Here is a 51,673-nt window from a genome sequence, read left to right as displayed (position 1 = left end):
GCAGTGCCGGACGCTGTTTTCGTCGCACCGGAAACCGTTTCGTTTCCGCTGTTTCGTTCGCTGCGTCAGCTGAGGAGACGAACTATACCTGCGCCCTCACCCTCGGTCAACAGGTTTTTTGAGAAAAATGCAGGTTTCCAATAATAAACTCCGTAAATACTTGATTTTCAACACTATCGACTTGAAGGATTTTTTGGCATGGCGGCAGGAATGTTGCGAAAAACGCTGGCAAAGCCTGGGTAGGCGCCCAGATAACTTTCAAAAACCACTCCAAATCTGATGAATTTTCTGCCAAAGCAGCTGGGAGACAGTTTTTGAGATGGTCATTTTGTGACGATGTCATTTCGTGATAGGATCAAATGCCCTCACCCCCAAGGAGCGCGCCATGAATATCTCTCTAAAGCACCGATTGCGTGGCCTGCCTCCTGGGTTCCATCTCTTGATGCTCAGCGATGTGCTGAGCGGCTTGGCCATGGGCGCCGGCTATGTCAGCATCAGCTGGTGGGTGGTCAGCGTGGGCGGCGCGCATGACATGGCCTGGTTCAGCGCGCTGACCGCGCTGGTGATGCTGGTGGCGCTGCCGCTGACCGCCCCCTTGGGCGACCGCTTCCCCAAAAACCGCGTCATCGCCTGCGGCATCATGCTGGCCATGTTGTCCGGCCTGGCCTTGGCGACGATGGCCTGGTTCAATTTCTATCGCCTGGCTTGGGTGGTGGCCAGCGAGTCTCTCTCGATGTTCGCCTGGGCGCTGGTCATTCCATCCATGTTGAGTATCGCCTCCGAGCTGGTGCCGGCAGGCAGACTATCCGATGCCTTGTCGCTGCAGAAAAGCTCCCAGTCCGTCGGCAACCTGATCGGGCCCGTGGTGGGCGGCAGCCTGATGGCGTTCACGCCGGCCTGGTTGGCCTTAGGCAGCTACGCGATATTGCTGGCCGCCGCCGCTCTTGGCGCGCTGCGCATCCAGATCCCGCCGCGCAACCGCGAGCACATCCAGGCGGAAAGCTTCATCGACCAGATTCGCGTCGGCCTGCGCATACGCTGGCGCATCCCGCTGGAGCGCAGCTGGGCGCTGTGGGGCTTATTGATGATGACGGCCTATATCCCGATGGTGGTGACGCTGCTGCCGATCAAGCTGCACCAGCTGGGCTTGCCGGCGTTCTGGCTGGGCGCTTGCGAAGCGGCCGCCAGCGGCGGCTTGCTGGTCGGCTCGCTGTGGTTCACTCACCGCTTGCTGCAATACTGTAGCCGGCCGCGCGCCCGCGCCTTCGCCATGTGGGCCCTGGCGGCGGTGTTCCTGGTCGTGGCGCTGACCGATCATCCTTATCTGATGCTGGCGATGTTCGGCATCGAAGGCGTGTTGCTGTCGATCACCATGCTGATCGGCCAGACGCACCGCACGCTGGCGGTGCCGGAAGCCTATCGCGCGCGCGTATCCGCTATCAATGTGCTGGTGGCCAAATTGGGCGGCATGCTGGGGCCGGCGCTGGCCGGTATTTTGTTATCGCGCTGGTCGCTGGATGCGGTCTATCTGTTCTTCGCCGTGTTTCATCTGGTGGCGGTGCCGCCGATGCAGCGCCTGCCCGGGGTCAACCGTTTCCTCAGCCTGAATCACGATGAGGCAAAGGACTGGTATCTGAAACAGCATCCCGAGGCGTTCGAACCTATCGCCACCGCCAGCAGTACATTGAAGCAATCCATATAAAAGGTAAACGGCGACCATGAAGGTCGCCGCTCTCTCTATCTATATATATATGTATGCGATGAGGCGGACCGCAGTCCGCCTCTCTTCATTACAGCACGTAGCGCGCCAGATCCTCGCGCTCGGCCACTTCACCCAGCTTGTTGTCGACGTAGTCGCCGTCGATCTTGCACGGGCCGGACTTGGCGTCGAAGGCCACTTCTTCCAGCAGCTTTTCCATCACCGTGTACAGGCGGCGGGCGCCGATGTTCTCGGTCTTCTCGTTGACCTGCCAGGCGATCTCCGCCAGGCGCTGGATGCCGGATTCGACAAACTCCAGCTCCACGCCCTCGGTGGCCAGCAAGGCCTGGTACTGGCGGGTCAGGCAGGCGTTGGTGCTGGTCAGAATGGCCTTGAAGTCGTCCACCGACAGCGACGACAGTTCGACGCGGATAGGCAGCCGGCCCTGCAGTTCCGGGATCAGATCCGACGGCTTGGACAGCTGGAAGGCGCCGGAGGCGATGAACAGGATGTGGTCGGTCTTCACCATGCCGTACTTGGTGGACACCGTGGTGCCTTCCACCAGCGGCAGCAGGTCGCGCTGCACGCCGGCGCGGGACACGTCGGCGCCGCTGTGGCCTTCGCCGCGGCTGGTGACTTTGTCGATCTCGTCGAGGAACACGATGCCGTTCTGCTCAACGCTCTTCAGCGCCTCGGCCTTCAGCTCTTCCTCATTGACCAGCTTGGCCGCCTCTTCATCGATCAGCTGCCTGAAAGCGTCGGCCACTTTCATCTTGGCGGTTTGCTTCTTGCCGGCGCCCAGGCCCTGGAACATGCCCTGCAACTGGCTGGCGAAGTCTTCCATGCCAGGCGGCGCCATCACATTCATTTGCGCCACCGGCGCGGCGATTTCCAGTTCGATCTCTTTATCGTCGAACTTGCCTTCGCGCAGCATCTTGCGGAATTTCTGGCGGGTGGCGCCGTCTTCCTGCTTTTCCACGGTCACCGGCTCTTCGGCAAAGAAGCCGGACGGCTTGCGGGCCGGCGGCAACAGCACATCCAGAATGCGTTCCTCGGCGGCGTCCTCGGCGCGCACGCGGTTGCGCTTGATCGCCGCTTCGCGCGTGTCCTTGATCGCCACGTCCACCAGATCGCGGATGATGGTGTCGACGTCGCGGCCGACATAACCGACCTCGGTGAACTTGGTGGCTTCCACCTTGATGAACGGCGCGCCGGACAGCTTGGCCAGGCGGCGGGCGATCTCAGTCTTGCCCACCCCGGTGGGGCCTATCATCAGGATGTTCTTCGGAGTGATCTCGTTGCGCAGCGGCTCCGCCACCTGCTGGCGGCGCCAGCGGTTGCGCAGCGCGATGGCGACGGCGCGCTTGGCCTTGTGTTGGCCGATGATGTGCTGGTCCAGCTCGTGGACGATTTCCTGCGGGGTCATTTGCGTCATGACTTTCTCCGCCCGGCCGGCGTGGCCGGGTCTTGCATTCTGGATTAGGCCGCGTCGTCCGGGCCCAGGGTTTCGATCAGGTGGTTGTGGTTGGTGTAGATGCAGATGTCGCCGGCGATCTCCAGCGATTTCTTCACCACCACTTCCGGCTCCAGGTCGGTGTTTTCGAACAGCGCGCGCGCGGCCGACTGGGCGAAGGCGCCGCCGGAACCGATGGCGGCGATGCCCTGCTCCGGTTCCAGCACGTCGCCGTTGCCGGTGATGATCAAGGTGTGGTCCTTGTCGGCGACGATCAGCATCGCCTCCAGCCGACGCAGCATGCGGTCGGTGCGCCAATCCTTGGCCAGCTCCACCGCCGACACCAGCAGGTTGCCCTGATGCTTCTGCAGCTTGGCCTCGAAGCGCTCAATCAGGGTGAAGGCATCGGCGGTGCCACCGGCGAAGCCCGCCAGCACCTTGCCGCCGTGCAGCTTGCGTATCTTGCGCGCGGTAGCCTTGATCACGATATTGCCCAGGGTCACTTGCCCGTCCCCGCCCAGCGCCACGCGCTCGCCGCGACGGACGGAAACAATGGTGGTTCCGTCGAACTGCTGCATGTTTGGATTCCAGTAGATGATGGCCGGCGAGCTGCCGGCCTTTGTCCACAATATGCAGACGATTGTACCGATTGCAAGCATCGGCAAGCGTCCAGAATCGGCTCAGCATAGAAAATGAGAATAGTTTGCGTTATCATCGACAATATGAAGTCGGCCCCTATTCTGCAATTATCCACCCTGGGCGGCGTACTGGCGGCGCACGTACTGGCGCTGTGGCTGTTGAATCAGCAGCATGCCAGCCAAGCGCCCATCACGCCGCCGCGCCTGGCGCGGATGGACATGATTGCGCTGGCGCCGCCCGGCCGGCCTGCGGCCTCGCCCCCGGCAGCGCCCCAGCCATCCCGGCCACGCCAGGCCGAAGCCAAGCCGGCTCCGGCCACGCACGCGCCCAAAACGCCGCCGGTGCAAACCAGCAAGATGTCCAGCCAGACGCCTGCGCCGGCCCAAGCCATCAGCGCGCCGGCCGCGCCTGCGACCGCGACGGCAAGCGACGCGCCGAAGTCCGACGGCCAAACCGTCAGCGCAGGCGGATCGCAAGCGATCACCGAGCCGCTGGCGCGCGGCGGCTATCTGAACAACCCGGCGCCGGCGTATCCCTCGCAATCGCAAGAGGACGGCGAAGCCGGCACCGTCCGCTTGCGCGTCCATGTCAGCGCCCAGGGCTTGCCGCTGGATGTGTCGGTGCAGGACAGCAGCGGCTTCCCGCGGCTGGACCGCGCCGCGCTGGCCGCCGTCAAACGCTGGCGTTTCATTCCGGCCAAGCGCGGCGACGAACCGATCGCCTACACCTTTGTCGTTCCCGTTGAATTCTCTTTGAAATCGATCCGCTCATGAACATTCTCACCGTATTCCAACAAGGGGACGCCGTATTGATCACGGTGTTCATGCTCCTGATCCTGATGTCGGTGCTGACCTGGTACCTGATCATCGTGCGCGGCGCGCAGACCTGGCGCCTGCGCCGCGCCAACCGCGAGGCGGAAAGCCTGCTGTGGAACGCGCCGAACTGGCAGCAGGCGGAAGACAGCCTGCGCCATAGCCAGGCGCAGTTCGCCAATCTGGCGCGCGCCGGCATCGACTCCCTGAAGCAATACCAGAGCCAGGCCGGGCGCGCGCTGGGCCAGGCCTGCGGCGTGGATGAGTTCCTGACCCGCGCCATCCGCAAAGTGCTGGCGCAGGAGAACGCCCGTCAGGAAGCCGGCCTGACCGTGCTGGCCTCGATCGGCTCCACCGCGCCGTTCATCGGCCTGTTCGGCACGGTCTGGGGCATCTACCACGCGCTGGTCAATATCGGCCACGCCGGCCAAATGAGCATAGGCGCGGTAGCCGGGCCGATCGGCGAAGCGCTGGTGGCCACCGCCGCCGGCCTGGCCGCCGCCATCCCGGCGGTGCTGGCCTACAATGCGCTGACCCGCGCCCAGCGCGTGATGTCGCAAGAGCTGGACTACTTTGCCCACGACCTGCACGCTCAGTTGCTGACCCAGTCCGGAGACGGCCATGGCGTTCGGTAGCTTCAACCAGGGGCCGTCCGCGCCGATGGCCGAGCCCAATACCACGCCGCTGGTGGACGTGATGCTGGTGCTGCTGGTGGTGTTCATCATCACCACGCCGCTGCTGACCAACGCGGTGCAGGTCGATCTGCCGCGCGCCCAGGCCGCCGAGCATCAGGCCAAACCGGAGCAGATCCGGCTGACGGTGGACGCGGCCGGCAAACTGTACTGGAACGACCAGCCGGTGGCGGAGGCCGATCTGCCGGCCCGCTTCGCCGCCGCCTCCGCCGCCAATCCCAACATCGAACTGCACCTGTCGGCCGATAAAGCCGTGCGCTACGAAACGGTGGCCAAGGCGCTGGCTGCCGCGCAACAGAACGGCGTCGGCAAGATAGGCTTCGTTACCGCAGCGCAATAGCTATACTGATCAGTATGGTCAGCGCCAGCCGTGTTCAGCGGCGCCCTCTGGCGCCGCAACCGATGCGGCGCATCCCAAGCCCTGCGCGCCACCCCGGCTGCGCAGCCGCATCACATGACACTGGCTAGTGATGCCGCCGCGTGGCAATATCCTTGTCATTTACGCAAACTCGCCTTGCCGCGCCAGCAGACGCGGCCCAACCGATGGTTTCATCAAGATGCGAATCCCTGTTTCCCGCCTCAGCCTAGCCGCCATGCTGGCCTGCGCCGGCCACGCGGCCAATGCCGCGCTGCAACCCGTCAGCGAAGCGCCGCTCGCGCTGCAGACCAGCATCGATTGCCAGCACAATGCCGACAACAGCCTGGACTGCACCACCCGCAACCAATTCACCATTCTGAAGCCCGCCGGCAAGGACTTTCTGTCGCGCATAGACTTCACCTATCCCGACACCGACCGGCTGGACGTGGTCAGCGGCGAAGTGCGCCAGCAGGACGGCCGCGTGATCAAGCTGGAAAAATCGCAGGTGGAAACCCGCGCCGCGCCGAACCCCTATGCCGGCGTCAGCCGCGACAAGCAAACCTGGCTCGCCTTCCCCGAACTGGCCGTGGGCAGCGAGGTCCGCTACGAGGTGAAGCACCACATCGCCGCGCCGCCGCTGAGCCGCGAGCTGCTCTACCGGCTGGACTTCGACCCGGAGCCGGTCCGCTACGACGCTTACCATTTCAAACTGCGCTCCCCCCGCGCGCTGCTGTGGCGCGGCGAAAGCATGGACGGCTTTCAGGTGGCGACCGCCGCGGACGGCAAGTCCATCACCGTCGACCAACAAGGCGTGCGCTATCTGAATTTCACCAATGAATGGGACAACAGCGCCATCCGCCGCTGGCCGCGGCTGAGCATCGCCTCCAGCGACCAAGCACAGCAGCACTTCGGCAGCTACGCCGCGCGCTACAACGAAATCCTGGCCGCGCCGCTGCCGCCGGCCGCCGCCGCCGTAGTGGCCGCCCAGCAAGGCAAGCCGGCGGCGCAGCAAGTGGCGGCTTTCATGCAGCACATCAACAGCCACTACCGCTACCTGAACGATCAACGACTGGCCGAGCGCGGCCTGGTGCCGTTCACCCTGGCCGAGATCGAGCAGCACGGCTATGGCGACTGCAAAGACCTGGCCACGCTGCTGACCGCCATGCTGCGCCATGCCGGCATCGCCGCCGAGCCGGCCTTGGTGTTCCGCGGCAATTTCGCGCCGGAACCGTTGCTGCCGGGCCTGGGCACCGTCAACCACATGATCGTGCGCGCGATGGTGGACGGCAAAATAGCCTGGCTGGATGCCACCAATCCGTTCTTTGCACCGGACCGCATCATGCCGGACCTGCAGGAACGCGCTACCTACCTGATAGGCAGCGACGGCAGCGTGCGCCAGGAGCGCATCCCGCGCCAGGCCCCAACCACCGATATGGTGGTCAAGCGCCATGAAGTGCTGCGCCAGGACGGCAGCGCCCTGGTCTCCAGCGTCAGCGTGATGGCCGGCTGGCCGCTGGTGGAGCTGACCATGCGCGACCGTTACCAAGGCAGCAGCAGCAGCGAGCAGAGCATTTGCCGCGGCAGCGGCAACCAGCCGCACGGTTGCAAGGTGGAGCGGGCCACCACCGGCTTCCTGCTGCCGGACAGCTATCCGGTGCGCATCCAGTCCGTCGATGCCCGGGCCGTGGAGAAGATTTCCGGGCTGTACCTGTACGATCCGCACCTGGACAAGCGCTGGAATGATTTCGACAACTACCGCAGCAACGGCAACCAGGCCGATGTCTACCTGGGCGATCCGGAAACCATGGAGCGCACCGTCACGCTGCAGGGCGCCAAGCCCATCCAGCCGCCGTTCAGCTGCCAGGCCCGCTCTCCCTGGTTCGATCTGGACCTGAAGCAGACATCCAGCGCCAGCGGCTTGCACTATGAATTCCGCCTGACCCGCAAGGTGCGCTGGCTGGATCATGCCGATATCGCCAGCCCGGCGTTTGCCAAACTCAGCGCGGAAGCCCGCGCCTGCGTGACCCAGGCCCGCCAGATCATCAAGCTGTAAACCAGCATGGCGGCATGCCGCGCAAGCGCGTGCCGCCGACCGGTTTTAAATCAGCCCATTGTTCCATAAAGAACAATTGAATAAATGCTTGCCGTACTATGCTTAGGCCATGACAATGCCGATTTGCCCCTACTTAAAGGGTAAGGCTCAGAAAGAAGCGAAGCATGGAACACACTCCCACCGGCGCGGGGCGCGAAATACAGCTGGCCCCAAACGAGCTGATCGTCAGCAAGACCGATCCCAGCGGCCATATCACCTACGCCAACCGCGTCTTCATGCGGATAGCCGGTTATCCCGAGCACCTGCTGCTGGGCAAGCCGCATAACATCATCCGCCATCCCGACATGCCGCGCGGCGCTTATCGCCTGATGTGGCAAACATTGCAAAGCGGCCGTGAATTCTTCGCCGTGGTCAAGAACGCCACCATAGACGGCAATTATTACTGGGTGCTGGCCAACGTGACGCCGGACTACGACCTGCGCGGCAAACTGCAGGGCTATTATTCGGTGCGCCGGCCGCCCAGCCGCAGCGCCATTGCCGCCATCGAACCCATCTATGCCGAAATGCGCAAGATCGAAGCCGCCCATGGCAAGGCAGAAGCGCCGGACGCCTCGCGCGACTGGCTGCTGGCCCAGTTGCAGGAAAAAGGCTGCAGCTATCAGGACTTCATCCTGAACCTGAACGCCGATGTGCTCAGAGCCAAAGGAGTCAACGGATGAGCGCCCCCCACAAGCCCACTCCATATCTGCATTCGCGGCTGGCAACCGGCCTGATCGTCATCAATGTGCTCGCCTTGCTGGCCATAGGCGGCAACTACCTGCTGTCCGGTCTGCCCCGCCACCTTGTCAACCTGCTGCTGTTTGCCGGTTCGCTGTGCCTGTCCTGGTGGCTGTGGCAGAAAGTCCAGCGTACCTTCCTGCTGCTGGACACCCTGGCCAAACAGCTTCACCTGGCCTGCAGCGGCGAGCTGCACCACCGCAGCAGCCGCACCCGCTCGATGGGCGAAGCCGGCAAGGTGGCATGGCAGTTGAATGATTTCCTGGACTTGGTGGAAACCTATTTCAAGGAAATCAATACCTGCTTCCAGGAAATCAGCAAAGGCAACTTCACCCGCCGCCCGCTGAGCCAGGGCCTGCCCGGCATCCTGGCCAGCTCGCTGGACAGCGTGGACAAAGCCATTCAGACCATGGCGGAAAACGACGGCTTCGTGCGGCGCAACCGCCTGTCGTCGCAACTGGCCGCCCTGGGCAATCCGCACTTGCGGCAGGATCTGTCCGGCAGCCAGCGCGACCTGTCCGCCATCAGCCAGTCCATGGACGCCGTGGCCGGCATCACCCGCGACAACGCCGCCGGCGCCCGCGAAAGCCTGAACAGCGCGAACGAGCTGTCCGGCCATTTGCAAACCATAGCCGGCAGCGTAGCCAGCATGGACACCGCCAGCCAGATGCTGGCCAAGGAATGGCATGGCATTGAAAGCTCGCTGGCCGATATTTCCGCGATTGCCGACCAGACCAATCTCTTGGCGCTGAACGCCGCCATCGAAGCCGCGCGCGCCGGCGAGATGGGCCGCGGCTTCGCCGTGGTGGCCGACGAAGTGCGCAAGCTGGCCGAACGCAGCAAGAGCACGGCACATCAGGTGCAGGAAGTGTTGGGCTCGCTATCGGCCCGCATCGACGACATGCAGACGCAGGCCAGCGCGGCCGGCAGCGTGGCCGGCGAAGTGCAGGCTTCGGTGGAGGCGTTCCGCCAACGCTTCTCCAGCCTGGCCGAGCAATCGGATCTGGTATTGCGCCAGGTCAGCGATGTGCAGCAGAAGTCGCAAACCTCGCTGCAGAAGGTAGGCCATGTGATCTACAAGCAAAGCGCCTATCACGCGGTGGAGGAAGCGCAGGCCATGGCGCCATCGCAAGAACTCGCGCCGTGGATAGACGGCGATGGCGCGGCCCTGTTCGGCAGCGGAGCCGTCCAACCCTTGCGCGCGCCGCTGCAGAATCTGCAGCAACAAGTGGAGGCCGCGGTGGCCGCCGCAACGCAAAGTGGCCAACTCGACGAGGCCGGCATCATCAGCAAGATGCAGGCGATGGAGCAGATCAGCGTCAAACTGCAGAACGAACTGGACAAGCTGGCGGCCGGATAAGTCCCAACCATCGGCATCCCCACAACCGGGCCTGCTGGCCCGGTTTTTTTATGCATAGGCTCAGGATGCGCCCCATAGCCTGGCCACCCATTTCTCCATCTGCCGCATCGCATCGTCTTGCCACAGCCCGCTCACCACGCAGCATCTTCCCCCCCATCCCTAATACAGCGCCAGCCCTTGCCCGCCGCAGGACTCGTCCTTTCTATGCCCAGGCTGCCATGAAGTGATGACTCCTGGATTTGTGTCTATAACGCAATCAGCATGCCTTCGCACATGCGCAGCATTTATTTACGTAAATAAATAATGTATTTCATGATATAAATTACAAAATCAATCTTTCGCTAAGAGAAAGACATATTCCTCCCTCAATTTCCTCTCATGAAAATACGTCCGATACCAAACCCTTCCTGCCGCCACAAACAAAAAAGCCGCCCCATCCAGGGGGCGGTTCGGTAACAGCAAGACCGGGTCATAACAAACCAATGGCCCCGGTTCAGAAAAATCCCAGCTTGTCCTCGCCATAGCTGACCAGCAGGCTCTTGGTCTGCTGATAATGCTCCAGCATCATCTTGTGCGTTTCGCGGCCGATGCCGGATTGCTTGTAGCCGCCGAAGGCGGCGTGCGCGGGATAGGCGTGGTAGCAGTTGGTCCACACCCGGCCGGCCTCGATGTGGCGGCCCAGATAGAACGCTGTGTTGATGTTGCGCGTCCACACGCCGGCGCCCAGGCCGTACAGGGTGTCGTTGGCGATGGCCAATGCCTCGTCGCGGTCTTTGAAGGTGGTGACCGACACCACCGGGCCGAAGATTTCCTCCTGGAAGATGCGCATCTTGTTATGGCCGTGGAACACCGTCGGCTGGATGTAGAAGCCGCCGGCCAGATCGCCGTCCAGCTGCGCTCGCGCGCCGCCGGCCAGCAGTTGGGCGCCTTCCTCGCGGCCGATGGCGAGGTAGCTCTGGATCTTGTCCATCTGCTCGCTGGACGCCTGCGCGCCTATCATGGTGGACGGGTCCAGCGGATTGCCCTGCTTGATGGCGGCGACGCGGGCCAGCGCCTTCTCCATGAAGCGGTCGTAGATGGATGCCTGAATCAGCGCGCGGCTGGGGCAAGTGCACACTTCGCCCTGATTCAGCGCGAACATCACGAAGCCTTCGATGGCCTTGTCGAAGAAGGCGTCGTCCTGCGCCGCCACATCGTCGAAGAAGATGTTCGGCGACTTGCCGCCCAGCTCCAGCGTCACCGGAATCAGGTTCTGGCTGGCGTATTGCATGATCAGCCGGCCAGTGCCGGTCTCGCCGGTGAAGGCGATCTTGGCGATGCGCTTGGAGCTGGCCAGCGGCTTGCCGGCCTCGACGCCGAAGCCGTTGACCACATTCAGCACGCCGGGCGGCAGCAGATCGCCCACCAGTTCCATCAGCACCAGGATGGACAGCGGCGTCTGCTCGGCCGGCTTCAGCACCACGCAGTTGCCGGCGGCCAGCGCCGGGGCCAGCTTCCATGCCGCCATCAGAATGGGGAAATTCCACGGAATGATCTGGCCCACCACGCCCAGCGGCTCGTGGAAGTGGTAAGACACGGTATGGGCGTCGATCTCGCCCAGGCTGCCTTCCTGCGCGCGCACGCAGGCGGCGAAGTAACGGAAATGGTCGATGGCCAGCGGGATATCGGCGGCGCGGGTTTCGCGTATCGGCTTGCCGTTGTCCCAGGTCTCCACCTCGGCCAGCAGGGCCAGATTGGCCTCCATGCGGTCGGCGATCTTGTTCAGGATGATGGCGCGCTCGGTCACCGGGGTATGGCCCCACTGGAAACGGGCGGCGTGGGCGGCATCCAGCGCCAGCTCCACATCTTGCTCGTCCGAACGCGGGATTTCGCACAGCGGCTTGCCGGTGATCGGCGTGACGTTCTCGAAGTAACGGCCGTTCACCGGCGGCACCCACTGCCCGCCGATATAGTTGGCATAGCGTGATTTCAGCGCAAAGCCGGGTTGCAGGTTTGCCATCGCAGTCTCCTTGGTGGTAATGAACCCCTGGCTTGGGGATCACACCACAGCGCAAGCGGCGTGCCAGCCTCTACCCATACTGCATGGCAGCATCCGGCAAAGCGGCAAGCGGCGCGGCATGCGGCGAAACCACATTGCAATGCAGCATATTTTCTTACCAATCAGCCACTTGCCACGCCTGGCAAAGCACCGATAATCAGCAAAACCGCCCACCAAACTGTCGCAGGCTGACACAGCTGTCGCACCGCGACGGCACAGCCTGCAGGAGACGCGCATGACCCAGGCTGCCCGCCTGCCGCTGGACGAAATCCGCCGCCGCTTCTTCAGCGACCAGCCCTTGCCCGGCCATGCCTTACCGCCATCCATCCTCCAGTCCTGGCAACGCTGCCGCAGCCTGGGCCTGCCCACAGGCGTCCGCGGCGAAGAGCGGCTGGAGGATGCCGCATTGCGCCAACGGCGCGAAGCCAGCGCCGGCTGGCTGGAAGCCGCGCGGCCGGCCCTGGCCGGCCTGTATGAACAGGTGGCCGGGCATGAGCTGGCCCTGGTGGTGGCCGACAGCCGCGGACTGATACTTGAAGAGAGCGGCGATATCGGCTTTCTGGACAAGGCGGCGCGGTTGGCGCTGGCCCCGGGCATGGACTGGAGCGAGGCGGCGCGCGGCACCAACGCCATCGGCACTGCGCTGGCCGCGGCGGATAGCATCTTGGTGCGCGGCGCGGAGCATTACCTGGAACGCAACCGCGCCCTCAGCTGCGCGGCCAGCCCCTTGCTTGGCCCGCAAGGCCAGACGCTCGGCGTGCTCGACATCAGCGGCGCCAGCCGCAAGCTGAGCGAACCGCAACTGCAAGCATTGCGCGCCGCGCGCGGCCAGATCGAGGCCTTGCTGCTGAGCAAGGCGGCGCGCAGCGGCTGGCGATTGAGCCTGCATCGAGACCCGCGGCTGCTGGACAGCCCGGCCGCCTGCCAACTGGTCTTCGACGAAGACGGCCGGCTGCTGGCCGCCAACCGCGCCGGGCTGGCGCTATGCGGGCTGGCGCCGGGCGACTGGCGGCCGCGCCACTTCGCCGCCCTGTTCGGCCAAAGCCTGGAGCATTGGCTGCGCCGCCACGGCGAGGCGCTGGGCGCGCTGGAGATCGGGGCGCAGCAGGCATCGGCCCGGCTGCGTCCGCCCGCCGCCCACCACCGGGCAGCGCCATCCCCGGCCGCGGCTCCCGCCCACAGCGCGCCCGCGCTGGACGGCCTAGCGGAGTCTTTGTTCGCCACCGCCTTGAAACTGCTGGAAGCCGACATCCCGGTGCTGATCCTAGGCGAGACCGGCACCGGCAAGGACAGGCTGGCGCGCGCCTTGCACAATGGAGGCAGCCGGCGCGGCGCGCCGTTTGTCGCGGTCAACTGCGCGGCAATTCCGGAAGGACTGATCGAGGCCGAGCTGTTTGGCTACCAGAGCGGCGCCTTCACCGGCGCCAGCCGCCAGGGCAGCAAGGGCAGGCTGCGCGAGGCCGATGGCGGCGTGCTGTTCCTGGATGAGATAGGCGACATGCCGCTGAGCCTGCAGGCGCGGCTGCTCAGGGTGCTGCAGGAGCGAGAAGTGACGCCGTTGGGCGGCGGCCCGGCGCGGCGGCTGGACATCCGGCTGATCTGCGCCACCCACCGCGACTTGCGCGCGCGGGTGGCCGAAGGGGCCTTTCGCGCCGACCTCTACTACCGGCTATGCCACTATCCGTTGACGCTGCCGCCGCTGCGCGAACGCGGCGACGTAGCGGCCATCGCTCAGACCATGCTGGACGGCATGGGAGCCGCCCGGCGCGGCATCGCGCTGTCGCCCACGCTGGCCCAGGCCATCCACGGCTACCGCTGGCCGGGCAATCTGCGCGAGCTGTCCAATCTGCTGGCCACGCTGCTGGCGCTGGCCGACGATGGCGCGACGCTAAGCCTGGAGCATCTGCCAGCAGCGCTGCGCGCGGATATGGCCAGCGCGGGCCATGCAGTGACGGAGAGCGCGCTAGAGCAAGTGCTGCGCCGCTGCGGCGGCAATGCCAGCGCGGCGGCGCGGGCGCTGGGCATCAGCCGCTCCACGCTGTATAGGCGGCGGGCAAAGAAGGGCTAAACCTCCGCCCCCATCAGGCCAGCCAGCTCGCCGCGCAACCAACGCAAGCCGGGATGGCCGTGGCTGCGCTCGTGCCACGCCATGGCCACGTCGAAGCGGCGCAGCGGAAACGGGCACTCCCGCAACTGCACGCGTTCGCGGCAGGCCCAGGAAACCGCCGAGCAATAAAAAAAGCGGGAAGCCTGGCTTCCCGCTTTTTTGCGTTTCCGATTCGATCAGAAACCGAACGCCGCCCGCTCCTCGGCGGTCAGGTGGCGCCATTCGCCCACCGGCAGCTCGCCCAGCGCGATCGCGCCCAGGCTTTCGCGGTGCAGCGCCTCAACGCGGTTGCTGGCCGCCGCCACCATGCGCTTCACCTGGTGGTACTTGCCCTCGGTGATGGTCAGCAGGATGGTGTGGGCGTCGATCTGCTCGATGCTGTCGGCGGCGAACTCGCGCGCCTCGTCGTTGAGGTAGACGCCGCTCTGCAGCTTGGCCAGCAATTCCGGCGTCGCCTCGTGCTTCAGCGTGACGCGGTAGACCTTGGGCACCAGCTTCTTCGGCGAACTCAGGGCATGGATGAACTGCCCATCGTTGGACAGCAGGATCAGGCCGGTGGTGTCCACATCCAGCCGCCCCACCGCCGACAGGTCCAGATTGGAAAACTGGTCCGGCAGCAGGCGGTAGATGCTGGGATGGCACTGCGGCTTGTGCGAGGTTTCGTAATTGGCCGGCTTGTGCAGCAGCAGATACAGCGGGCCGGTCACCAGCGGCCACGGCTCGTCGTCCACCACCAGGCTGGCGATGTCGGCCAGTTCATATTGGGCGCGGTAGTTGTCCACTACCTCGCCGTTCACTTGCACCAGGCCGTATTCGATCAGCTGGCGGCACTCCTTGCGGCCGCCAAAGCCTTGTTGTTGCAACAGTCGATAGAGTTCCATGCAGCGATGGTAGCACGCGCGGCAGGCGCGCGCCGGCCTCAGGACAGCATCTGAATCGGCGCGGCGACGCAAACGCGGTCGCGCCCTTGCTGCTTGGCCTGGTACAGGGCCTCGTCCGCCGCCAGCACCACGCTTTCGGCGTCCTCGCCATGCAGCGGGCACAGCGCCAGGCCGATGGACAGCGTCACCGACAAGGTATGGCCCAGCGCGTCTATCTCCATGGCGCGCACCGCCTCGCATAGCTGTTGCGCCTTGGCGAAGGCCGCGTCCAACGAGGCCCCCGGCAGCAGCACGAAGAATTCCTCGCCGCCATAACGGCAGACAATGTCGCCGCTGCGGAAGTGATCGCTGAAATACGCCCCCAGCGCGGTCAGCACCGCGTCGCCGCAGCGATGGCCGTAGGTGTCGTTGACGCGCTTGAAGTGGTCGGCGTCCACCATCAACACGGCCACGTCGCGATGCAGCGCCAGCATGTGATCCAGCACCCGCGGCAGGATGTCATCGAGGTGGCGGCGATTGAACAGCCCGGTCAACGGATCGCGCAGCACCTGGTCGCGCAGTCCCTGCTGCAGCCGCTCGATCTCCTCCACCTTGCGGCGCAGCGAGGCATTGGCATCGCGCAGATTCTGCTCCAGCCGCTTGCGCTCGCTGATGTCGTTGATACCGTTGATGGCATACCAAACCTTGTCGCTCTTGACCACCGAACAGGAAATCAGCGCCCAGAATTCTCGCCCCTGCGCGTTCTTCAGCTTGACCTCCCGGTCCGCCACCCGGCCGTTGACGCGCAAGGCCTGCGCCACATCCTCCCGCTCTTGCGGATTAACGTAGAAGTCCTGCACCCGCAGCGCGCGCGACGGATGCAGGCGGGTGCCGAACAGCTCCTCCGCGCGCTCGTTGGCATAGATCAGCTCGCCGCCGGCCAGCCGGTTCATCGCCAGGGGAAACGGCGCCGCATCGGCCATCAGCCGCAGACGGGCCTCGCTCTCCGCCAACTGGCTGGTCCGTTCGCCGACTTTGGCTTCCAGCGACTGGTTGGCCTGCAGCAGGTTGCGCTCCACTTGGCGCCGCTCTTCCAGCAAAGCGCCGAACACCAGCAGCGTCACCGGCTGCACCAGGCCCAGCAGCGCCACATTCAGCAGCGACTCATCGAGGGTCGGCGCGATGGCCAGCGCGCCGGCCTCGAAACGGATGCCCGCCAAGGCCAGCGCCACAATCGCCAGGGCCAGCGCGTGCGCCAGCAGCAGCTGGCTGCGGAAAGCCAGCCACAGCAAGGGCATGATGAAAAGATACGGCAGAATGGCGTAGTGGCCGCCGCGCCCGGGCAGCGCGCAGCACACCAGCGCCGCCAGCGACAGCGTGGCGCCGGCCACCAGCGAAGTCTCGCGCCAGCAGGCCCCGCCGCCGCAAGAACGCTCGGTGCGGCCGGCCAGCAGCAGAATCGGCGCCAGCGTCAGCAGCAGCACGGCATCGCCGAGCCAGACCCGCGCGAATGCCCAAGCCAGCTCCGGCAGCTGGTGCCGGTAAGCAGGCAACAGCACGAAGACCCTGCCCAACGCCGCCAGCAAGCTGCCCAGCGCCACCGGCCCAGCCAGAAAGGCCAGCACATCGGCCTGACGGAAAAAAGGCCGACTCCGCCTCGGCGGCAGATAGGCGCTGAACAAGGCCGCGGCCAAGCCGCTGGCGGCCAGCAACAGCCGCTCGGCCAGCAGCAGCCCCGGCTCGCCCCAGGCCAGCCACAGCAAGCCCAGCGTCAGACCTGGCCAGACTCGCCGCCCAAGACGCAGCAGCATGGCCAACGCCAGCGGCAGGCCCGGCTGCAGCCAGTGGGAATATGGCGACGGCAGACACGCTGCCAACAGCGCGGCGAACAGCGCGCAGGCCGCGGCTACCGCCGCCTGTAAAACAGCCAACGCCCCCCAGCTGCGCCAAGCCGCATCGCGAACCGACATCTCGACTCCATCCTGTATGGGCGGGCCGTCGCCGCGCCTGATTATGCATCTCAGATTAGTCTTGAAAAGCCGGCAAATCCATCAAATTCCCGCCTTATCCTGTGAAGGACTATTGCCGTGTCGCATCGGCATGCGGCTTGCGGTTTATCTTGCTGATTCCGCTTGGTATTGTTCAGATGATGGCAATCATATGAAACCCTGGAGCAAGCATGCGCTATCCAGACGCACACAAGACCCAGACCCGCCAGCGCATCGTGGCCATGGCGGCCTTGCGTTTCCGCGCCGAAGGCTTGGCCGGCGTGGGCATCGCCAACCTGATGGCCGACCTCGGCCTGACCCATGGCGGCTTCTACGCCCATTTCGACAGCAAGGAGCAACTGGTGGCCACCGCCTGCAGCCAGGCCTTGCAACAGCTGAACCAGCGCTGGCGGCAACTGCTGGAGCAGGCGGCGCCGGGCGAATGCATGGCGGCGCTGGCCAGCGACTATCTCAGCCCGGCCCACCGCGATCTGCCCGACTCCGGCTGCGCGCTGGCCGCGCTGGCCGGCGAGCTGGCGCGCCAGGGCGTTACCGTCCGCCAGCGGGTCGCCGGCGAGCTGGAGGCGATACTGGCCACGCTGGCGCACGCCAGGCAACGCGACGGCCAGGCGGATAGCGCGCTGGCCGACCTGGCCATGCTGGTGGGCAGCCTGTCGCTGGCGCGGCTGATAGACGACGCGGCATTGTCTCAACAGCTACTGCAACAGGCGCGCGACAGGCTTGTCGCGCCAAAATAGCAATGTCATGATTTTGCTTTTTATCAGCAAAATAATGCATAACGCTCCCCTGCGCGCATCGCTGAACAAATCTCTGCGCACGATTCGAGGTGCTGAGTAATGGATCCGGACTCAGAGAAGCGTTCAGCCGCGCCTTGAGCCTGACGGGCACAGACGGGAAGCCTCAGGCTTGAAGGGACGGGGGCGCATCGAAAACGTGTTTTGCACAAGCCAGGCCCAAAGATCGTGAACAGGCTCTAACTACGGCGCCGCGCTGCGCGGCTGCAGGCAGGCCTCGCGCGTCTCCTGCAGCAAGCGCTCGAAGTCGCCGCTGTCCTGCAAGGCCTTCAAGCCGCGGTTGAAGCGCTCCACCAGCTCCGGGCCGCGCGCATGCTTGCGCCAGATGACCACGTGCAGCGGCGCCGCCCAGAACGTCTTGTTCTGCGCCTCCAGCTCCGCTCCCTGCACCGGACTGAAGTGGTGGGCGATCAGATATTTGCCCACCTCCTGGTCGATGGGAAACAGGTCGATGCGGCCGGCTATCAATTTTCGCAGATTGATCAGATCGTCCGGCGCGTTATCCACCGTCAGCGTGCCATTCTTGACCTGGGCGTCGAAGTCGTCGGAATAGAAGTTGCCGACCGTGATGCCGACCCGCGCGCCCTTCAGTTCGCTCCAGCGGCTCCACGCCAAGGGGTGCTCCTTGCGCTGGAAGAACACCATGCGCGCCGACAGCACCGGCAGGGTATACAGCAGGTCGCGCTTGCGCTCCGCCGTCGGCGCCCAGCCGAAGCTGCCGTCCACCTGGCCGTTGCGGGCGGATTGCAAGGTGCGGTTGTTGGGGTAATAGCGGTATGCGACGTCAACGCCGCCGCGGGCGAAGGCTTCCTTCACCAGCCGCGACAGTATCCCGTCGTAAGGCAGCTCCTGGCCCATATACGGCGGCCATTCCTGATTGGACAGGGTGATCTTGAGGCGCGGGGCAGCCTCAACTGGAGTTGCCAGCAGCGCAACCCAGCTCAGGATACCCAGCAGCATGCCGTGGTATCGCATTGTTTTCCCGATTCCTGCAATGAATGAGCTGCCAGTTTGTTTTATATGCTGCGGACAGTCTCTTTGTGAGAATAACTGGCAATACCATTCGCATCAATGAAAAACGCCCGGTGTAATTTACACCGGGCGTCTTTTGCATGCAGGCTCAGCGGCTCTTAGGCGGCGTGAACAACGCGGCTTTAGGCGCGGCGGGCTTGCCGCTGCGGCTGCCTTCGGAACGGGCGTTCTGGCCCTGTCCTTGGCGAGGACCGCTGTTGCGCCCATGGCCCGCCGGCTTGCTTTCGGTCTGATGGCGCGGTTTGGACGCCGGGTTGCGCGGCTGTTGGCTGCGTCCCTGTCCTTGGCCGCCACGGCCTTGTCCCTGGCCGCGGCCGCGCGCGCCGCCGCCCATCAGGATCGGCTCCGGCTTGACGTTGAGGTCGGCCTCATAGCCCGGCACGGTGAAGCGCTCGATCGACATCTTGATCAGCTTTTCGATGTCGCGCAGGAAGTTGAACTCGTCGACGCACACCAGCGACAGCGCTTCGCCCGGCGTGCCGGCGCGGCCGGTGCGGCCAATGCGGTGCACATAGTCTTCCGGGACGTTGGGCAGCTCGAAGTTGACCACGTGCGGCAGTTGGTCGATGTCCAGACCGCGCGCGGCGATGTCCGTCGCCACCAGCACCTGCAGCTCGCCGCTCTTGAAGTCGGCCAAGGCGCGGGTGCGCGCGTTCTGGCTCTTGTTGCCGTGGATGGCGGCGGCAGAGATGCCGATCTTTTCCAGCTTCTCCGCCAGGCGGTTGGCGCCGTGCTTGGTGCGGGTGAACACCAGCACCTGGAACCAATTGTGCTCGCGGATGAGATGGATCAATAGATCGGTCTTCTTGTCGCGGTCAACCAGGTGTACCTTCTGCGTCACCAGCTCGTTGGTGGTATTGCGGCGCGCCACTTCCACCAGCTTGGGGTTGTCCAGCAGCTTGTCGGCCAGCGCCTTGATCTCGTCGGAGAAGGTGGCCGAGAACAACAGGTTCTGCCGTTTGGCCGGCAGCTTGGCCAGCACCTTCTTGATGTCGTGGATGAAGCCCATGTCCAGCATGCGGTCCGCTTCGTCCAGCACCAGGATTTCCACGCCGGACAGGTCCACCGTTTTCTGGCCGACATGGTCCAGCAGACGGCCCGGCGTCGCCACCAGGATGTCCACCGACGCGCGCAGCGCCTTGATCTGCGGATTGATGTTGACACCGCCGAACATCACCAGGGACTTCAAGGGCAGGTATTTGCTATAAGTACGGACAGACTCTTCCACCTGAGCGGCCAGCTCGCGGGTGGGGGTCAAGACCAGAGCGCGCGGACGGCCGGCATGGTGGCTGGGCGAGCGCATCAACAGTTGCAGCAACGGCAGCGTGAAGCCGGCGGTTTTGCCGGTGCCGGTCTGGGCGGCGGCCAGCAGGTCGCCGCCTTGCAGCACTTGCGGAATCGCTTGCGCCTGAATCGGGGTAGGCGTGGTATAACCGGTATCGGCTACGGCGCGCAGCAAGGGGTCTGCCAGGCCTAGGTCGGCAAAGGTAAGATCGGACATAATATGCTCCTGCGACGGCCTATCGCAGAACTGCGACCAATCCAGGCTGACGGGATAGTGTGAGTTGAAACTCGTGGAGTGAACAACGTGCGGGACTGGTACTCGCACGAAGCGTCGCAGTGTACAGGCAATCGCTGGCGATGGGAACTCGCCGCCGGCCTCGCCAGCTCTGCCGCAACGATGCGGTGGCTTTTTGTTGTCGTTTTTGAGGATTGAATATGCCCATAGCCCCTACCAGGCTGATAGGCTCTTTGCTGTTGCTGCCGGCGCTGGCGCTGGCCGGCAAGAACGACCGCCTGCATGCCGGCGGCGCCGAACATACAACCGTCGAGGCAGCCAAACCGGTGGCGGAAGCTCCACAGGTCGCCACCGACTTCCACTGCGATCAACCGGCCAACGCCGTGGAAAGCATGATGTGCCAGGACGACGGCCTGACCCGGCTGGACAATCGGCTGGAGAAGTTCTACGCCCAGGCGCTGGCCAAGGCCGATCAGACCGGCAACAATGCGCGCGGCAAACTGATCAACGAACAGAAACGCTGGGTCAAGTCATTGAAGGACTGCATGAAGGAGGAGGATCCCCACATGTGCCTGGGCGACACCTATATCCTGCGCATTTCCCAACTTCAGGCGGCCTGGGCGCTGGCGCCGTCCCTGACACCGTTGCGCTATCTGTGCAAAGGTCAGCCGGACAGCACCATTCTGGCCACCTTCTACCGCACCCGCCCCGCCACCGCCAAACTGGAACGCGGCAATTCGCTGGTCATCGTGCACCAGGGCATCAGCGGCAGCGGCGCGCGCTACCAAGGCCAGGGCGTCGAGTTCTGGATCAAGGGCCGCGACGCCAGCGTCAATTGGCGCGGCGAATCGCTGGAATGCACCACGCAGCCGACGCCGTAAACCCTACCCGTCGCGGGACGGGTCAGCGCAAGCCGGCCGCTGGATTTTGTCAGCCGCGCGCCGCCCCGACATGGCGCCATCGGCGCGCTGCGGTTAGAATCGGTCGCCCGCGCCATCCTGCGCCGGGCGCAACCCGAATCAGCAAAGACCCGCCATGGCCCTGAACGCCACCATCTACAAAGCCACGCTCATCCTGTCCGACATGGACCGCGGCTATTACGCCACTCATTCCCTGACCCTGGCCCAGCACCCGTCGGAAACGCTGGAGCGGATGATGCTGCGCATCGTCGCCTTCGCCCTGCACGCCAGCGACACGCTGGCCTTCACCCGCGGCCTGTGCGCAGACGACGAGCCGGAGCTGTGGCAGAAGAACTATTCCGACGAAATTGAGCTGTGGGTAGAGCTGGGCGAGCCGGACGAAAAACGGCTGAAGAAGGCCTGTTCGCGTTCTGACCGCGTAGCGCTGTACAGCTATGGCGGCCGCGCCAGCGAAGTATGGTGGGGGCAGAATGAGAACAAGCTGTCGCGGCTGGACAAGCTGGAAGTGTTCCGCATCGATTTCGAAGCGTTGCAGGCGTTGGCCGCGCTGGCAGAACGCAGCATGCAACTGACCGCCACCATCCAGGACGGACAGCTATGGCTGTCGAACGACGCTCAGAACATCTTGATCGCGCCGTTGCGGCTGAAGTGACGCGCCAGCCAGCCGCCCAGTCGCCGCCACAGCCCTAGCGGCGGCGGCAGGCCGCCATGCCCCAGTCGCAGCCGCGCCAATTGCCGGCGCTGACGCAGCGTCTGTCCGCCATCGCGCTTGGCGGGCAGGCGGCTCAGAATCACCACCCCGCACGCCTCGCGGCAGCTGCGGCGCAATGCGCTTCGGACGGGAACGGCCATCTCGCTCTCCTGGCTTTGGTCAACGTCAGAAGCGTAAAGAGGTCCAGCTAAATTTGCGGCAAAAAACAGGCCGGCTTGCGTAAAAATTGGCTAAATCCGCGAAGCGCGATTTATGCTGTTCCACGTGAAACCTTGCGGAAAACCGGTCCATGCTTAGCCTGCGTCCCGCTGACAGCGACGACATCCCCCTTATCGCCGCCCTCCACGCGCAAAGCTGGCGCGCGAGCTATCGCGGCATCCTGCCTGACGCCTACCTTGACGAATGCGCCGATGGCGACAGGCTTGCCGTATGGCGTGCCCGCTTCGCCTCCGAAAAGCCGCTCTGGGTGCGCATCGCCTGCTGGGGGGACGAGCCGGTCGGTTTCGTCTGCCTGTTGCCGGACGAGGCGCCGGAACTGGGCATTTACCTGGACAATCTGCATGTGCGCGGCGATCAGCAAGGACGCGGCATCGGCCGGGCGCTGATGGCAGCCGCCGCGGCCGAGGCTTGCCGCATCGCGCCGGGCAGGCCGCTCTATCTTTGGGTCTACCAGCGCAATGCCGCTGCCTGCGCCGTCTATGCCAGGTTAGGCGGCGAAGTGCTTGAGCGCCGCGAGGTGGACACCGCGGCCGGCACCCGCGCCATCGCGCTGCGCTTTCACTGGGCCGACCCTGCCCGGCTTTGCCAGCCAGGAATCTGAGCGCCGGCCACTCTGCGGCGCTTGCAATACACGCCATGGCTACTCTCAAATACCTGCCGCAATATCCGCCGTCGCTGGCGCAACAGGCGCAAACCCTGTTCGACGCCGGAGAGCTGCCCGCCCTGCTGCGCCGCGAATACCCGGACCCGCACGCCGTGCAAACCGACAAGGCGCTGTAGCCATTTGTCTCCGCGCTGAAGCAGCGCTATCTGAAAAACGCGCCGCTGCCGTCCAAGGTAATGTACGGCAATCAACCGCACCCGTTGAAGGCACGCTGGGCACCAACACCACGATTTCCTGGGTGCAGGGCGGCCGGCTGAAAACCAAGAGCGAGATCCGCATCGCCGCGCTGTTCCGCGAACTGCGGCTGCCCTTCTTGCAGATGATCGCCGCTACTCGCCAGTGATGCGGCCTACGACGTGATGCGCAAGTTAAGAAAAATGGACATCATTCAGTCGCGGACTGCGATGATCATGACTGCCCCGTCTGTGAGTAGCCGCCCTCATCCCGAACCATGAGGTACCATAGCGCAATGACCACGCTCAGCTATCTCCGCGGCTATCCTGCCGCCCTGCTCGAACGCATCCAGACCCTGCTGGAGCAAGACCAACTTGGCGCCTGGCTGGAGCGCAAGTATCCGGCACGCCATGACATCCAGACTGACAAGGCGTTGTACCAATACGTGACCGAACTAAAGCAGTGCTATCTGAAGAACGCTCCTGCCGTGGCAAAAGTGCTGTACGACAGCCAGCAACACCCGATGAAAGGCACACTAGGCACCAATACCTTCGTGGTTCGCGTACAGGGTGAAAAACTGAAGAGCAAAAATGAGATCCGGATCGCCGCATTGTTTCGTGACGCGCCAGAAGCGTTTTTACGGATGATCGTGATACATGAGCTTGCTCACTTAAAAGTGAAGGACCACGACAAGGCGTTTTACCAGTTGTGCTGCCATATGGAGCCGGACTACCACCAGTTGGAGTTTGACATGCGGGTATGGTTGACTTGGCGTGAACGCATGTAAGCTCTTTTCGACCGTCATCATCGATTCTGTCGAAGGGCTTGGGTAAACGAAGAGGCCCGGTCGGGCCTCTTCGTATGCGATTGCTTGGTTTGGTCTACCTATCGCGCTCGATGTCGCTGAGCGTTCCGCGTCAGCCCGTCACGCTTCAGTTTTTGCGTCGGCGGCCTCATCGCACCAGTCCGGTAAATTGATAGGTAGCCGGAATGGCCACCGGATACCAGGCGCCGCTGAAGGTGGCGATGATGATGCCGGACAGCAACGCGCCGGCCGCCATCAGTCCGCCGGCAAGCCGGTCGCTGCCGCGCGCCCCTAACCGCGTTTGCAGCAGCCAGCGTAGCGCACAGCCTATATGGGTGAAGTAGGCGACGATGGACAAGAAGTAATAGGGCATGAAGAACAGGAAGTAATTGCCCAGGTGCAGGCCGGCGGCGGCAAAATAGAAATTGGTGTCCACGCCTTGCTCCCATCGCCCGTATAGCACGGCGCTGAGGTGGAACAGCAGAAAGAAAGCGAGGTACAGGCCGGAGTAGGCCTGGGCGTGATCAAAGAAACCATGCCGGAGGCCGCGGCGCGCCCATACGAAATACAGGCCGGATCCTGCCTGGAACAGCACGCAGGCCAACAGCAGCGTTTCCACTGGCGGGAAGCGGTACCACACTCGGTAGGCTCTCATATAGTCGATATGGGCCTGGATGCCGGCCAAGGCGGTCAGGTGGTTGAGCAGGTGGAACAGGATATACAGGCTGATCAGACAGGCAGTCAGGCGGTGTAGCTTGTGCAACATACGATCCCTTTTTGGCGACAGACATGAGCCGGCCGGCACGAGCGCAGTGCCGGCCAGCCTTGCAGCTTAAAGCCGGGGATCGAGCTTTCGGTACTGACTGAAAGCAGGATGGCGTCGACGGTCATGCCATGGCAGAGGTCGCCAGTGGATGCTCGAACCCGATCTCCGCCGTGCGCAGCGCGCGGCGCGCGTAATAGGCGAAGCCGGCCTGGGAGCGCTTCTCCTGCAAAATCCAGTCATGCGCTTCACGCGCCAGCGCCGGCTCCACTTCGCGTATCTCTCCCGCCGCTTCCGCCAGCAGTTGCAGCCGAGCGGCGCGTTCGCATTGGATCGCCATCATGCAGGCCTCTTCCACCGAATGACAGGCCACCACCAAGCCATGGTGGGCCAGCAGCGCCGCGCGCTTGTCCCCCAGCACGCCACTAATGATCTCGCCCTCGCTGTTGCCCACCGGCACGCCGGGCCACTGCGGCAGGAAGGCCACATCGTCGTACAACATGCAGGCGTCCATGTGGGCGATCTTCAACGGACGGCCCAGCATGGACAGCGCCGAAATGTGGGTCGGGTGGGTATGGATGATGCAGCGCACATCCGGCCGCGCCCGGTAGATCCAGCTATGGAAACGATTGGCCGGATTGGGCATGCCGTCGCCCTCCAGCACGTCCAGGTCGGCGTTGACCCGCAGCAGGTTGCCGGCTGTGGTTTCGTCAAAACCCAGGCCCAGCCGCTGAGTGTAGTATTCGCCCGGCAGGTCCGCCCGCGCGGTGATCTGCCCGGCCAGGCCGGAATCGTGGCCCTGCGCGAACAGGATGCGACAAGTCAGCGCCACTTTTTCGCGCAGCGTCCATGCCGGCGCGCCCAGGTGGCGCTCCATCTGCACCTTCGCCCGTTCGATCAAACTCTGCTTGTCCATTGTCATGGTGTCGGTCATGGGATCTCCTTTCTTGAAAAGAGCCGGCCGCTCCGCGCGGGTCCGGCCCGAAGAATACGGAACGCCTCCTGGCACAGGAGGGCCGCGCTCATGCGATGGCGGGCTGGGTGGACGATGCTTCGCGATACGCGGCCTCGATGGAGCTGAAAAACTCCAGTCGCGCGTCCACCAAAGCGTGGCCGGCGCGCAGCATCAGGTCAATCTGCTCCGGCGCCGAGCTGGCGATGTCCAGCATGATGTCGCGTATGGTTTCGGCGTGGCCGTCGTCGCACTCCACATGGATGTGGAAGAACTCGATGTCGCGCCGGGCCGCGCCCAGGGCCTCGAAACCGAGGATGATATCGCCGTACATCGGCGGCACCAGCCCTTCCGCGCCCAGACACAAGGCGCCCAGGCCGGCGGCTGGATTGAGATTGCGGCAATGCTGGAACATGCTGTCGATCAGCCTACGCGTGCCGGCCAGCAGCTGGGCGCCATCCAGCGACACCGAGTAATGCTCCAGCATTTCACGATAGATCAGATGATGCGGGCGCGGGCTGTTCGGCGCCAGTCCCAGTTCCTCGAACAGGTTTTCCGCCAACTCCAGCACTTCTTCATTGCTGGGCAGATTAGCCATCATCGCGCACAGGTAGCGTGTGAAGTAGGCGCTGTACAAGCCTTGCTGCACCAGGAAGATCTTCAGTTCGTCGAGCGAGACTTCGCCGGCGCGACAGCGCGTCAGGAAGGAATGGGAACGGATCCGTTCGATCAATTGCTCTTTGGTCGATTCCAAGAGCGCCATTTGCATGTCCATGCGTTTGCTCCAACAACAAGATTGAGGAGACCCTTTCGGGCCGGCGGATAATGCGTTGCGGCAATGGCACAACCTTGCGGCTGGCGGCGGTGAGCCGCGCGGTGCGGGCCGAGTGCCTGAACTGATTTGGCTTGCCCCGTAAAGCATTTAAATGTCGTCATTTGTCGATAAATTCTAAAAAAATCAACAAATTATCATTTCGCCTCAAAACTATTCTTACGTTGATAAGCATGAATAAATTCATACCCTTCACGAACAATCCTGAATGAATTTTTTGAATAGGAAAACTTTCATTTGTCATTTCACATGGCGGCTGTCAGACTTTTTACAGCAAGATAAATCGTGCGCTCATTACTAATTTGCTGTTAGATCCACAGTTGAAAGTCAGAGAAAGTCAGATGCATCCGCAAGAGCATGTCATCCGCGCTTTGCCCGACCTTCTGTCGGCAGCGACGATTGAGCAGGTCAAACAACACTGCCAGCAACTGGTCTCCAACATTGGTTTGGACTTTTTCTTGATCGGCATGGAATCCATGAACGGCGGCGTTCCCTCGTCTCGGGTGGAAACCAATTACCCGGCGGCCTGGATGGAGCGTTACGCGCGGCTGGAATGGATTGGTAGCGATCCAGTAGTGCACCATTGCCGGCAGTCCGCGGTGCCGCTGATCTGGCACCGCGGCCGCTTTGAGGACGAATTCTCCCAACACCTGTTCGAAGAAGCGTCCGCCTACGGCGTTTCCGCCGGTGTGGCCGCCTCTTTGCGCGGCGTCGGCCGCAGCCAGCCGATGATGATGTCCGTGGCCTGCGATGCCCACGCCGATGCGCGCACTGAACAATGGCTGCAAACGCTGACGCCGACGGTGCACTTGCTGTGCTCCTATGCTTACGAGGCTATTTGCCGCATCGAAGACGCCGGTCAGGCCGCCGAGGTCGGCCTGACCCCGCGCGAGCGCGAGTGCTTGCGCTGGGCGGCTGCGGGCAAAACGTCTTGGGAAACCTCGCGCATCCTGCGCTGCTCCGAATCCACGGTGAATTTTCATATCCGCAACATCATCAACAAGTTGCAAGTGTCCAACCGGCGGCAAGCGGTTGCCAGAGCCTTGGCCCAAGGCCTGATCTCCGCCTGATTCATCCGGCCAGCACCGCGCCGGCGGTGGCCGGCGAATGGCTAGTCAAACCTTGCAGCTCCTGGCGCTTGAGCTTGCCGCTGGGGGTGGTGGCGATGTCGGGCACCAGCTCGATACGGTCCGGTCGCAACGCTTTGGGCCGCAGCTCGCTCTGGGCGCGCTTCATCAAGTCCTCCACCAAAGCCGCGCCCGCGTAGCCGCTGGCTGTGGCCACCACATAAGCGCGCAGCCGGGTAAGTCCTTCGGCGGTAACCACTGGCAGCGCCGCCGCCTTCAGCACCCGTTTGTCTTCCAGCAGGAAGGCTTCCAGCTCTTGAGGACTGACCCAGTAGCCGGCCACCTTGATGCGTTCGCTGTCACGCGAGACGAAGCTCAGGCTCTCGCCGGCGCGCACGAACAGATCGCGGGTGGGGAAGCTGGCTGGCGCCGCTTCGATGACGCCGGCTTCACCGGGACGCAAATAGCCCAGCATCAGGCAGCCGCCGGACAGGTCCAGGGTAAAGGCGCCGGATGGCGCGTCGGCGTCTCCGGCATGCGGCGTCTCCAGGTAACGGAAGCCCTCGACGCGGCGCAGGCCGACTCCGCCGTCGGCGGTCTCTGACAAATAGGGCGCAAAGGTTTCGGTGGTGCCGATGGAGTCCAACATCCGCGAACCCGTCCAGGTTTCCCAGCGCTGGCGAATCGTCGGCGGCAGGCGTTCACCGGCGGAGAAGGACAGCCGCAGCGCGCTGAAGTCATAAGCGCGCTCCGCCCTCGCCATCAGCAGGTGGTACAGAGTGGGCACCGCCAGGAAGGCGGTGACGGATTCGGCCTCAATGGCGTCGAGAAACTCGGCGTGGCGCGCCCATTCCGGCAACAGCACCGCGCTGGCGCCGACGCTGAGCGGAGCGTGCAGGCCCTGCAGGCCGAAGGAGAAGAACGGCCCGGTGCTGGCCAATACTCTGTCTTCTGCGCACAACCCCCACATCGGCCGAGTGACGGTGCGCTCGAATGCCCAGAATGAGCGATGGGAATGCGCGCACAGCTTGGGCCGGCCGGTGGAGCCGGAGGTGGCGAGCACCAGCGCCGGGCTCAGGTCGAAGCTGGCTTCAATATCTCCGACCGCGTGCGCCGCCTCCGGCACGCTCTTGCGCGCCGCCAGCGTCGCCATGTCGGTCATCGCCTCGGCGCGCGGCTGGCACGCGGTGCGATCGGCTAGGATCAGGTCCGGGTCGTAGCTTTGCCACAAGCCTTCGTAATGTTCGGCCGACAGACCCGGATGCACCATGAAGGCGAGCCGCTGTGAACGCATGGCCGCCAGCCAGTAGATTACCGTTTCCAGCGTCGCCGATCCCACCAGCGCCACGCGCTGGCCCGGGCGACGGCCGGCGAGCAGAATATCCAACTCGCGCGCCGCCGTCAGGCTCAGGGTCTGCAATTGGTGATAACTGAGGACGCGGCGCCCCTTGGCGCCGCGTTCGATCAGGGCGACGCAATCGCCGCGCCCGGCGCGCACATGGCGGTCCACCATCAGGTCGACGCAGCCTGGGCTGGAATCAATAGGCATGTCTTGAACCTCTCAAATTTGAAAATGCGGGCCGCCGGCGGCGGCGCGCGCTCAGTTTTCCAAAGTCTCCGCATCCGGCTGCGCCAGGCGGCGGTAGTCCAGTGCGGGCACGCCGCAACGGAACAAGTCGCGCAACCGGGTCATCGTCGACAGGGGATTGGGGCGCTGGAACACATTGCGGCCCACGCAGATGCCGCCTGTGCCGTGGCGGATGACCGCCGCGGCCAGCTCCAGCAGCGCCAGCTCATCGGCCAACGCGCCGCCGGCGAACAGCACCGGGGTATGCTCCTGAATGCCGTCCACCAGTTCCGGAATGGCGTTCAGGTCCTCCGGCGCCGCCACTTTCAGCGCATCCACACCCAGCTCCACCGCCGCGCGCATGAAATGGCGCAAATGGTTGAGCGCCTTGCCCGCCAGCGGCCCCTTGTCGTAGACCATGTTCAGCACCGGCAGGCCGTAGGCGTGAGCCTGGTCCACCACTTGGCCGATCAATTGCAGGTTGTGGCCTGCAGTGTCGGCGGAGAAATTGGTTTGGATCGACACCGCGTCCGCGCCCAGGCGCACCGCGGCTTCCACGCTGGTGACCATCTGCTTGACGTCCGGGTTCGCGCCGATATTGAGCGAGCCGTTCAGGTGGATCATCAGGCCGCAGCCCGGTGCGCCGCCCAGCCGCTGGGCGAAGCCCTTGTGGGCGACGATGCCGGTCACCACCTCCGGGTCCAGCCAGCGGAGCACCTCCTCCACCCGGTTCAGGCCGTCCAGCGGACCCATGGTCAAGCCATGGTCGATGGGAACGATGAGGGCCTTGCCGGATTGCCGGTCTACAAAGCGGGACCAGCGACGTTTGCGTGCCATTTCAGTCATTCAAGCCTCCTTGTGGCTGTATGTGTCCAACAGTCGATCAGCCTTCGCTCAGCACCGAACGAATCGGCCGGCGCAGTATCTTGCGGGTGGGGATCGCGCTGGCCAGCGCGGCCAGAATGACCACGCCCACCAGAGTCAAGACGTAAACCGGAGCCACCCAGGCCACTTCGACCGGCACCGCGTTGCTGGAGCCGGGCGGAATCCACATGATCTTGGCGGCGCGCACCACCCAGGTGACGCCCAGCGCGCAAGCGATGCCCGTCAGCGCCGCGGCCGCGGCTAGCCAGCTGTTCTCCAGCGCGGTGAGCATCATCACGAAACGGCGGGTGAAGCCCAGGCTGCGCAGCGTGGCGAATTCGCGCGCGCGTTGAGCGAAGTTCATATAACTGGCGTTGAGCAGACTGGTGAAGCCGACGATGCCGGCGACGATGGCGATGAAGTTGAGGAAGCCGCTCAGCACCGTCTTGAACTGCTGATAGAAGGCTGCGCGGTCGGACCAACGGAACACAGTCACGTCCAGGCCGGCGGCTTTGAGCTTGGCGGACAGCCGGTCGCGCGCGGCGTCCATATCGGCGCCCTCGACCAACAACACATGGTATTCGCTGATTTCCTTGGTATTGAGCAAGGCCTGCGCGTCGGCCATGGGCATCACCACCAGGCGGTCGTTGATTTCCTTGATGCCCCAATCCATGATGCCGGTGGGCAGCGCCTGGGTAGCGTTGATCCGCGCCGAACCCCGGGTGGAAACCGTCAGCTCCAGCGGCCCGGGCGGGCACTGCATCGGTCTGGACGCCGGCGTTTGCCCCGGCTGCGTCGGAGCGAAGCCGACCTTAGGCACTTCGCAGCCCAGAATCGCCGCCAGGCCCTGCCCCAGCACCAGCGGATGCGCGCGGGTTTCCTGCCACAGCGGCGTGCCGGCCACCACGTCGTATTCGTAAGCGGGCCCCTTGATGCGGCGGATTTCCTGCACATCTTGGCCGATGCCGGCGAAGATGGTGCTGACCCGGGCATTGGACACCATGCCCGAAATGCGCAGAATCCGGGCCCGGGCCGCCACATCCGCATCCTCGGATAGCACCCGGTCGATACCGCTCTGCATCGCGGCGGTGATCGGATTTTGGCCCGCGCCCTCCACTTCCCGGGCCAGCTGCGACGACGGCCGCTCGATCACCAGATGGCCGCGCGCGCCCCAGCGCATGAAGGCGTTCTGGATCAGCTCCAGATTGGACTGCATGTAGCCGGCCAACAGGCATAGCGCCAGAATCGACACCGCCATCACCACCAGCGTGCCAACGGATTTGCGTCCCTGCCGCCGCACATTGCGCAGTGACATGCTCAACAATAATTTGGCGTTCATCTCGCGGCCTCCCTTACATGGTCATCAGCGTGTCCAGCGCGAACAGGCTGTCCGGCGGATTGCTGGGCGACACCTGGACGTATTGCAGGCGGCTGTAGCGATCAGGGAAGTTGGCGTTGACGATCTTCATGACGGACACGAAGGGTTGCTCGCGGCCGTTGACCTTGACCTTGTTGCCATACTCGAACGTGGCGGTCTTGAACACCGCCCCGCCGGCGGTGAGAAAGTCGGCCTTCACGCCCATCAGGCTGCGCTTGTCCAGGTAATAAACAATGCTCTCGTAGGTGGCGCCCGGCGTTGCGGCGGTCAGCTTCAGCTTGTGGCAGTCCACGCCGTTGACCTGGGCGCTGCCCGCATAAGCCGGCGCATAGTCGCGCGCGTACTGGGTGGCGGCGATGTCGCCGTTGGCGGCCTCGCCCACCAGCCGCTGCTGCGGGCTGATGCTGACAGGCTTGCGCAAGCCGGGCTTGGCATACCACATCGCCCGCGAGGCGATCAGAATTTTCTCGCCCTGATAGCGCTTGGGTTCCACCGTGCGGGCCAGCGCCTTGCCGTCGCGCACTGCGATGTCGTAAGTGGTGGTGGTGGTGCCGGCCGGGTCTTCGGTGTGTATGCTCAGCGACCATTTGTAGGCGCCCCAGCCGCCTCGGGCCAGATCAGCCTTATGCAGCCAGTCGCGCATGGTCGCCTCGTTGGGCGCGTCTTCAGCGTGGGCCAGGCTGGCGGTCAGCATGGTGGCCAACATCAGGCAGGTGGTGGTGGCCAACAGCCGGGTCAGCGGCACCGATTTCCCATTGGCCTTGACCTCGCCCCCGATGCGTTTGCGCGCGGTGACAGCCGCGCCCAGCGCGATGCCCAGGGCCACCACGGCGCTGGCGGCCAGCGCCCAGCCCAGCGGCAGATCCAGCGCCAGCTTCACCGGTTCGGCGATGCGCGGCAATTGGGTTTGCAGATTGGCGGAGAGGATTGCGTAAATCGTCATATAAGCGACTCCCAGGGCCAAGCAGCCCGCTATCAGTGTGGTCAGCACGCTTTCCCGCACGAACAGACCGGCGATCTTGCCGCGGCTGAAGCCCATGGCGCGCAGCATGCCTATTTCGCGGGTGCGGTCGGCCACATTCATGGCTACCGTGTGCTGAATGGTGGTAAGGGCGATCACAAACACCACGGCGCCGGTGAAGGCGAACACCATGTTGAAGAAGCCCATGAAACTGACGTAAAGCTGGCCGATTTGCGGGTGATTCCAGGTAGTCACCTCGTAGCGGCCCGGCGCCTGGCGCTCCAGCCGCGCCGCCAGGGCGTCGCGGTAGGCGATGGCGTTGCCGCGGTCGTCCAGCTGGATCACCACGCGCGACACCGCGTCAGTGTCGTACAGCGATTGCAGCAGATTGAGCGGCGCTTTCAGGCCCTTGTCCTCGATCGCCTCGATGCCGGTGGAAAACTCGCCGCTCAACGGCGCCTCCACCGCGTTGAGGCGGTTGGAATAGGAGGCGCCGAACAGCTGCAAGTCACCGCCCTTGCCCGGCGCGCCCAGCAAGTCCTGCAACTGGCGGGTCAGCAACAGGCCGTCGCGGCCCAGTGCCGACGGCGGCGCGGCCAGCGGGCTCTCCGCCTGCAGCGCGGCCTCGAAGGCCGGGTCGATGCCGCGGCCGAGGAAGACCGCGTTATGGCCGCCGGCGTTGACCATGCCGACGCCTACCAATTGGTCCGACACGCGGCGGAAGTGCGGCAGCGCCTGCGCTTGCTTATGCAGCATCTGCTGCTCGGCGCGGTCCAGCGAATACTGCGCAGGCGTCGCGGCCAATTGCTCCGGCCCGTCCTTGCGGTAGATCTGCACGTGCGCGTTGGCGTCGCGATAGATCACCACCGAGGCCAGCGAGCCTTCGACGAAGCGGATGTAGCCGAGAAACAGCAGCACGGCCAGCAAGCCGACCCCTACTGCCACCACCGTGGCTAGCGTGCGGCGCTGATCGCGGTACAGATTGCGAAATGCCATTCCCCACATCACATCACCTCGTAACGGTCGGTTTGCGGAACAAAGCCGTCGCGCGGCGCGGCCGCAGGCAGCTCGCGGGTCACCGACAGCGTGCCGTCGCGCAGCTCCACGATGCGGCGGACGTGCTGCAGCAGCCTGTCATCATGAGTGGAGAACACGAAGGTCACGCCCTGTTCGGCGTTCAACTGCTTCATCAGCTCCACCAGCGCGATGGCGTTGGTCGTGTCCAGGCTGGCTGTGGGTTCGTCCGCCAGGATCAGCTGCGGGCGCGTCACCAGCGCGCGCGCCACCGCCACCCGTTGGCGCTGGCCGCCGGAGAGCTGGTCCGGACGGAAGCCGGCGAAGCGCTCCAGGCCCACGGCGCGCAACGCCTCGGCCACGCGCTGACGCGTTTCCTGCCGCGACAACGCGTGCAAGTGCAGCGGCAGGGCCACGTTTTCCTCCGCGGTCAGCACCGGAATCAGGTTGAAGTTCTGGAAAATCATGCCGAAGGTGCGGCTGCGCAACTGGTCCAGCGCCGGCTCGCTCAGGGCGTTGACCGCCTTGCCCATCACTTTCACTTCGCCGTCCGAGGGCGAGTCCAGGCAGCCGATCAGATTGAGCATGGTGGTCTTGCCGCTGCCGCTAGGGCCAGTGATGGCGACGAAATCGCCGGGCTGGACTTGGAAGTCGACGCCATCGAGCGCCACCACCTCGACATCGCCAAGCTGGTAGCGCTTGGTGACCGATGCAAATTCAACTAGGTACACGGCAATCCTCCGAAAAAATCTTGATCAGGTTAGAAATGGATTTCCAGCGCCAGGTAGGCGTTGCGTGGCAAGGCCCTGGTCTGCTTCAAATCGTCCGTCACCCGGCTGCGGGACACGCCCAAGTAAACGGTGGCGGCGTCGCCGGGACTGAAGGACAGCTCGACAAAAGCGTCGGAGCTGGGCCGGTCCAGCCCCTGTTGCCAGCGCGCGGTCAAGCCCCAGCGCCGGTCGCCGAACAACTTGGGCCAGGTGGTTTGCAGCAGCGCGTAACGCTGCTGCGCGAACGGATGCAGCGGCCGGTTATGCGAGGGCTTGCTGCCGCTGGACGGCGCGGCGGCAAGCAGCGGATTGGCCCGCTCTTCCGGCGTCATCGCATAACCGTTGTAAATCAACTCCAAGCCGATCTCGGCGCCGGAAGCCAGCCCATAGCGCAGGCCGAGCGTGCCATCCCAGCGCCAGCGCTCGTCGTCCTGGGCCAGCCACGGCCCGGCGGTGTCGCGCCGCGCGTAGCCGCGCGAAGCGGCGAACTCGCCGCTCAGGGTCCAGGCGTCGTCCAGACCGTACTGCGCATAGCCGCCGAAATAGGGCTGGAAGCCGCCGCCGCCGGCCGCCACCGCCCCCAAGGTGGCCGATGGCTCGGTGACCCAATTCCATTCGCCGCGCGCCAGCATGAACAGGCCGTCGCCGTCGCGGACGCCCGGCACCGGGTCCAGATTGGGATTGGCCGCCAGCAGATTGAGCCGGCCGCGCTCGGATATCGGCAGGCTGGCGAAGGCCATCGGCTTGCCGGCGATTTCACGCCGCGGCGTCACCGCGCCGTTGTCCGGGAACAGCCGGTTGGTGGGGCTGTACAACATCGACGGCCCCCAGCCGATCAGGCGCTTGCCGGCGCCGATTTCGCCTCGGCCGACCGGCGCGATGGCGTAGCCTTCCAACAGCGGCTCCGGCCGCTGTGACGGCAACGCGTCCGGCTTGGACTCCTCTCCCAGCCAAAAGCGCGGTTTCAACACCGCGCGGCTGCCGTCGCAGGCGCCGCTCTCGCATTTCAGTCGCAGATCCAGCCGCAGCTCCGCGTCGCTGCGCTGGCTGACACCGCCGCCCAGCGCCGGATACAGCCGGCCGCGCTCATGGATCAGCTGCAGCAGCGCGTCATGCTCAAACCGCAGCCCGCCGGTTTCCTCGGCGGCGTCTTCGGCCTGGCTTGCGCCGGCGCTCAGCGCCAGCAAGGCGCCGCTCAGGATGGCCGCAATTCGGCAATGGAAACGGCTGCGCATGCAAGACTCGCGGTAGTGGTGGCGGAAGCCTGCAATTGCGCGTTGTAGCGCTCGCGCAGACGACGTTTCAAGGTTTTGCCGGTGGCGCCGATGGGGAAGTCCTCCCAGGGCAGAATCCACAGATGCGCCAACTGCTGCGCTGGCTCCAGCTGGCGATTGAGTTCCCGCAACAGGACGTCCGCCGCCACCGGAGCGGCGCCCTCGCACAAGGCCACCACCGCCGCCGGCCGCTCCGGCGCGTCCGGTTCCGGCCGCACGCCGAACACCGACACGTCCAGCACGCCGTCGCGCTTGAGCAACACCTCTTCCAACGGCAGGGTGTACACCGGCCCGTCCGGGGCGTGGATCACGTCCACCTCGCGGTCCAGATGGATCATTTCCCCGTCTGCGGCCTCGCGCACCACATCGCCGGTGAACCACCAGCCATCGCGCGAAGAGGCGTACAGCACGTCGTGCGCGTTCCAGTAGCCGCCGAACATGCTCTTGCCCTTGATCATCAGCAGGCCGGGACGGCCCTTGGCCACCGGCAGCCCCTCGCTGTCCGCTACCTTGATCCGCGGCCCCAGCGGTGTCTTGCGGCCGACGCGGCGATCGAAACGGCGGGTCCATGGCGTGGCGATGCGCAGCAAGGCGGCGATGCCCACCTCGCTGGAGCCTAGGCCGTCGATGAACAGCGAGCCGCTGACGGGCAGCCCCAGCCGCCGGAAAAACGAACCTTTCGGCAAAAACGTCCGTTGCTGGACTTCATGGCTGGCGTCGGCGGTGGTTCCCCAGATGCGCACGCTGCTCAGCGATCGCTTGGCTGCGCCGGCGATCATCAGCCGGGTGTAGGTGATCGGGAAGCCGAAGAATATGGTTGGACGCCGCTGTTCCAGCTGCCGCAACAGATCATGCGGGTCCAGGTCGCCGTTGATGATGCAGCGCATCCCTAGCAGCAAGGTGTTATGCAGGTAAAGCTGCGATACCTGATGGTTCATCGGCAAGGCAAAGCATGCCAAGTCGCGCGGCGATATCAGGTTGAACAGCAGGGTCGAGCGTAACGATTGGGCGATGCCCTCGCTCTTGAGTATGACGCCTTTGGGGATGCCGGTTGTACCGGAGGTATGGACGATGTAAAGCGGGTCTTCGGGGCCGCGAGCCACACTTGGCGCGGTGTGCGGGGATTGCCGCAGCAGCTCGGACAGCGCATGGACGCGATCCGCTGCCGTCGGCGGGAAGCCGTCGGCCAGCACGGTTTGATGGACGCAGGCCGGCAGATACGAACGCACGCGCTCCCAACTGGCGCAATCGGCGATCAATAGGCGGGCGCCGACGCGGGACAGATATAAGCCGGCGGTTTCGGGCGCTACGTTGGCGTTCATCGGCACGGCAATGGCGCCCAGGCGGATCGCGGCGACAGAAAACAGGAAATAGTCGAAGTCGTTGGCTTTATAGATGGCCACCCGGTCGCCGCGCGCCACGCCCAGGCTGTGCCAGCATGCGGACAAGGCATTGACGGCGTCGAGCAATTGGCCGGCGGTCCAGACCCGGCGATCGGTCCAGCGCATTGGCCGGGCCAACTCGATCAACTCGCGAAAGCCATGGCGCCGCGCGGCGGTTTCGAGCACGGTGTCGATGCGGTTGTCCCAGCGGGCCAAGAGGGTCAGCCGGACGGGAAACCCCAAATGGACGAAAACGAAGATAAGGTAGCCCAGTACGGCGAACGCGAGGGCGGCAAAGAAGTAGCTCATGGCGGCATCCATCCGGGGTTAGAGAGTCGGTTCGAGTTCGTCGAGCAATTGCTGCAGTCGATTCAGCAGAGGCGCTGCGAATTGCTGGCTGATATCGCTGAATGCGGCGCGACGGTAGACCACGTCCAACTGCATCCGCCCATTGACCGTAGGGGTATAGAGAATGAAGTCGTACGGCGGCACCACGCAGCCAAAGCCGATGAACTGCCGGGTGGGGTGCCGCGGCGAACCGAAGCTAGAGAAATCCTCCTCGATGCGTCCGGGGTTGGAGTAGCAGGCGTTCGTGCCTTGGCAGTACTCGAGCAGTTTGCGCGCAAGGCCGTGCAGCGACGGGATGCGCAGCGCCAGCAGCAGCGCTTCCAGCCGGCCCAGCTCGTCGCTCACTTGCCGATCGGCCCGCGCCGCGCCGATGGCCCGATGCACGGCTTGGACCAGCGCGCTCGCCGCGAGCCCCTGGCGGATGCGGATCTTGCTGGGCACCAGGTAATTGCGGAAGCTTTGGTCGTAATGTTCGTCGATCAGCCGACGCAGGCTGACGGCGCAGGTAATTCTCAACATGCCCCTAGCATGCCCGCCGCTTTGCTCGAGATGCCGCGCCAGCGCCGCGCACAGCAAGGTATTGAGGGTGACGCCGCTGGCGCGCGCCACCCGCGCCAGCCGGGCGGACAGTGCCTCGGGTATGACGCTGTGAAAGAAATCCAGCTCGCCGATATCCGGCTGCGCGGCATGGCCCTCCCAACGCGAGCCGGTTAACGGCACGCGCAAGCCGACATCGCGGTGCACCAAGTCGGCGGCCACGCTGCAAAAGCCGCGCAGCCAGCGCATGGTTCGCGCCAGCGGGCGGTACCAGTCCGGCCGGATCTCGGGCAGGGTATTGAACGGCAGCGGTTTCATGACGGGCGGCATGGCCGTCGCGCCGCTCAAATGGGCGTAGTGGTCGATGATGCGCCGAAACAGCAGGCTGTCGCTGCGCGCGTCGGCTACGCCGTGGTGCGTGCTTAAATAGACGCAACTGCTGCCGCGATCCGTCGAGGTGACCAACAGCAGTTGAATGGGCGGACGCTCGCGCCAGTTGAGCCGGTTGTGGAAACTGAAGTCCATCAGCAAGCGGCGCAAGGCGGCGTCGCCGAGATCGCACGGGCCCTCGCATTCGCGATGCGCGACGAGGCGGTGCGGCTGAACGAAGGCGTCGGCGCGCAGCTCGGCGCGGCCTGCGAGCGGTTGCGCGCGCAACAGCGGGATGCCCGACATGGCCAGACGCGCGCTCTGTTCCAACAGCGACGCGTCCAGGCAGCCTTCGACGACGAGTATTTGGTTGGTGTTGACGTTGGTCAGCTCGCCCAAGTGGACGAACAGCTCCGACAAGGCATCGAGTCGCCGTGCCTCCGCGACAGTCGCGCGGACAGGTTGCGTGGCGGTCTGAGAGATCACGGCGCTCCTCCTCAGTTCGCTTCCGCCAGCGCGGCCTGTTCGGCTGCGGCGTCGTCGGCATACCAAACGCACATCCTGCGCAACGCCTCAAGCGACAGCGGCGCCAGCGGCGCGCTGCGTTCCGTGGCCGCGTCGAGCCGGCTGCGGTCGAATTGCCAAGTCTGGTTCGCGAACGGACGGTTCGGCTCCACGGCGCGGTCGAACTTCAGCTCCAAATCCGAAGTCGGCGTGCCCAGCACGGCGCGCAGACCCGCCACCTCGCCCCACATGCGCACCACCTCCTCCAGTCGCGGGCCGTTGCCGCCGGCGCAATGGAACACTTCGAAGTCGCGCCCTTGCTGCTGACGCAGCGTCAGCGTGCAGGCGTCTGCCGCCAGCTGGTCGATGCCGATGCAGTCGAGATGGCTGTCAGCCACCAGATCGACCGCCAATTCCTTGAGGCCGGCCTGGGCTGCGGCCGCCATCGCGCAGGGGAACATGTAAAAACCGAAGCCATTGCGCAGCGCCCAGCCGGTGCGGCTGTGGCCGACTACGATGCTGGGACGGAACAGGGTGACTGGCAGGCCGTGGCGGTGAAACAGCAGATGCAACGAGTGCTCGGCGCTCCACTTGGTGGTCTGATAGGTATTGATAAGGTGGCTGTTGGCGTGCAGCTCTTCCTTGACGATACCGCCTTCCATGCCAGCCACATAAGCGGTGGAAACGTAATAGAAACGGCGGCAGGCGGGAGCCTTGCGGTTCAGCGTTTCGTACAGCCGGCTGGTGTTGCCGACGTTGGTGGCAAAGGATTGCGACAGCTTGCGGGAGGAGTAGCTCATTTCCGCCGCCACGTGCCATGCCTCGGTGACGCCGGCCAGTCTGGCGTCATCCAAAGTGTCTTCCAGATGGGCAAAGTCCACGTTGACGACGTCCAGGTGGTTCGCCAGCGCTCCGCGGATATCGAGTCCGAAGCCTTGCGCCGCGGCCACGACCGCGTTGATGGTGCGCATGCCGTCGGGATCATTGCGCGATACAGCCAGCACGCGGGCGCCGCGCGCCAGGAAGTTTGCCGCCAGGGCGCTGCCGACAAAGCCGGTGACGCCGGTAATCAGAATCTGATGCACTTGATGCTCCTCATTGCGCGATGAGCCGTCGAAGCGCCCCGGGCGGGGCGCTTCCGCGACGGGTCAGAGTTCGATGATGTGTTCGTCCACCTTCACGCCCACGTGGCGGCCCGGCTCGGTGCCGAAGCCCAGCACGCGGTCACCCGGCTTCAGCTCGGTGACGTTGCGCGGCTTGGCCTCGTCGGAGAATACGCGCACGTGCCAGTCGTCCTGCATGATGATGTTGACCTTGCGGTTTTGCGGAAAGGTTGCCTCGATCAACAGCAGCGGGCGGATTTCGGTCTTGGTGCGGCCAACGAAAATCTGGCGGGTTTCGCCGCGGGCATTTACTGTGGTCAGCGTGCTGCCGGCGCGCAACTCGCTGATATAGCTGGTGCGGTCATTGGCCTGGAACACATAGCTGTGCACCGAAGCGGCGTTGATGCGGAATGGCCGCAGTTCCATATAGGGCAGGTGGAAGACTTCGGGGCAGCACAGGATGCCGCCGGTGGAAGTGGATCCCACCAAGATGCCTTCATCCGGGTTGAACATATGGGTGGTGTCGATGCAGGCGCGGTAGCCCAGACCCAAGTGGGTGATGCGATCGATGACGCCGACCTGGATATCGATCCGCGGCGTGGCCTGCGCGTCCAGCTTGTGGGCGAAGCGGTCGAACTGCTCCATATTGGTAAAGGCCACCAGCACGCCGTCGCTACCCAGCTCCAGCACGCCCAGGGCGATTACAGCGTCGTCCACGTCCTGGTTCACTTCCTTGAGCAGCACGGTGTTGGTCTTGTGCAGTTCGGCGATCACCAGTTCCAGCGGAATATTGGTGGGATCCTTGAACGACACCATCAGGAAGTCATAGTGCATGCCGTCGTGGAAGGAGGCATGCAGCGATGCCGCATTGTCGACGTGGGCGCGCCAGCTGGTGCGGAAGCCGGCGGCGCGGGCGGCAGCCAGCAGCGAAGGCTGGCTGCTGGAAATCACCGAGACTTGGATTCGCTCCTTGTCGGCGGTGGGCGCGATCTGTGCCGATAACTCGGCCCACTGCTCGGCCGATTCGATGTGCAGCACGCGCTGCAAGCGCGGCGACACCGCCTGGCTCAGCGTTTTCAGATTGTCGGCGTAGAGCACGACGCCGTTGTAGCGGCCTTGGCCCAGACGCTGGACGATGGCACGGCAGCCCTCTTCGCTCAGCGCCGCTAGCACCTTGGAGTCGTACCACAGCACATTGTTGTGGCTGCGCGTCCCGGTGGTGAACGGAGACAGCGCGGCGTTGCTAGGCGGCACCGGCTCGCGCGGCGTCGTGGGATGGCGTGGATCCGTCGGCTTGTCGTGGGCTGTGGCCTTATCGGCCGCTGCAGTTTTTTCCGCGCTCGCGGACGGACGTTTGCTCAGAGTTTGATCCATGATGGTTCCAGGTGATTTAGCAACAGCGGTTGCGAGAAAATGAGACAAACAAGGCCAGCTTCACTGCCAGGCCCGGATGAGGACGGGCGACGCCGGTGGCATCGACAACACGGGCGGAGCCACCGCGCGGCGGTTGGCCGCAGTCAGCGGCACCGACAACACCAACGCCTCGGCCACACCGAAGCGGGTCGGTGCCGACAGCGCCTGGGCTCGGATATCGAGCTGGGCGAGCAAGCGCTGCACCATCGGAGTGGTGACCATCACAAAGCGGTGGATCTCGTGTTCCCGGGAAAAACAGGCCAGTTGATGCAGTGCGGAACGAATATGCTTCAGCCGCTGCGCGTGGTGACGGCAGGAGCCATCCAGGTTCAGCGCGAAACGGGAGATTTCCCAGACCTGCGCGTCAGCCGGCACCGCCCGGCCGGCCAGCAGCGACGGGAACACATCGCGCAGCATGTTCGGCCCCAGCGTTGGCAGCAGCCGCATACAGCCCTGCACGCCGCCATCGTGGCTTTTCATCAGCAGATAATGCGGATCGATCTCGTCGTAGCCGTCCCGCTCCATCCCGTTTTCCACCCGTACATCCCACCCCATGCGGTCGTAAAAAAACCGAGCGCGCAGTCGCAGCATGTTTTCAAAGTCGGCCATCGGCAGCAGTTCGCGCCGGACAATCTGCACATTCAAAGCGGAACCATTCATTCGACACATCGCCTTCCACATTGCGGGACGGGCCACGCCGGATTTCACGCCACAGGCGCTGACCTGGTTCATAAAAAATTCATGTTTTCTTTCATGAACTTGCGGATCGACTCGAACCGCAAGCCGGGCTGTCTGACCTGGCCTGCATCGTAGTGACTGGTAGGGGCGGGCGTAAGCTAGCAGAACTGTTAGGTTGGTCTGAGGCGAGTGGCGCGGCAGCGATGGCAAATTGTCGATGGCGGCTTTCTTTGGTTGGCGGTTTGCCGCCATGGTTTTTCGAAAAGGGATGAATCGCGGTGGCTGAACGGGCAATTTATTCCCTGAAGGAATAACAAATCAATTCATTATTATTTTTATTGCAGATCGCCGCGCGCTACAGTCCAGACATCGACCCATGCGAAGGCCAGCCATGCTCCCCCCGCTGCAAGCATTTGATCTGATCATCCAGCCCGGCTGGCGCAACTCCGGCGCCGAGCACTGGCAAAGCCACTGGCAGCGCCGCCTGGGCGCGCGCCGGGTGGACAACGCCGACTGGGAACGCCCGCAACTCGAAGACTGGCTGGACGGCCTGGACGCGGCGCTGGCGCGCTGCCGCAAACCGCCGCTGGTCATCGCCCACAGCCTGGGTTGCGTCACCGTCGCCCACTACGCGGCCCGCCACCCGAACCGCATCGCCGGCGCGCTGCTGGTGGCGCCGGCCGACGTGGAGCGCGCCTTCGCGCCGGCGGAGCTGATGAACTTCGCCCCGGTGCCGCGCCAGCCGCTGCCCTTCCCGGCGCAGATCGTCGCCAGCAGCAACGATCCGTTCTGCAAATCGGCGCGCGCCGCGCGCATGGCCGGCTACTGGCAGGCGCCGATCACCTGGCTGCAGCACGCCGGCCATATCAATATCGACTCCGGCCACCGCCAATGGGAAGAAGGCTGGCCCTTGCTGTTGCGGCTGGCGACGCGCGCCGGCCACCGCCTGCAATCCCTGGCCGACCCAGCCCACTCGGCTTTGGTCTAGACTGAAGCATCTTTGTCCCGCGGTCCGTCGCCATGCGCCTCGCCACCGTCCTTTTGGCCAGCCTGCCGCTTTTCCTCGCCTGCGCGCCGACGCAAGCCGCCGCGCCGCAACGGATAGGCATCACCGTGGGCGCGCTGGATAATCCGTTCTATCAAGCGCTGACGCGCGGGGCGATCCAGGCCGCGCACAGCCTCAATCCATCGGTGCAGGTCACCTCGCTGTCCGCCAACTTCAACCTGCCGCGGCAGCGCGAGCAAATGCGGCAGTTGATCGAGCAGAAACCGGACCTGATCCTGCTCGGCGCGGTGGACAGCCGCGCCATCGCGCCGCAAGTGCGGGCGGCGCGCGCCGCCGGCATCGTGGTGGTGGCGGTGGATGTGGATGCGCCGGGCGCCGACGGCACGGTGAAGTCGGACAACCGCCAGGCCGGCGAAATCAGCTGCCGCCACCTGGCCCAGCAATTGGGGGACAAGGGCGCGCTGCTGATCCAGAGCGGGCCGCCGGTCAGTTCGGTCAGCGACCGCATCGCCGGCTGCCACGCCGCGCTGGCATCCTTTCCCGGCATCCGCGTGCTGAACGGCGTCAACGGCCAAGGCTCCAGCCTGGGCGGCCAGCGCGCACTGCAAAGCGATCTGGCGCGCTTCGCCGCCATAGACGCGGTGTTCGCCACCAATGACCGCCAGGCGCTGGGCTGCGCCAAGGCGCTGCCGCCGCAGGAGGCCGGCCGCGTCAGAATCGCCTCGGTGGATGGCTCGCCGGACATCGAGCGGGCCTTGCGCCTGCCCGGGCCCATCATCGCCTCGGCCAGCCAATCGCCGTATCGGATAGGCCGCGAAGCGGTATTGCTGGGACAGCGCCTGCGGCAAGGGCAAAAAACGGCGCGCACGGTGAAGGTGCCGGTCACCCTGGTGACCCGCGACAATCTCGCCGCCTACCGCGGCTGGCAAAGCCCGCTGCCGTCCGCCGGCAGCCATTGATCGCCCGTTCCGCTTTGACCTTCCCGCCTGGCGGTGTCACACTGCCGATCCGATATCTTTCACCAGATCAAAGGATTTGCCATGTTTGCTTCCCGCCCGCTGAAGGCCGGCCTCGCCGCCCTGCTGCTCACCCTGCCGCTGCTGGCGCATGCCGACGCGGCCCAGGATGCCGGAGCCAAGGAACTGGCCGCCACGCTGAATCTCGACAATATGCTGCCGGATCTGGCGCAGCGCACCTCCGCCAGCGCCGTGCCGCTGCTGCAGGAATACTTCGTCAAGAACAAGATCCAGCTGAATGAGGCGCAACAGAAGAAAGTGCAAGCCGGCCTGAAAGGCTACGGCGACAACATCCACAAGCTGGCCGCCGACTACTTTGGCTCGGCAGCGGTCAAGACCCAGTTTGAACAAACCGTGGTCAAGAACTTCAGCACTCAGTTCAGCGCCGACGAACTGAAGCAGATCAACGCTTTCTACAAGAGCGCGGCCGGTCAGAAGTTCATGAAGCAGCAGCCGCAGATCATCAACGGCATCGCCGGCGAAACGCTGAAGACCGCCGAGAAGACCCTGCTGCCGAAGATGCAGGCCGCAGCCGAAGCCTACGGCAAGACCATCGCCAAGAAGTAATCACTCCAGCATCAGGCTAAGCCGGCGCGCGCGCTCCAGCGCGGCGTCGGCGCCGACCCACTCGTCCTGCCAGACCCACACCTGGCCGCGCGTGTCCAGCATCTCCACCAGCCATAGCCGGCTGCCGCCCTGCAGTTCGACCCGCCGCGCCCGCACCGGACGGCGATAGTTGAACACCACCATATCGCTGGTTTTTACCGGCGCCGCAGTTCTCATCGCACTCTCCCCGATTGTCCTGCCTCTATCCTTAACAGGCTCTTACGCAAAAGCCATGCCATCCCAAGCCAGCGACACGGGCTATAACTGGCATATCGCTTTTGCCCGCGCCCCTTTCCCATGCGCCTGTCCACCGCCTGCCTGATCTGGATCGCCGTCTTCGCGCTTCCCTGCGCGGCGGCGCAGACCGTCACCATCCTGACCGACAACGACTACCCACCGTATTCCTACGAGGTGGCCGGCCAGGCGCAGGGGATTTATAACGACATCCTCCGCGCCGCCTCGGCCCGCTTGTCCGGCTACCGGATCCAACTGCGGCCGGTGCCGTGGAAACGCGGCCTGGCGGAAGTGGAGAGCGGCCGCGCGCTGGCGCTGTCGCCGCCATACTTCCGGCCGCGCGACCGCCCCTTCATGCAGCCCTACTCGGTGCCGATGCTGACCGAGCGCGTGGCGGTGTATTGCCGCGCCGAAACCATGCTTCGACCCCGTCCTAACTGGCCGGACGACTATCTGGGCTTGCGCATTGGCAACAATGCCGGCTTCAAGCCGGGAGGAGCCGCATTCTGGCAACGGGTGGCGCAGGAACAAATCCAGCTGGAGGAAGCAGCCAATGCCCACATCAATCTATTGAAGGTGATACGCGGCCGCCTGGACTGTTATCTGAACGACGATCTGGCCATCCAGCTTGAACTGGCCCGGCTGCAGCAGGAGCATTTGTACTCGGCCGGACAACTGACCAAGGCGGTCACGGTATCGGAAGAACAAGGCTATGTCGGCTTCACCGACCGCGACGGCGGCCGCTTCCCGTACAAGCAGGACTTCCTCAAACAGTTGAACCAGGCATTGACCGAAATGAAACGGGAAGGCCTGATAGACGGCATCGTGGAACATGCGCTGCAGAACGCTCGCCAGCAACCCGAATCGCCGCCGTTTTGACAGATGCGAAAAGCCCGGCTTAGCATGTAGCGTCGCCCTACCCGAAAGCATCAATGGAAAACCGCAAATTGGCGGTACTGATAGACGCCGACAACGCCCAGTCGTCGCTGATCGCGGAGCTGTTGGCCGAAGTGGCCAAATACGGCACCGCCGTCGTCAAGCGCGCCTATGGCGACTGGACCACGACACAATTGAAGGGCTGGAAGGAAGTGCTGCACCAGTACGCCATCTCGCCCATCCAGCAGTTTGCCTACACCAAGGGCAAGAATTCCACCGATTCGGCGCTGATCATCGACGCGATGGACCTGCTCTACACCGGCAATTTCGATGGCTTCTGCCTGGTATCGTCGGACAGCGACTTCACCCGCCTGGCCACCCGGCTGCGCGAGGCCGGGCTGACCGTGATCGGCCTGGGCGAGCAGTCCAAGACGCCGCGCCCCTTCATCGCCGCCTGCGATAAATTCGTGTTCACCGAAGTGCTGCGCCCGGCCCCGCCGGCCAAGGCCAAGGCGGAACCGGCCGCCCCGAAGACCCGCGCCAGCCGCGCGCGCGCCAAACCGGCGCCGGCGAAGGAACGCCACCCGCTGCAAGACATGTTCACCTCGGCGATCGAAGCGGTGTCGCGCGACAGCGGCTGGGCCGAACTATCGGCCGTCGGCTCCTATCTGGCCAAGAACGACCCCTCGTTCGATCCGCGCAATTGGGGGCATAGCCGGCTGTCGCAGATGGTGAAGAAGCTGGATTTCCTGACGGTGCAGGAGAGCCGCAATGGCTCCAAGCTGCATAGCGAAATCCGCTTGCGCCATGACGGCGAACCGGCCAGCGCGGACACGCCAGTGGCCCCAGCGGCCGAACCTGACGATGCTCCGGCCGCTCCTGCCCGCAAGAAGCGCAGTCCGCGCAAGAAAACCCCGTCTGCCGGCTGAAACTGGCACGCTAATTGCACAAGCCTTGATTCAAGGCCCCTACGACCTCACGCAAGGACAGATCATGCAGATTCGTGAAGCCAACTTGGAAGACCTGGCTGCGATACTCGACATCTACAACGAAGTGATCGCCACCACCACCGCCGTCTACAACGACGACCCGCTGACGCCGGGCGAATTCGCGCTGTGGTTCCAGGATCGCACCGCCGCCGGCTACCCGGTGCTGCTGGCCGAGGAAGACGATGGCCGCGTGCTGGGTTTCTCCAGCTTCGGCGATTTCCGCACCCGCCCCGGCTACCGCTTCACCGTGGAGCACAGCGTGCACCTGACCGAACAGGCCCGCGGCAAGGGCATAGGCACCGCGCTGGTGCAGGCGCTGTTCCCGCGCGCCCAGGCCTTGGGCAAACACACGATGCTGGGCGCGGTGGACGCCGAAAACGAGGGCTCCATCCGCTTCCATGAGAAGCTGGGCTTCGTCCAGGTGGGCCGCCTGCCGCAAGTCGGTTTCAAGTTCGGCCGCTGGCTGGACCTGGTCTATCTGCAGCGCTTCATCGACGGCGACCCCACCAACGGCCCGGCAGCCGACGCCTGATCCCTGCAGTCTCATCGTGATAGAGCGCGCGGCCGCCCAGCAAGCGGCCGACGCGCGCAGCCAGCAGCGCGACCAGCGCCACCGGCAACAGCATGCTCCAGGCGCCGGTCAGCTCCATCAGCATCGCCACCGCCAACAACGGCGCCTGAGCGGTCGCCGCCAAGAACGCCGCCATCCCCACCAGCACCGCTCCGCCACCGGGCAAGCAGCCGGGCAAAGCCAGATTCAACAGCTGGCCGGCCAGCGCGCCGCACGCCGCGCCGGCGAACAGCATAGGCGTAAAAATGCCGCCCACCGCGCCGGAACCGCTGGTCGCCGCCGTCGCCACCAACTTGCACAGCAGCAGCGTCAATACCAGCTGCCAGGCCGGCTGATGGCCCAGCAGCCACGATACCGTGCTGTAGCCGTTGCCCCACATCTGCGGCCAGAACCAGGCAAGGCTGCCCACCACCGCGCCCCCCAGCGCCATCCGCAGCGGCAGCCGCCAGGGCAAGCGGGCGAAAGCGCGCCGGCCCAGCTCCATCAGCAGCAGAAACAGCGGGGCGCAAGCGCCCAACATCAAGGCCAGCAGGCAATAGCCGGCCAGCGCCAGCGCGCCGGGCGCCGGCAACGGCGGGGGTGGATACAAGGGAGACAAGCCAAACAGATGATTAACCGTCAGGCTGGCGGTCAGCGCCGCCAAAGCCAAGGCCGGCAGCGAACGCGCATCCAGCCGGCGCCACACCACCTCGCACACGAAAACCATCGCCGACACCGGCGCATGATAGGCGGCGGCCCAGCCGGCGGCGATGCCGCAAGCCACCAGACGCCGCCGTTGCGGCAAACTCATCGGCAATAGCCGGGTCAACAAGGAGCCGCCCTGCGCCGACAGCGCCACCATCGCCCCTTCGCGGCCGATGGAGCCGCCGCTGGCGACGGTGCATAGCGAGGACAGGCTGTTGACCAGGGTGCGGCGTAGGCTCAGGTGGCCATCCCCTACGCGCACCGCCTCCAGGTAGTCGCCGGCGGCCGCGCCGCGCAACAGGTGCCGGCCCTGCTCCAATACCACGCCGGCCAGCAGTCCGCCCAAGACCGGCGCCAACGCCCGTTGCCACGGCGCCAGCCGGCTGGCGATCTCCACCAGACCGCTGGCATGCCCGCCCAGCAGATACGCCAGCGCATGCAGCGCGGCCTGGAAGCACAGCACCAGCAAAGCGCCCAGCACGCCGCACGCGGCCGCGAACAAGGGGATCAGAACAAGACGGTGCAGTTTGGGCGACAAGTGCATGCGAACGGAAGCTCGGTGAAGGCGACTGGCGTCAAGCCTAGGGGTTGTTGACGTTTGCCGCGTGGATCGCGTTTGCGCCGATTTTGGCCGGATGCAGCGCGCTGTCCGCAGCATAGTCAGCTATGCCAGGGCTGCGCAATGCCGCGCGGAAAACGAAAAGCGCCGCAGTTGCCTGCGGCGCTCCTCTTTTTTTTACAGCGACTGTCAGTGCAGTGCTTGTTCTTGATTTTCTCTATTCTCGTCCTTTGTACGACTCAGCGCACTTCTGCAACAATATCCCTACTGAACACTTTTTCGCAATACTTGCATTTCATTTTTGTGTCGTTAGCGACGGTTTTCACGTAGAAGAAACTGATCACTGGCTCGTTGTGAGATATGCAGTTGGAGTTAGGGCAGGAAAAAATGCCCTCCACCGCCTCCGGCAACGTCAATTTATGCTTTTTGACGACTTCGAAGTTTTCGATGACGTTGACGGTAGCCTGGGGCGCGAACAGCGCCAGCTCGTTGGCCTGCTCCTCGGTCAGCGCCACATTCTCCACCTTGATCAGGTCCTTGCTGCCCATGTGGCGGCTCACCAGGTTCAGGCCCACGGTGACACGCTCGCCACTCTCAGCCAGCTTGAACAGGCGCAGGATCTTGACGCCTTCGCCAGCTGGAATGTGATCGATCACGGTGCCTTGCTTCAGCGCTTCTACGGTGCGGGTGTATTGCATGATCTTGTCCTCTTTTCTTGCCTGATTACACGGTTTCGTTCAGCACCAGCGACAGCAGCGCCTGGCGCGCATACACGCCGTTCTTCGCCTGTTCGAAGTAGTAGGCGTGCGGCGTGGCGTCGACATCCACCGCGATCTCGTCCACCCGCGGCAGCGGGTGCAGCACCTTCATGCCGGGACGCGCGGACTTGAGCATTTCGGCGCGCAGCGCGTACTGGCCCTGAATCTTCTTGAACTCGGCCTCGTCGAAGCGCTCGCGCTGCACGCGGGTCATGTACAACACGTCCACTTCCGGGATCACGTCTTCCAGGCTCTCCGCCACCGTGTACTGAATGCCCTTCTCGTCCAGCTCCTCGCAGATGTAGTCCGGCATCGCCAGCACCTCCGGCGCCACAAAATAGAAGCGCGCGCCGAACAGCGACAGCGCCTGCGCCAGCGAGTGCACGGTGCGGCCGTATTTCAGATCGCCGGCGAAGGCGACGGTCAGGCCATCCAGCCGGCCCTGGGTCTCGCGGATGGAGAACAGGTCGAGCAGGGTCTGCGTCGGGTGCTGGTTGGAGCCGTCGCCGCCGTTGATCACCGGCACCGCCGAAAACTCGCTGGCCAGCCGCGCCGCGCCTTCCTTGGGGTGGCGCATCACCACCGCGTCGGTGTAGGAGCTGATGATCTTGATCGAGTCGGCCAGCGTTTCGCCCTTCTTGGCGCTGGTATTGCCGCCGTCGGCAAAGCCGATGATGTTGCCGCCCAGGCGTTGCACCGCGGTTTCAAACGACAGCCGGGTGCGGGTGGACGGTTCGAAGAAGCAGCTGGCCACCAGCTTGTCCTGCAGCAGATCGCTGCGCGGGTTCTGCTTCAAGCGACTGGCGGTCTCCACCACCAGTTCCAGTTCCTCGCGGCTGAAGTCGGGTATGGAGATGATGTGCTTGCGGTACAGTGGATTGGCCATGATCGCTTTCCTCATGTTGGCGGTTGCGGACGAAAAAAAAGCCCCTGGATTCAGGGGCTTTTTTTGCGGAATACGGGAACGTCGGGAACGATGGCGCGGAACAACAACGCCGCCGCGCCACTCAGACGGGTGTCGCTGATGCTGCTTCGCTGTCTTGCTGCCTGTTTCATGCCTGCGTTCCGAACAAAATTGTCGGAATATATCGCATTTCCCACTATGTCGGCAAGGCTAATGCCCGCTGCGGCATGCGATTTTTCCGCCAGCCCCTCTCTACTATGGCCTTGCCGACAACAGGCAAAAAGCGGCACAGGGGCTGAAACAAGACGCACAAGGCCATATCGGGATTTCAGTTAATCGGTCTTAGGGGCTGTTGACGTTTGGTGAGTGGATCGCGTTTGAGCTACGCCAAACCCGCAGGGCCGGGCGCCTTTCGCGCCGACTCTTCGTTGTTTCGCGCTGGCAGAGAATGAAATGCGGCGCGCGAAACGCCTCGATTCGTCGCAAAACGCATCCCGGCGCGACCGCCCACCAAACGTCAACAGCCCCTAACACCTGGTCGATTTGCAACAGATCAAGCTGCGCCCTTGCAAATCGCCCCCGCGAGGCTGATGCTTGTAGAAAGCGCCCTCCGCGGCGCATGGACAACTTGCATCCCCCATACGCGACATGATCAAGCGCATAGCGATCTCCGACCTCAAGGTCGGCATGTACATCCACGACTTGAACAGCGACTGGATGTCCCACCCCTTTCTGGTCAACCGCTTCCTGGTACGCAAGGAAGCGGAGATCCAGAAAATTATCGATGCCGGCATTCACGAAGTCTACATCGACACCAGCAAGGGCCTGGATCTGCCGTCGGCTCCGACGGAAGGCGAAGTGCGCAAACAGCTGGAAAGCGAGCTGATCGAAATCGCCAGCCGGCAAACCACGACGCCGCGGCGAGTGGAGGCGGCGGAAGAGTTCGGCCGCGCGCAGCTGGTCCACAACGAAGCCAACCTGATCGTGCGCCACATCCTGCAGGATGTGCGGCTGGGCAAGCAGGTGCAGCTGGAACAGGTGGAGCCGCAGGTGGAAAAGCTGACCGAATCCATTCTGCGCAACAACGGCGCGCTGCTGTCGCTATGCCGGATCAAGGACAAGGACAACTACACCTTCCAGCACTCGGTCAGCGTCGGCGCGCTGATGGTCAGCTTTTGCAACGCGCTGGGCATGAGCCGCGAGGCCATCCATCACGCCGGCATCGGCGGCATGCTGCACGATATCGGCAAAATGAAGGTGCCGGACGACATCCTGAACAAGCCGGGCAAGCTGAGCGAGCAGGAATTCAAGGTGATGAAGTGCCATGTGGTGGAAAGCCAGAAAATCCTGCATGCCACGCCTGGCATTCCGGAAATCGCCATCCAGGTGGCCGGCCAGCACCACGAACGCCATGACGGCAGCGGCTATCCGGCGGGCCTCAAAGGCGACGAGATCTCTCAGCTGGGACAGATGGCCGCCATCGTCGACGTCTACGACGCGCTGACCTCCGACCGCTGCTACCACCAGGGCATGTCGCCGACAGACGCGCTGCGCAAGATTTACGAATGGTCCAAATTCCACTTCAACCCGGAGCTGGTGCAAGCCTTCATGCGCGCCATCGGCATCTATCCCATCGGCACCCTGGTGCGGCTGGAAAGCGGCAGGCTGGGCGTGGTGGTGGAGCAGAACGACCACAATCTGATCAGCCCCAAGGTAAAGGTGTTCTTCAGCATCAAGAGCAATACCCACATCAAGCCGGAAATCGTGGACCTGTCGCGCCGCATGGGCGCGGGCGGCGGCGACAAGATCGTCAAGCACGAGTCGCCGGAGAAGTGGCACATCGACCCGCTGCGCTTCCTGTAGGGCGGAAGCCCGGCCATGCCGGGCGTTCCGCCATCTCGCCGTCCATCACGCTAGGGGCTGTTGACGTTTGGAGAGCGGTCGCGCCGGGATGCGTTTTGCGCCGAATCGAGGCGTTTCGCGCGCCGCATAGTCATT

Annotated in this window: 49 protein-coding genes; 22 read left to right on the top strand and 27 right to left on the bottom strand. The window is 64.3% G+C overall.

What is annotated here, in order from left to right; genetic code table 11:
- Nucleotides 1-385 precede the first annotated feature (385 nt).
- Nucleotides 386-1,702: an MFS transporter gene (locus QUG01_RS15770; protein ID WP_500830920.1), complete on the top strand. Its 1,317-nt coding sequence runs from the start codon at nt 386-388 to the stop codon at nt 1,700-1,702.
- An 88-nt stretch (nt 1,703-1,790) separates the two neighbouring features.
- Here the strand turns inward: QUG01_RS15770 and hslU are convergent, their stop codons facing one another.
- Together hslU and hslV are read right to left on the bottom strand one after the other, a co-directional pair.
- Nucleotides 1,791-3,134, bottom strand: a complete 1,344-nt coding sequence (hslU, locus tag QUG01_RS15765; RefSeq protein WP_500830919.1) for an ATP-dependent protease ATPase subunit HslU — start codon at nt 3,132-3,134, stop codon at nt 1,791-1,793.
- A 44-nt stretch (nt 3,135-3,178) separates the two neighbouring features.
- Nucleotides 3,179-3,730, bottom strand: a complete 552-nt coding sequence (hslV, locus tag QUG01_RS15760; RefSeq protein WP_500830918.1) for an ATP-dependent protease subunit HslV — start codon at nt 3,728-3,730, stop codon at nt 3,179-3,181.
- A 144-nt stretch (nt 3,731-3,874) separates the two neighbouring features.
- On the opposite strand from hslV, the gene QUG01_RS15755 reads away from it, so the two are divergent.
- The 6 genes from QUG01_RS15755 (at nt 3,875) to QUG01_RS15730 (ending at nt 9,843) form a co-directional block, all read left to right on the top strand.
- Nucleotides 3,875-4,564 carry an energy transducer TonB gene (locus tag QUG01_RS15755; RefSeq protein ID WP_500830917.1) on the top strand — a complete coding sequence of 230 codons (690 nt, stop codon included), beginning with the start codon at nt 3,875-3,877 and terminating at the stop codon, nt 4,562-4,564.
- The gene (locus QUG01_RS15750) at nt 4,561-5,238 is read left to right on the top strand and encodes a MotA/TolQ/ExbB proton channel family protein (protein WP_500830916.1); all 678 of its coding nucleotides are present in this window, start codon (nt 4,561-4,563) and stop codon (nt 5,236-5,238) included. The genes QUG01_RS15755 and QUG01_RS15750 overlap by 4 nt, the downstream gene beginning before the upstream one ends.
- Nucleotides 5,225-5,635 (top strand): ExbD/TolR family protein, encoded by a 411-nt coding sequence (locus tag QUG01_RS15745; protein WP_500830915.1) that lies wholly within the window; start codon nt 5,225-5,227, stop codon nt 5,633-5,635. Before QUG01_RS15750 ends, QUG01_RS15745 begins: the two co-directional genes overlap by 14 nt.
- A 217-nt stretch (nt 5,636-5,852) precedes the next feature.
- Nucleotides 5,853-7,706 (top strand): DUF3857 domain-containing transglutaminase family protein, encoded by a 1,854-nt coding sequence (locus tag QUG01_RS15740; protein WP_500830914.1) that lies wholly within the window; start codon nt 5,853-5,855, stop codon nt 7,704-7,706.
- Nucleotides 7,707-7,870: 164 nt separating this feature from the next.
- On the top strand, nt 7,871-8,425 hold the full coding sequence (locus QUG01_RS15735; protein WP_500830913.1) for a PAS domain-containing protein: 555 nt from the start codon (nt 7,871-7,873) through the stop codon (nt 8,423-8,425).
- On the top strand, nt 8,422-9,843 hold the full coding sequence (locus QUG01_RS15730; protein WP_500830912.1) for a methyl-accepting chemotaxis protein: 1,422 nt from the start codon (nt 8,422-8,424) through the stop codon (nt 9,841-9,843). Before QUG01_RS15735 ends, QUG01_RS15730 begins: the two co-directional genes overlap by 4 nt.
- Nucleotides 9,844-10,336: 493 nt before the next feature.
- Here the strand turns inward: QUG01_RS15730 and adh are convergent, their stop codons facing one another.
- Nucleotides 10,337-11,842 carry an aldehyde dehydrogenase gene (gene adh, locus QUG01_RS15725; protein WP_500830911.1) on the bottom strand — a complete coding sequence of 502 codons (1,506 nt, stop codon included), beginning with the start codon at nt 11,840-11,842 and terminating at the stop codon, nt 10,337-10,339.
- A 274-nt stretch (nt 11,843-12,116) separates the two neighbouring features.
- On the opposite strand from adh, the gene QUG01_RS15720 reads away from it, so the two are divergent.
- The gene (locus QUG01_RS15720; protein WP_500830910.1) at nt 12,117-13,949 is read left to right on the top strand and encodes a sigma-54-dependent Fis family transcriptional regulator; all 1,833 of its coding nucleotides are present in this window, start codon (nt 12,117-12,119) and stop codon (nt 13,947-13,949) included.
- On the opposite strand, the gene QUG01_RS15715 is transcribed toward QUG01_RS15720, so the two are convergent.
- From QUG01_RS15715 to QUG01_RS15705, 3 genes are all read right to left on the bottom strand, one after another.
- The gene (locus QUG01_RS15715; protein ID WP_268812241.1) at nt 13,946-14,080 is read right to left on the bottom strand and encodes a type 2 periplasmic-binding domain-containing protein; all 135 of its coding nucleotides are present in this window, start codon (nt 14,078-14,080) and stop codon (nt 13,946-13,948) included. The two genes, QUG01_RS15720 and QUG01_RS15715, sit on opposite strands and share 4 nt — an antisense overlap.
- A gap of 84 nt (nt 14,081-14,164) precedes the next feature.
- Complete coding sequence (locus tag QUG01_RS15710) at nt 14,165-14,869, bottom strand: pseudouridine synthase (protein WP_500830909.1); 705 nt, start codon at nt 14,867-14,869, stop codon at nt 14,165-14,167.
- 38 nt (nt 14,870-14,907) lie between these two features.
- Complete coding sequence (locus QUG01_RS15705; RefSeq protein WP_500830908.1) at nt 14,908-16,818, bottom strand: sensor domain-containing diguanylate cyclase; 1,911 nt, start codon at nt 16,816-16,818, stop codon at nt 14,908-14,910.
- Between the two features lie 209 nt (nt 16,819-17,027).
- On the opposite strand from QUG01_RS15705, the gene QUG01_RS15700 reads away from it, so the two are divergent.
- Entirely contained in the window at nt 17,028-17,594 is a 567-nt protein-coding gene (locus tag QUG01_RS15700) for a TetR/AcrR family transcriptional regulator (RefSeq protein ID WP_043625774.1), read from the top strand.
- Nucleotides 17,595-17,834: 240 nt separating this feature from the next.
- Here the strand turns inward: QUG01_RS15700 and QUG01_RS15695 are convergent, their stop codons facing one another.
- Nucleotides 17,835-18,611 (bottom strand): substrate-binding periplasmic protein, encoded by a 777-nt coding sequence (locus QUG01_RS15695; RefSeq protein WP_500830907.1) that lies wholly within the window; start codon nt 18,609-18,611, stop codon nt 17,835-17,837.
- 160 nt (nt 18,612-18,771) lie between these two features.
- Complete coding sequence (locus QUG01_RS15690) at nt 18,772-20,184, bottom strand: DEAD/DEAH box helicase (protein ID WP_500830906.1); 1,413 nt, start codon at nt 20,182-20,184, stop codon at nt 18,772-18,774.
- Between the two features lie 218 nt (nt 20,185-20,402).
- Between QUG01_RS15690 and QUG01_RS15685 the strand changes: the two genes are divergently transcribed.
- Both QUG01_RS15685 and QUG01_RS15680 read left to right on the top strand, forming a co-directional pair.
- Complete coding sequence (locus QUG01_RS15685) at nt 20,403-21,083, top strand: MliC family protein (protein ID WP_500830905.1); 681 nt, start codon at nt 20,403-20,405, stop codon at nt 21,081-21,083.
- 154 nt (nt 21,084-21,237) lie between these two features.
- Entirely contained in the window at nt 21,238-21,774 is a 537-nt protein-coding gene (locus QUG01_RS15680) for a YaeQ family protein (RefSeq protein WP_043625763.1), read from the top strand.
- On the opposite strand, the gene QUG01_RS15675 is transcribed toward QUG01_RS15680, so the two are convergent.
- The gene (locus tag QUG01_RS15675; RefSeq protein WP_500830904.1) at nt 21,738-21,974 is read right to left on the bottom strand and encodes a hypothetical protein; all 237 of its coding nucleotides are present in this window, start codon (nt 21,972-21,974) and stop codon (nt 21,738-21,740) included. The two genes, QUG01_RS15680 and QUG01_RS15675, sit on opposite strands and share 37 nt — an antisense overlap.
- Before the next feature lie 149 nt (nt 21,975-22,123).
- Here QUG01_RS15675 and QUG01_RS15670 point away from each other — a divergent pair, with 149 nt between their 5' ends.
- The 3 genes from QUG01_RS15670 to QUG01_RS15660 all read left to right on the top strand — a co-directional run bounded on the left by QUG01_RS15670 (nt 22,124) and on the right by QUG01_RS15660 (nt 23,678).
- Nucleotides 22,124-22,654 (top strand): GNAT family N-acetyltransferase, encoded by a 531-nt coding sequence (locus tag QUG01_RS15670; RefSeq protein WP_500830903.1) that lies wholly within the window; start codon nt 22,124-22,126, stop codon nt 22,652-22,654.
- A 35-nt stretch (nt 22,655-22,689) separates the two neighbouring features.
- Nucleotides 22,690-22,833 carry a hypothetical protein gene (locus tag QUG01_RS15665; RefSeq protein WP_500830902.1) on the top strand — a complete coding sequence of 48 codons (144 nt, stop codon included), beginning with the start codon at nt 22,690-22,692 and terminating at the stop codon, nt 22,831-22,833.
- 353 nt (nt 22,834-23,186) lie between these two features.
- Nucleotides 23,187-23,678, top strand: a complete 492-nt coding sequence (locus tag QUG01_RS15660) for a M48 metallopeptidase family protein (RefSeq protein ID WP_500830901.1) — start codon at nt 23,187-23,189, stop codon at nt 23,676-23,678.
- 166 nt (nt 23,679-23,844) lie between these two features.
- On the opposite strand, the gene QUG01_RS15655 is transcribed toward QUG01_RS15660, so the two are convergent.
- The 3 genes from QUG01_RS15655 to QUG01_RS15645 form a co-directional block, all read right to left on the bottom strand.
- Nucleotides 23,845-24,462, bottom strand: coding sequence for a hypothetical protein (locus QUG01_RS15655; RefSeq protein ID WP_500830900.1), 618 nt, complete (start codon nt 24,460-24,462; stop codon nt 23,845-23,847).
- A gap of 121 nt (nt 24,463-24,583) precedes the next feature.
- Nucleotides 24,584-25,393, bottom strand: coding sequence for an aldolase (locus QUG01_RS15650; RefSeq protein WP_500830899.1), 810 nt, complete (start codon nt 25,391-25,393; stop codon nt 24,584-24,586).
- Nucleotides 25,394-25,481: 88 nt separating this feature from the next.
- Nucleotides 25,482-26,186, bottom strand: coding sequence for an iron-containing redox enzyme family protein (locus QUG01_RS15645; protein WP_043625746.1), 705 nt, complete (start codon nt 26,184-26,186; stop codon nt 25,482-25,484).
- A 398-nt stretch (nt 26,187-26,584) separates the two neighbouring features.
- Between QUG01_RS15645 and QUG01_RS15640 the strand changes: the two genes are divergently transcribed.
- Nucleotides 26,585-27,313 carry an autoinducer binding domain-containing protein gene (locus tag QUG01_RS15640; RefSeq protein WP_500830898.1) on the top strand — a complete coding sequence of 243 codons (729 nt, stop codon included), beginning with the start codon at nt 26,585-26,587 and terminating at the stop codon, nt 27,311-27,313.
- A 1-nt stretch (nt 27,314) separates the two neighbouring features.
- Here QUG01_RS15640 and QUG01_RS15635 read toward each other — a convergent pair whose 3' ends face one another.
- From QUG01_RS15635 to QUG01_RS15585, 11 genes are all read right to left on the bottom strand, one after another.
- The gene (locus tag QUG01_RS15635) at nt 27,315-28,859 is read right to left on the bottom strand and encodes a class I adenylate-forming enzyme family protein (protein WP_500830897.1); all 1,545 of its coding nucleotides are present in this window, start codon (nt 28,857-28,859) and stop codon (nt 27,315-27,317) included.
- Nucleotides 28,860-28,910: 51 nt separating this feature from the next.
- Nucleotides 28,911-29,723, bottom strand: a complete 813-nt coding sequence (locus QUG01_RS15630) for a class I fructose-bisphosphate aldolase (protein ID WP_500830896.1) — start codon at nt 29,721-29,723, stop codon at nt 28,911-28,913.
- A gap of 37 nt (nt 29,724-29,760) precedes the next feature.
- Nucleotides 29,761-31,080: an ABC transporter permease gene (locus QUG01_RS15625; RefSeq protein WP_500830895.1), complete on the bottom strand. Its 1,320-nt coding sequence runs from the start codon at nt 31,078-31,080 to the stop codon at nt 29,761-29,763.
- Between the two features lie 13 nt (nt 31,081-31,093).
- Entirely contained in the window at nt 31,094-33,076 is a 1,983-nt protein-coding gene (locus QUG01_RS15620; protein ID WP_500830894.1) for an outer membrane lipoprotein-sorting protein, read from the bottom strand.
- Between the two features lie 8 nt (nt 33,077-33,084).
- Nucleotides 33,085-33,825 (bottom strand): ABC transporter ATP-binding protein, encoded by a 741-nt coding sequence (locus QUG01_RS15615; RefSeq protein WP_500830893.1) that lies wholly within the window; start codon nt 33,823-33,825, stop codon nt 33,085-33,087.
- Between the two features lie 29 nt (nt 33,826-33,854).
- On the bottom strand, nt 33,855-35,099 hold the full coding sequence (locus tag QUG01_RS15610; RefSeq protein ID WP_500830892.1) for a hypothetical protein: 1,245 nt from the start codon (nt 35,097-35,099) through the stop codon (nt 33,855-33,857).
- Nucleotides 35,060-36,829, bottom strand: a complete 1,770-nt coding sequence (locus QUG01_RS15605) for a class I adenylate-forming enzyme family protein (RefSeq protein ID WP_500830891.1) — start codon at nt 36,827-36,829, stop codon at nt 35,060-35,062. Before QUG01_RS15605 ends, QUG01_RS15610 begins: the two co-directional genes overlap by 40 nt.
- Before the next feature lie 18 nt (nt 36,830-36,847).
- Nucleotides 36,848-38,260 (bottom strand): hypothetical protein, encoded by a 1,413-nt coding sequence (locus QUG01_RS15600; protein WP_500830890.1) that lies wholly within the window; start codon nt 38,258-38,260, stop codon nt 36,848-36,850.
- Between the two features lie 11 nt (nt 38,261-38,271).
- The gene (locus QUG01_RS15595; RefSeq protein WP_500830889.1) at nt 38,272-39,363 is read right to left on the bottom strand and encodes an SDR family oxidoreductase; all 1,092 of its coding nucleotides are present in this window, start codon (nt 39,361-39,363) and stop codon (nt 38,272-38,274) included.
- 63 nt (nt 39,364-39,426) lie between these two features.
- A complete protein-coding gene (locus QUG01_RS15590; RefSeq protein WP_500830888.1) occupies nt 39,427-40,755 on the bottom strand; it encodes a 3-dehydroquinate synthase II domain-containing protein in 1,329 nt (442 codons plus the stop codon).
- Nucleotides 40,756-40,815: 60 nt separating this feature from the next.
- The gene (locus tag QUG01_RS15585; protein ID WP_500830887.1) at nt 40,816-41,526 is read right to left on the bottom strand and encodes an acyl-homoserine-lactone synthase; all 711 of its coding nucleotides are present in this window, start codon (nt 41,524-41,526) and stop codon (nt 40,816-40,818) included.
- Nucleotides 41,527-41,863: 337 nt separating this feature from the next.
- On the opposite strand from QUG01_RS15585, the gene QUG01_RS15580 reads away from it, so the two are divergent.
- The 3 genes from QUG01_RS15580 (at nt 41,864) to QUG01_RS15570 (ending at nt 44,061) form a co-directional block, all read left to right on the top strand.
- The gene (locus QUG01_RS15580) at nt 41,864-42,460 is read left to right on the top strand and encodes an alpha/beta hydrolase (protein WP_500830886.1); all 597 of its coding nucleotides are present in this window, start codon (nt 41,864-41,866) and stop codon (nt 42,458-42,460) included.
- 32 nt (nt 42,461-42,492) lie between these two features.
- Nucleotides 42,493-43,437 carry a substrate-binding domain-containing protein gene (locus QUG01_RS15575; protein ID WP_500830885.1) on the top strand — a complete coding sequence of 315 codons (945 nt, stop codon included), beginning with the start codon at nt 42,493-42,495 and terminating at the stop codon, nt 43,435-43,437.
- An 81-nt stretch (nt 43,438-43,518) separates the two neighbouring features.
- Nucleotides 43,519-44,061 carry a DUF2059 domain-containing protein gene (locus QUG01_RS15570; protein ID WP_500830884.1) on the top strand — a complete coding sequence of 181 codons (543 nt, stop codon included), beginning with the start codon at nt 43,519-43,521 and terminating at the stop codon, nt 44,059-44,061.
- Here the strand turns inward: QUG01_RS15570 and QUG01_RS15565 are convergent, their stop codons facing one another.
- Nucleotides 44,062-44,277: a hypothetical protein gene (locus tag QUG01_RS15565; protein ID WP_500830883.1), complete on the bottom strand. Its 216-nt coding sequence runs from the start codon at nt 44,275-44,277 to the stop codon at nt 44,062-44,064.
- 120 nt (nt 44,278-44,397) lie between these two features.
- Between QUG01_RS15565 and QUG01_RS15560 the strand changes: the two genes are divergently transcribed.
- The 3 genes from QUG01_RS15560 (at nt 44,398) to QUG01_RS15550 (ending at nt 46,731) form a co-directional block, all read left to right on the top strand.
- Nucleotides 44,398-45,213 carry a substrate-binding periplasmic protein gene (locus tag QUG01_RS15560; RefSeq protein WP_500830882.1) on the top strand — a complete coding sequence of 272 codons (816 nt, stop codon included), beginning with the start codon at nt 44,398-44,400 and terminating at the stop codon, nt 45,211-45,213.
- A 53-nt stretch (nt 45,214-45,266) separates the two neighbouring features.
- Nucleotides 45,267-46,139 carry an NYN domain-containing protein gene (locus QUG01_RS15555; protein WP_500830881.1) on the top strand — a complete coding sequence of 291 codons (873 nt, stop codon included), beginning with the start codon at nt 45,267-45,269 and terminating at the stop codon, nt 46,137-46,139.
- Between the two features lie 64 nt (nt 46,140-46,203).
- Entirely contained in the window at nt 46,204-46,731 is a 528-nt protein-coding gene (locus tag QUG01_RS15550; protein ID WP_043625712.1) for a GNAT family N-acetyltransferase, read from the top strand.
- Here the strand turns inward: QUG01_RS15550 and QUG01_RS15545 are convergent.
- From QUG01_RS15545 to pyrB, 3 genes are all read right to left on the bottom strand, one after another.
- Nucleotides 46,688-47,998: a chloride channel protein gene (locus QUG01_RS15545; RefSeq protein WP_500830880.1), complete on the bottom strand. Its 1,311-nt coding sequence runs from the start codon at nt 47,996-47,998 to the stop codon at nt 46,688-46,690. The two genes, QUG01_RS15550 and QUG01_RS15545, sit on opposite strands and share 44 nt — an antisense overlap.
- Nucleotides 47,999-48,252: 254 nt before the next feature.
- Entirely contained in the window at nt 48,253-48,711 is a 459-nt protein-coding gene (pyrI, locus tag QUG01_RS15540) for an aspartate carbamoyltransferase regulatory subunit (protein ID WP_103318890.1), read from the bottom strand.
- Nucleotides 48,712-48,736: 25 nt separating this feature from the next.
- Entirely contained in the window at nt 48,737-49,657 is a 921-nt protein-coding gene (gene pyrB, locus QUG01_RS15535; RefSeq protein ID WP_043625707.1) for an aspartate carbamoyltransferase, read from the bottom strand.
- 666 nt (nt 49,658-50,323) lie between these two features.
- Between pyrB and QUG01_RS15530 the strand changes: the two genes are divergently transcribed.
- Complete coding sequence (locus QUG01_RS15530) at nt 50,324-51,538, top strand: HD-GYP domain-containing protein (protein WP_500830879.1); 1,215 nt, start codon at nt 50,324-50,326, stop codon at nt 51,536-51,538.
- The last annotated feature ends 135 nt before the right edge of the window (nt 51,539-51,673 follow it).

The sequence above is a fragment of the Chromobacterium sp. CCUG 76385 genome, assembly GCF_059916625.1.
Note: the sequence above shows the minus strand (reverse complement) of the source record. Positions and strands in the feature narration are given on the sequence as shown.

Coding starts and splice junctions, on each gene's coding strand:
- QUG01_RS15700 (WP_043625774.1), top strand. CDS start 17,028: ATGCGCTATCCAGACGCACACAAGACCCAGACCCGCCAGCGCATCGTG.
- adh (WP_500830911.1), bottom strand. CDS start 11,842: ATGGCAAACCTGCAACCCGGCTTTGCGCTGAAATCACGCTATGCCAAC.
- QUG01_RS15730 (WP_500830912.1), top strand. CDS start 8,422: ATGAGCGCCCCCCACAAGCCCACTCCATATCTGCATTCGCGGCTGGCA.
- QUG01_RS15710 (WP_500830909.1), bottom strand. CDS start 14,869: ATGGAACTCTATCGACTGTTGCAACAACAAGGCTTTGGCGGCCGCAAG.
- pyrB (WP_043625707.1), bottom strand. CDS start 49,657: ATGGCCAATCCACTGTACCGCAAGCACATCATCTCCATACCCGACTTC.
- QUG01_RS15685 (WP_500830905.1), top strand. CDS start 20,403: ATGCCCATAGCCCCTACCAGGCTGATAGGCTCTTTGCTGTTGCTGCCG.
- QUG01_RS15750 (WP_500830916.1), top strand. CDS start 4,561: ATGAACATTCTCACCGTATTCCAACAAGGGGACGCCGTATTGATCACG.
- QUG01_RS15555 (WP_500830881.1), top strand. CDS start 45,267: ATGGAAAACCGCAAATTGGCGGTACTGATAGACGCCGACAACGCCCAG.
- QUG01_RS15635 (WP_500830897.1), bottom strand. CDS start 28,859: ATGCCTATTGATTCCAGCCCAGGCTGCGTCGACCTGATGGTGGACCGC.
- QUG01_RS15690 (WP_500830906.1), bottom strand. CDS start 20,184: ATGTCCGATCTTACCTTTGCCGACCTAGGCCTGGCAGACCCCTTGCTG.
- QUG01_RS15585 (WP_500830887.1), bottom strand. CDS start 41,526: ATGAACCAGGTCAGCGCCTGTGGCGTGAAATCCGGCGTGGCCCGTCCC.
- QUG01_RS15620 (WP_500830894.1), bottom strand. CDS start 33,076: ATGGCATTTCGCAATCTGTACCGCGATCAGCGCCGCACGCTAGCCACG.
- QUG01_RS15605 (WP_500830891.1), bottom strand. CDS start 36,829: ATGAGCTACTTCTTTGCCGCCCTCGCGTTCGCCGTACTGGGCTACCTT.
- QUG01_RS15625 (WP_500830895.1), bottom strand. CDS start 31,080: ATGAACGCCAAATTATTGTTGAGCATGTCACTGCGCAATGTGCGGCGG.
- QUG01_RS15580 (WP_500830886.1), top strand. CDS start 41,864: ATGCTCCCCCCGCTGCAAGCATTTGATCTGATCATCCAGCCCGGCTGG.
- QUG01_RS15575 (WP_500830885.1), top strand. CDS start 42,493: ATGCGCCTCGCCACCGTCCTTTTGGCCAGCCTGCCGCTTTTCCTCGCC.
- QUG01_RS15720 (WP_500830910.1), top strand. CDS start 12,117: ATGACCCAGGCTGCCCGCCTGCCGCTGGACGAAATCCGCCGCCGCTTC.
- QUG01_RS15610 (WP_500830892.1), bottom strand. CDS start 35,099: ATGCGCAGCCGTTTCCATTGCCGAATTGCGGCCATCCTGAGCGGCGCC.
- QUG01_RS15630 (WP_500830896.1), bottom strand. CDS start 29,723: ATGACTGAAATGGCACGCAAACGTCGCTGGTCCCGCTTTGTAGACCGG.
- hslV (WP_500830918.1), bottom strand. CDS start 3,730: ATGCAGCAGTTCGACGGAACCACCATTGTTTCCGTCCGTCGCGGCGAG.
- QUG01_RS15770 (WP_500830920.1), top strand. CDS start 386: ATGAATATCTCTCTAAAGCACCGATTGCGTGGCCTGCCTCCTGGGTTC.
- hslU (WP_500830919.1), bottom strand. CDS start 3,134: ATGACGCAAATGACCCCGCAGGAAATCGTCCACGAGCTGGACCAGCAC.
- QUG01_RS15660 (WP_500830901.1), top strand. CDS start 23,187: ATGACCACGCTCAGCTATCTCCGCGGCTATCCTGCCGCCCTGCTCGAA.
- QUG01_RS15705 (WP_500830908.1), bottom strand. CDS start 16,818: ATGTCGGTTCGCGATGCGGCTTGGCGCAGCTGGGGGGCGTTGGCTGTT.
- QUG01_RS15530 (WP_500830879.1), top strand. CDS start 50,324: ATGATCAAGCGCATAGCGATCTCCGACCTCAAGGTCGGCATGTACATC.
- QUG01_RS15655 (WP_500830900.1), bottom strand. CDS start 24,462: ATGTTGCACAAGCTACACCGCCTGACTGCCTGTCTGATCAGCCTGTAT.
- QUG01_RS15590 (WP_500830888.1), bottom strand. CDS start 40,755: ATGGATCAAACTCTGAGCAAACGTCCGTCCGCGAGCGCGGAAAAAACT.
- QUG01_RS15640 (WP_500830898.1), top strand. CDS start 26,585: ATGCATCCGCAAGAGCATGTCATCCGCGCTTTGCCCGACCTTCTGTCG.
- QUG01_RS15680 (WP_043625763.1), top strand. CDS start 21,238: ATGGCCCTGAACGCCACCATCTACAAAGCCACGCTCATCCTGTCCGAC.
- pyrI (WP_103318890.1), bottom strand. CDS start 48,711: ATGCAATACACCCGCACCGTAGAAGCGCTGAAGCAAGGCACCGTGATC.
- QUG01_RS15550 (WP_043625712.1), top strand. CDS start 46,204: ATGCAGATTCGTGAAGCCAACTTGGAAGACCTGGCTGCGATACTCGAC.
- QUG01_RS15645 (WP_043625746.1), bottom strand. CDS start 26,186: ATGGACATGCAAATGGCGCTCTTGGAATCGACCAAAGAGCAATTGATC.
- QUG01_RS15545 (WP_500830880.1), bottom strand. CDS start 47,998: ATGCACTTGTCGCCCAAACTGCACCGTCTTGTTCTGATCCCCTTGTTC.
- QUG01_RS15675 (WP_500830904.1), bottom strand. CDS start 21,974: ATGGCCGTTCCCGTCCGAAGCGCATTGCGCCGCAGCTGCCGCGAGGCG.
- QUG01_RS15560 (WP_500830882.1), top strand. CDS start 44,398: ATGCGCCTGTCCACCGCCTGCCTGATCTGGATCGCCGTCTTCGCGCTT.
- QUG01_RS15670 (WP_500830903.1), top strand. CDS start 22,124: ATGCTTAGCCTGCGTCCCGCTGACAGCGACGACATCCCCCTTATCGCC.
- QUG01_RS15745 (WP_500830915.1), top strand. CDS start 5,225: ATGGCGTTCGGTAGCTTCAACCAGGGGCCGTCCGCGCCGATGGCCGAG.
- QUG01_RS15740 (WP_500830914.1), top strand. CDS start 5,853: ATGCGAATCCCTGTTTCCCGCCTCAGCCTAGCCGCCATGCTGGCCTGC.
- QUG01_RS15565 (WP_500830883.1), bottom strand. CDS start 44,277: ATGAGAACTGCGGCGCCGGTAAAAACCAGCGATATGGTGGTGTTCAAC.
- QUG01_RS15755 (WP_500830917.1), top strand. CDS start 3,875: ATGAAGTCGGCCCCTATTCTGCAATTATCCACCCTGGGCGGCGTACTG.
- QUG01_RS15735 (WP_500830913.1), top strand. CDS start 7,871: ATGGAACACACTCCCACCGGCGCGGGGCGCGAAATACAGCTGGCCCCA.
- QUG01_RS15650 (WP_500830899.1), bottom strand. CDS start 25,393: ATGACCGACACCATGACAATGGACAAGCAGAGTTTGATCGAACGGGCG.
- QUG01_RS15695 (WP_500830907.1), bottom strand. CDS start 18,611: ATGCTGCTGGGTATCCTGAGCTGGGTTGCGCTGCTGGCAACTCCAGTT.
- QUG01_RS15665 (WP_500830902.1), top strand. CDS start 22,690: ATGGCTACTCTCAAATACCTGCCGCAATATCCGCCGTCGCTGGCGCAA.
- QUG01_RS15570 (WP_500830884.1), top strand. CDS start 43,519: ATGTTTGCTTCCCGCCCGCTGAAGGCCGGCCTCGCCGCCCTGCTGCTC.